Raw genomic sequence first — 49,615 nt, 5'->3', positions numbered from 1 at the left:
TCAGAACTAACACAGTGGACGCGAGCAACTGAGGACAAGCCCTCGGCCTATTAGTACCGGTCAACTCCACACGTTACCGTGCTTCCATATCCGGCCTATCAACCCAGTCGTCTACTGGGAGCCTTACCCCATCAAGTGGGTGGGAGCCCTCATCTCGAAGCAGGCTTCCCGCTTAGATGCTTTCAGCGGTTATCCCTCCCGAACGTAGCCAACCAGCCATGCCCTTGGCAGAACAACTGGCACACCAGAGGTTCGTCCGTCCCGGTCCTCTCGTACTAGGGACAGCCCTTCTCAAGACTCCTACGCGCACAGCGGATAGGGACCGAACTGTCTCACGACGTTCTAAACCCAGCTCGCGTACCGCTTTAATGGGCGAACAGCCCAACCCTTGGGACCGACTCCAGCCCCAGGATGCGACGAGCCGACATCGAGGTGCCAAACCATCCCGTCGATATGGACTCTTGGGGAAGATCAGCCTGTTATCCCCGGGGTACCTTTTATCCGTTGAGCGACGGCGCTTCCACAAGCCACCGCCGGATCACTAGTCCCGACTTTCGTCCCTGCTCGACCCGTCGGTCTCACAGTCAAGCTCCCTTGTGCACTTACACTCAACACCTGATTGCCAACCAGGCTGAGGGAACCTTTGGGCGCCTCCGTTACCCTTTAGGAGGCAACCGCCCCAGTTAAACTACCCATCAGACACTGTCCCTGATCCGGATCACGGACCCAGGTTAGACATCCAGCACGACCAGACTGGTATTTCAACGACGACTCCACCCGAACTGGCGTCCGAGCTTCAAAGTCTCCCAGCTATCCTACACAAGCCGAACCGAACACCAATATCAAACTGTAGTAAAGGTCCCGGGGTCTTTCCGTCCTGCTGCGCGAAACGAGCATCTTTACTCGTAGTGCAATTTCACCGGGCCTATGGTTGAGACAGTCGAGAAGTCGTTACGCCATTCGTGCAGGTCGGAACTTACCCGACAAGGAATTTCGCTACCTTAGGATGGTTATAGTTACCACCGCCGTTTACTGGCGCTTAAGTTCTCAGCTTCGCCGGCCCGAAAGCCAGCTAACCGGTCCCCTTAACGTTCCAGCACCGGGCAGGCGTCAGTCCGTATACATCGCCTTACGGCTTCGCACGGACCTGTGTTTTTAGTAAACAGTCGCTTCTCGCTGGTCTCTGCGGCCACCCCCAGCTCAGACCGAAAAGATCATCACCAGGAATGGCCCCCCTTCTCCCGAAGTTACGGGGGCATTTTGCCGAGTTCCTTAACCATAGTTCACCCGAACGCCTCGGTATTCTCTACCTGACCACCTGAGTCGGTTTAGGGTACGGGCCGCCATGAAACTCGCTAGAGGCTTTTCTCGACAGCATAGGATCATCCACTTCACCACAATCGGCTCGGCATCAGGTCTCAGACTATTGCCAGGCGGATTTACCTACCTGACGTCCTACACCCTTACCCCGGGACAACCACCGCCCGGGATGGACTACCTTCCTGCGTCACCCCATCACTCACCTACTACCAGCTCGGGTCACCGGCTCCACCACTCCGACCTCGTCCGAAGACTCAGCCGACGGCTTCACGGGCTTAGCATCACTGGATTCGATGTTTGACGCTTCACAGCGGGTACCGGAATATCAACCGGTTATCCATCGACTACGCCTGTCGGCCTCGCCTTAGGTCCCGACTTACCCTGGGCAGATCAGCTTGACCCAGGAACCCTTAGTCAATCGGCGCAAACGTTTCTCACGTTTGTATCGCTACTCATGCCTGCATTCTCACTCGTGAACCGTCCACAACTACCTTCCGGTGCTGCTTCACCCGGCACACGACGCTCCCCTACCCATCCATACACCCGTTGGGGCTGTTGTATGAATGACACGACTTCGGCGGTACGCTTGAGCCCCGCTACATTGTCGGCGCGGAATCACTAGACCAGTGAGCTATTACGCACTCTTTCAAGGGTGGCTGCTTCTAAGCCAACCTCCTGGTTGTCTCTGCGACTCCACATCCTTTCCCACTTAGCGTACGCTTAGGGGCCTTAGTCGATGCTCTGGGCTGTTTCCCTCTCGACCATGGAGCTTATCCCCCACAGTCTCACTGCCGCGCTCTCACTTACCGGCATTCGGAGTTTGGCTAAGGTCAGTAACCCGGTAGGGCCCATCGCCTATCCAGTGCTCTACCTCCGGCAAGAAACACACGACGCTGCACCTAAATGCATTTCGGGGAGAACCAGCTATCACGGAGTTTGATTGGCCTTTCACCCCTAACCACAGGTCATCCCCCAGGTTTTCAACCCTGGTGGGTTCGGTCCTCCACGAAGTCTTACCTCCGCTTCAACCTGCCCATGGCTAGATCACTCCGCTTCGGGTCTTGAGCGTGCTACTAAAACGCCCTATTCGGACTCGCTTTCGCTACGGCTACCCCACCCGGGTTAACCTCGCAACACACCGCAAACTCGCAGGCTCATTCTTCAAAAGGCACGCAGTCACGAGAACAAGGCAAGCCTTGTCCCGACGCTCCCACGGCTTGTAGGCACACGGTTTCAGGTACTATTTCACTCCCCTCCCGGGGTACTTTTCACCATTCCCTCACGGTACTATCCGCTATCGGTCACCAGGGAATATTTAGGCTTAGCGGGTGGTCCCGCCAGATTCACACGGGATTTCTCGGGCCCCGTGCTACTTGGGTGTCTCTCAAACGAGCCGCTGACGTTTCGACTACGGGGGTCTTACCCTCTACGCCGGACCTTTCGCATGTCCTTCGCCTACATCAACGGTTTCTGACTCGTCTCATGGCCGGCAGACCATGAAAGAGAGATCCCACAACCCCGTACACGCAACCCCTGCCGGGTCTCACACGTATACGGTTTAGCCTCATCCGGTTTCGCTCGCCACTACTCCCGGAATCACGGTTGTTTTCTCTTCCTGCGGGTACTGAGATGTTTCACTTCCCCGCGTTCCCTCCACTTGCCCTATGTGTTCAGGCAAGGGTGACAGCCCATGACGACTGCCGGGTTTCCCCATTCGGACACCCCCGGATCAAAGCCTGGTTGACGACTCCCCGGGGCCTATCGTGGCCTCCCACGTCCTTCATCGGTTCCTGGTGCCAAGGCATCCACCGTGCGCCCTTAAAAACTTGGCCACAGATGCTCGCGTCCACTGTGCAGTTCTCAAACAACGACCAACCACCCATCACCCCGAGCAAACAGCTCGAGTGCACTGGGGCCGGCACTGAAGGCGACCTCACGGCCGAACCCTCAGACACCCAACAGCGTGCCCGACCAGCTTCCGTCCGGAGATCATGCGTTCCACGCTCTGACGAGCAGTACTAGCAGCCTCCGGCCCAGACACCGGCCGAGTAGTCAACGTTCCACCCATGAGCAACCAGCATCAGACGTTCGCTAATGTACTGGCCTCTGACCAACCAGAGGTTGGTAAGAAGTGCTCCTTAGAAAGGAGGTGATCCAGCCGCACCTTCCGGTACGGCTACCTTGTTACGACTTCGTCCCAATCGCCAGTCCCACCTTCGACAGCTCCCTCCCACAAGGGGTTGGGCCACCGGCTTCGGGTGTTACCGACTTTCGTGACGTGACGGGCGGTGTGTACAAGGCCCGGGAACGTATTCACCGCAGCAATGCTGATCTGCGATTACTAGCGACTCCGACTTCATGGGGTCGAGTTGCAGACCCCAATCCGAACTGAGACCGGCTTTTTGAGATTCGCTCCACCTCGCGGTATCGCAGCTCATTGTACCGGCCATTGTAGCACGTGTGCAGCCCAAGACATAAGGGGCATGATGACTTGACGTCGTCCCCACCTTCCTCCGAGTTGACCCCGGCGGTCTCCCGTGAGTCCCCAGCACCACAAGGGCCTGCTGGCAACACGGGACAAGGGTTGCGCTCGTTGCGGGACTTAACCCAACATCTCACGACACGAGCTGACGACAGCCATGCACCACCTGTACACCGACCACAAGGGGGACCCTGTCTCCAGAGTTTTCCGGTGTATGTCAAGCCTTGGTAAGGTTCTTCGCGTTGCGTCGAATTAAGCCACATGCTCCGCCGCTTGTGCGGGCCCCCGTCAATTCCTTTGAGTTTTAGCCTTGCGGCCGTACTCCCCAGGCGGGGCACTTAATGCGTTAGCTGCGGCACGGACAACGTGGAATGTTGCCCACACCTAGTGCCCACCGTTTACGGCGTGGACTACCAGGGTATCTAATCCTGTTCGCTCCCCACGCTTTCGCTCCTCAGCGTCAGTATCGGCCCAGAGATCCGCCTTCGCCACCGGTGTTCCTCCTGATATCTGCGCATTTCACCGCTACACCAGGAATTCCGATCTCCCCTACCGAACTCTAGCCTGCCCGTATCGACTGCAGACCCGGGGTTAAGCCCCGGGCTTTCACAACCGACGCGACAAGCCGCCTACGAGCTCTTTACGCCCAATAATTCCGGACAACGCTCGCGCCCTACGTATTACCGCGGCTGCTGGCACGTAGTTAGCCGGCGCTTCTTCTGCAGGTACCGTCACTTTCGCTTCTTCCCTGCTGAAAGAGGTTTACAACCCGAAGGCCGTCATCCCTCACGCGGCGTCGCTGCATCAGGCTTTCGCCCATTGTGCAATATTCCCCACTGCTGCCTCCCGTAGGAGTCTGGGCCGTGTCTCAGTCCCAGTGTGGCCGGTCGCCCTCTCAGGCCGGCTACCCGTCGTCGCCTTGGTGAGCCGTTACCTCACCAACAAGCTGATAGGCCGCGGGCTCATCCTGCACCGCCGGAGCTTTCCACGCGCATCAGATGCCTGAGCGCGTCGTATCCGGTATTAGACCCCGTTTCCAGGGCTTGTCCCAGAGTGCAGGGCAGATTGCCCACGTGTTACTCACCCGTTCGCCACTAATCCCCACCGAAGTGGTTCATCGTTCGACTTGCATGTGTTAAGCACGCCGCCAGCGTTCGTCCTGAGCCAGGATCAAACTCTCCGTGAATGCTTCCCCGTGATCGGGGCGAACACATCACGAGAGCGGAACCGCAAGGAGGAATAGTCCTCACGGTTCACAGCGTCCTCGCTGTGTTTTTTCAAAGGAACCTCGACCGTCGAGAATGATTCCGACGGACGGGGTATCAACATATCTGGCGTTGACTTTTGGCACGCTGTTGAGTTCTCAAGGAACGGACGCTTCCTTCGTACTCACCCTCTCGGGCTTTCCTCCGGGCGCTTCCCTTCGGTGTTTCCGACTCTATCAGATCCTTTTCGGATCCGATTCCCTGTCGGCGGGATCGCCGTCGCCCTCTCGGCTTTCGCCGTTCGGCCTTTCGACATTCACTACGTTAGCCGATTCCCCCGCTCGATTCATAATCGAGCCGCTGCGTTCGGAATTCAGACATGCGGACATGTCGAATTCGACCCCGCTGGAGGGTGATCGTAGGTAGTGGGTTGGCCGCTTCCGGCTGCAGGCGATCGCCGTACCCGGTTCAAGCGGCTCGGGCTACATTACGCACGTTCCAAGGTCGAGTCAACTCCGTCGACGTCGCCCGGCTCCGGCCCAACTCCCCGCGCCGACGGGCCCGTGCGAGCCGCGAGCGCGGCGCACGGCGAATCAGGCTCCGGCGGACGGCTTCGCTCTCGGGCTCAGTCGGTACGCCGAGACCGTCGGATCACCGGCGACGAAGAAGCGGTGCTGCCAGTCGTGGGCTCTGCTCACGCCGACCCGAGGGCCGATCCGGATGAGTGCGGCGGGCACCGGCTCACCGTCGGACAGCGTGACCGAGGCGCCTGCCAGCAGGTCCGTGCCGTCGTGTTCTGCCGTGATGCCGAGCGCCTGGCAGAAGTTCCCCGGACCTCGTGCGAGACGGGCACTCTCGACCTTGTCCCCCCGCCGCTTGCGTGCCAGGTCCTCGCCTTCGACGACCCTGCCCGCCCGGACGAGGACGGCCGAGGCGATGCCGTCCGTCCCGGTGACGATGTTCGCGCACCAGTGGAGACCGTGGGACCGGTAGACGTACAGGTGTCCCGCGGGCCCGAACATGACGGCATTGCGGGGTGTCCGGCCGCGGTAGGCGTGGGACGCCGGGTCTGCCGCACCGGAGTACGCCTCGGTCTCCGTGATGCTGATGCTCACGGTTCCCTCGGGGCTCTTGTGGGTGAGGATCGAACCGAGCAGCTCGGGGGCGACCTCTTCGGCGGGGCGGGCGAGGTTCAGAGTGTTCACGACGGCCGACCGGACATGCCGCGGGTGAAGGGGACGTACGCGTGGCCGGGTTCGCCGCACACCACGCCGACGCGGACCGGGATCCGGCGCAGGCGGTCGGGGACGGCCTCGAGTACGGGGCGGTCGGAGAGCTTCCCGGGCAGGGGCGTACGGTCGGGGGTCGCGATCATGCCGTCCGAGGGTACTGGAGACGGACGCCGCAACAGGGGGTGCGCGGGCGCCGCCCTCGCCGGGGTGCGGGCGACGGAACCGGCCACGGCTGGATCGCGTTGTTAGGCATCAAGGGTCCATACGCACGAGGGAGAGACATGGCGTTCAAGAAGCTGCTGGCGAGTCTGGGAGCCGGCGGGGCCTCGGTCGAGACGGTGCTGCACGAGGTCAACGTCGTTCCGGGCGGTGTCGTCCAGGGGGAGGTGCGGATCCAGGGCGGGTCCGTGAACCAGCAGATCGAGGGCCTGTCGGTCGGGCTGCAGGCCAAGGTCGAGGTGGAGAGCGGCGACCAGGAGGTCAAGCAGGACATCGAGTTCACCAAGTCGCAGCTCGGCGGGGCCTTCGAGCTCCAGGCGGGCGCGGTGCATGCGGTGCAGTTCGGGCTGGAGATCCCGTGGGAGACGCCGATCACGATGATCGACGGTCAGGCGCTGCGCGGGATGAACATCGGCGTGACCACCGAGCTGGCGATCGCGCGGGCCGTCGACTCCGGCGACCTGGACCCGGTCAACGTGCACCCGCTGCCGGCGCAGAAGGCGATCCTGGACGCGTTCATCCAGCTGGGCTTCCGGTTCAAGAACGCGGACATGGAGCGCGGCCACATCCGCGGCACCCGGCAGAAGCTGCCCTTCTACCAGGAGATCGAGTTCCTGCCGCCGCAGCAGTACCGGGGACTGAACCAGGTCGAGCTGAGCTTCGTCGCCGACGAACAGGCCATGGACGTCGTGCTGGAGATGGACAAGAAGCCGGGTCTGTTCAGCGAGGGCAGCGACACCTTCCGGTCCTTCCAGGTGGGGCTGAACGACTACCAGGGGACCGACTGGACGGCATACCTGAACCAGTGGCTGTCGGAGGTCGGCAGCAAGCGCAACTGGTTCTAGGCTCGGTTCCCACTGAACGTAAACGATCAGGAGGTACCGAGGTGACCGAGCTCAAGCGGCGGCCGCTCCCCCACGACTTCCATCCGCCCGTGCCGTCCTTCACGGTGACGAGCGACGATGTGAAGGAAGGGGCGACGCTCAACGAGGCTCAGGTCCACGCGGCCGGCAACACCTCGCCGCACCTGCGGTGGGAGGGTTTCCCGCCGGAGACCAAGAGCTTCGCCGTGACCTGCTACGACCCCGACGCCCCGACGGGCAGCGGATTCTGGCACTGGGTGGTGTTCGACATCCCGGCCTCGGTGACCGAACTGCCGGCGGGTGCGGGCAGCGGCGCGTTCGAGGGCCTGCCGGCCGGTGCCGTACAGGCGCGCAACGACTACGGCACCAAGGACTTCGGCGGTGCCGCGCCGCCGCCCGGTGACGGGCCGCACCGGTACGTGTTCACCGTGTACGCGGTGGACCAGGAGAAGCTCGGGCCGGACGCGGACGCGTCGCCCGCGGTCGTGGGCTTCAACCTGCGGTTCCACACGCTGGCGCGGGCCCAGCTGATCGGTGAGTACGAGGTGCCCGCCGGCTCCTGAGTGCGCTCAGGGTTCATGGAACGTTTGCCCGCCCCTGGTCTTGGAATTGATCAGGGGCGGGCATTTTTGTTGCCGGGAGCCGCGGGGGGCCTCCCGAGGAGCAGCGGATATTGCGTTGTCCATCCCGGCGTGCCCGGCCAGAGTTGATCCCAGCCCGCCGAGGGGTGGGCCGGTGCACACGGGAGGTGGGCTGGTATGCGGGACACGCTGGTACTGAACGCGAGCTTCGAGCCGTTGTCGACGGTGACGCTGAACCGAGCCGTCGTTCTGGTGCTTCAGGACAAGGCCGTGGTCGAGCAGGCCCACCCCGAACTGCGGATGCGCGGAGCCGAGGTCGACATACCGGCGCCCCGCGTCATCAGGCTCTGCCAATACGTGAGGGTGCCGTTCCGAAGACGAGCCCCGTGGTCGAGGCGCGGTGTGCTGGTACGGGACCGGCACCGGTGCGCGTACTGCGGGCGGCGCGCGACGACCGTGGACCACGTGGTGCCGAGGTCGCACGGCGGACAGGACACGTGGCTGAACACGGTCGCCTCGTGTGCGGAGGACAACCACCGCAAGGCCAACCGGACGCCCGAGCAGGCGGGGATGCCGCTGCTGCGGGAGCCGTTCGAGCCGACCCCGGCCGACGCGATGCTGTTGGCGCTCGGCGCCGAGGAGTTCGAGGCGCTGCCGGAGTGGCTGGCGCTGGACGCCGCGTGAGGACGTCGCCGTAGGGACACCGGTGCTTCCCCGGCCGCGGGCCGAGGGTGGTAGGACGCACAGTTCCCCGCGCCCCTTCCGGGGTGCGGGGAACTGGTGTGTGCGGGGTGCCGTCAGTCGATGGAGGGCTTTTCGCGGCGCTCCTGTGCCGGGACGGAGGCGCCGTTGCCGCCCGAGCCTCCGCCGCCCATGGCGCCGAAGTTGCCCATGGCGCCGGAGAGGCCCTTGAGGGCGTCGCCGATCTCGCTGGGGACGATCCAGAGCTTGTTGGCGTCGCCCTCGGCGATCTTGGGGAGCATCTGGAGGTACTGGTAGGAGAGCAGCTTCTGGTCCGGGTCGCCGGCGTGGATCGCCTCGAAGACCGTACGGACCGCCTGGGCCTCGCCCTCGGCGCGCAGGGCGGCGGCCTTGGCCTCGCCCTCGGCGCGCAGGATCTGGGACTGCTTCTCGCCCTCGGCGCGCAGGATCTCGGACTGCCGGACACCCTCGGCCTGGAGGATCGCGGCGCGCTTGTCACGGTCGGCGCGCATCTGCTTCTCCATCGAGTCCTGGATGGAGGTGGGCGGTTCGATGGCCTTGAGTTCCACGCGGTTGACGCGGATGCCCCACTTGCCGGTGGCCTCGTCGAGGACGCCGCGCAGCGCCGCGTTGATCTCCTCGCGGGAGGTGAGGGTGCGCTCCAGGTCCATGCCGCCGATGATGTTGCGCAGCGTGGTGACGGTGAGCTGTTCGATCGCCTGGATGTAGCTGGCGACCTCGTAGGTGGCCGCGCGGGCGTCGGTGACCTGGTAGTAGATGACCGTGTCGATGTTGACGACCAGGTTGTCCTGGGTGATCACCGGCTGCGGCGGGAACGGCACGACCTGTTCGCGCAGGTCGATGCGGTTGCGGATGGTGTCGATGAACGGGACGACGATGTTGAGGCCCGCGTTGAGTGTCCGCGTGTAGCGGCCGAAGCGCTCGACGATGGCGGCGCTCGCCTGTGGGATGACTTGGATCGTCTTGATCAAGGCGATGAAGACCAACACCACCAGGATGATCAGGACGATGATGATCGGCTGCATCGTCGGTTTCCCCGTACCCTTCTTCGCCTTGACGCCTTCGGCAGATCCTATGCCTGTTCCGGATCTTGCTGTTGCGGATCTTGCTGGTCGAGTCTGACAGACCGTCGTGCAACTGGGGGGTTGTTCCCGCCAGTTGCGTCGGGGTACGTCACATGATGATCGCCGTGGCTCCCTCGATGTCCACGACGTCCACTTCCTGGCCCACTTCGTAGGCGCGTCCGGTGTCGAGGGCGCGGGCCGACCAGACCTCGCCGGCCAGCTTGATGCGGCCGCCGGTGCCGTCGACGCGCTCCAGCACGACGGCCTGTTTGCCCTTCAGGGCGTCGACACCGGTGGCGAGTTGGGGCCGCTGGGTGCGATGTCTGCCGGCGATGGGCCGTACGACCGCGATGAGGGCGGTCGAGACGACGGCGAAGACCACCACCTGGGCGACGGCGCCGCCGCCGAAGATGCCGGAGACCACTGCCGCGGCGACGGCGCCCACCGCGAGCATGCCGAGTTCGGGCATCGCGGTGATCACCAGCCCGATGCCGAGTACCGCCGCGCCGATCAGCCACCACAGCCATGCGTCGATGTCCACGTGGTCATGGTAGGACCGTGCACCCGGTCGCCGACAGGGCGCGATCGGTCCGAACGGTCCTCGTGGCTCTGCGGGTTGGGTCGAGCGGGTCAGGACATCGGGAGGCCCTGGGCGGTCCAGCGGTCACCGACCTGCTCGACGACGAGCGGGAGGCCGAAGCAGCGGGAGAGGTTGCGGGAGGTGAGTTCGAGCTCCAGCGGGCCGGCCGCGAGGACCTTGCCCTGGCGGATCATCAGGACGTGGGTGAAGCCGGGGGCGATCTCCTCGACGTGGTGCGTGACCATGATCATGGAGGGCGCGATCGGGTCGCGGGCGAGGCGGCCGAGGCGGCGTACGAGGTCCTCGCGGCCGCCGAGGTCGAGGCCGGCGGCGGGCTCGTCGAGCAGCAGCAGCTCGGGGTCGGTCATCAGGGCGCGGGCGATGAGGGTGCGCTTGCGCTCGCCCTCGGAGAGGGTGCCGAACTTGCGGTCCAGGTACTCGGACATGCCGAGCCGGTCGAGGAAGGCGCGGGCGCGCTGCTCGTCGATGTCCTCGTAGTCCTCGTGCCAGCCGGCGGTCATGCCGTAGGCGGCGGTGAGCACGGTCTGCAGGACGGTCTGCTTCTTGGGCAGCTTGTCGGCCATGGCGATGCCGGCGACGCCGATGCGCGGGCGCAGTTCGAAGACGTCGGTGCCGGGCCTGCCGAGGGTTTCGCCGAGGATCGAGGCGGTGCCCTTGCTGGGGTAGAGGTAGCTGGACGCCACGTTGAGGAGGGTGGTCTTGCCGGCGCCGTTGGGGCCGAGGATGACCCAGCGCTCGCCCTCCTTGACCGACCAGGAGACCTGGTCCACCAGAGCCCGGCCCTCACGGACCACGGATACGTCCTGAAGCTCCAGAACATCGCTCATGAGCGCGTTGTCTCCCCTTGCAGTGTGGCCGGTCTCGGCTGTCGCGTACGCCTGTGGGTCGGTCCGCCGCACCCGTGGGCGCAGCCCTTCATGAAATCTACGCCACCGGTCGGGCCGGGCATTCCATCGGTCCGGTTGTTGGGCTCTGTCTAGGGTGGGGGCATGTTCTCGGAACCTCGCTCTGGACGCCTCGCCGCTTGGGGAAATGCCCTTCTTGCCGGACTTGTCTCGCCCGATGACGCGGTCCTCGCCGTCGTCGGTGAGGACGCGGTGCACCGGGTGGAGGGGTTGCCGGGCGAGTCCGCGCCCGTGGGGCTCACGCTGGCGCTGGGGCGGTTGCGGGCGCTGGGCGTGAGCGGGTTGCGGGTGGCGCTGCCGGCGCCGGGGCATCCGCTGGGGCTGAGCGGTCCTCCGGAGTTCAACGCGCGGGCGCTGGAGGCGGAGGAGGCGGTGGTCTGTCACGGGGCCGCCTTCGGTCTGGTGCCGGAGGTGCGCGAGGCCGGTCCGGAGGGTGATGTGCATGTGGAGGTGGTGTGGCGCTGTCTGCCGGTGCGGGAGGCGCCGCCGGCCGATGTGCCGTCGCTCGGTGAGGCGGAGCGGGAGCTGGCGGAGGCGCTGCGGGAGGCGACCGAGGTGCTGACGCGGCTGGACGTGGCCGGGTCGGGGCCGGTCGCGGAGGCGGCGATCGACGCGTACCGGGCGCGGGCGGAGCGGGGGCGCGAGGTGCTGGCGCCGGGGTATCCGCCGCGGGCGGTACGGGTGCTGGAGCTGGCGCAGCGGGTGGGGGCGCTGGTGTCGCTGGCGGGGGCGAACGGGCACGGGGCTGCGGTGAGCGCGTCCGAGATGGCGGCGCGGGTGGCCGCGTTGCGGCCGGTGGAACGGACGGCGCGGCGGGCCCAGGTGGCCGCGTACAACTCCGTCGTGGAGGAGCGGCAGCGCGGGGCGGAGTGAGGGTGCTCGCGGGGGCGTGAACGGGTGCCTGTGCCGATGGGTGTGTGCCCCCGGGCTCGCTCCCGGAGGCGCGGAGACGGCCTCGTCCCTCGGACACCGGACGGGCCGAGAGGGCGGTCGGAACGCGCCTCCGCCCTCCCGGGGTGGGGCCGGGAGGGCGGGATCACCGGTCGGTGACAGGCGTCAGTCGTTGACGGCCACGTTGCCGAAGGCCGGGTTCAGCGCGCCGATGACGTTCACGCTGTTGCCGGACACGTTGACCGGGACGTCGACCGGGACCTGGATGACGTTGCCGGAGACGACGCCGGGGGAGCCCACGGCCGTGCCGTCGGCGTGGCTGCCGTCGGTGGCGGAGGCCATGCCGGTGCCGGCGGCGAGCAGACCGCCGGCCATCATCGTCACGGCCGCTGCCTTCTTCAGGTTCTTCACTTTCCGAGCCCTCCTTGCGATGCCCGCGGCAGGCGCCGCGGCACGCACTGGGAAACGGTGGACGCCGACGATGGATACGGCCGTCCGGGGGACATTCCCACGACGGTATGAATCTCGGACCGGAGGGGAACCTTCCGTGCGGTGCGGTGCGTCGGGGTCAGCCGCTGAGGCCGTGACGTACGGCCCAGAGGGCGGCCTGGGTGCGGTCCGCCAGGTCGAGTTTCATCAGGATGTTGGAGACGTGCGTCTTCACCGTCTTCTCGGAGAGCACCAGGGCGCGGGCGATCTCCCGGTTGGCGCGGCCGTCCGCGATCAGGCCGAGCACCTCGCGTTCCCGTTCGGTGAGCGAACCGGCGCGTCCCTGGCCGGAGTTGGCCTCCTCCTGGGAGAGCAGCGCGCCGGCCACCTCGGCCTGCAGGAGCACATGGCCGGCGTGCACGGAGCGGATGGCGCCGGCGAGCGCATCGGGGTCGACGTCCTTGTAGACGTAACCGGCGGCGCCCGCGCGCAGGGCCGGTACGACGGTGCGCTGCTCGGTGAAGCTGGTGACGACCAGCACGCGCGCGGGATGGTCCAGTTCGCGGAGCCGGCGCAGCGCCTCCACTCCGTCCATGCCGGGCATCTTGACGTCCATGAGGATGACGTCGGGCTGCAGTTCCGCCGCCAGGGCGACTCCCGCGGCGCCGTCGGCGGCCTCGCCGACGACCTCGATGTCGTCCTGCACCTCCAGGAAGGTGCGCAGGCCCCGGCGCACCACCTGGTGGTCGTCGACCAGCAGCACCTTGATCGGGTCAGCCACCGGGCACCTCCATCTCGATCGTGGTGCCCTTGCCGGGCGCCGATTCCACGGTCAGCCTGCCGCCGACCCCGCTCGCCCGGTCCCGCATGGAGACCAGGCCCAGATGGCGTCCCGCGCGGCGGACGGCCCGCGGGTCGAAGCCGTCGCCGTCGTCGCTGACCCGCAGGACCGCCCCGGCGCCGCGGCGGTCCAGGCTGACGTCGACGTGGTCGCCGCCGGAGTGCCGCAGGGCGTTGTGCAGGGCCTCCTGGGCGACGCGCAGCACCGCCTCCTCCTGGGCGGCGGGCAGGGCGCGCACGCCGTGGGCGGTGAAGGTGACGCGCGCGCTGTGGGCGCGGTCGAGGACCTGTGTCTGCGTGCGGAGGGTGGCGACCAGGCCGTCCTCGTCGAGGGCCGCGGGGCGCAACTCGACGACGGCCGCGCGCAGTTCGTCGGCGGCCTCGGCGGCCAGGGCGGCCACCTGCTGGAGTTCGCCCTTGGCCCGGGAGGGGTCGCGGTCGATCAGGCGGGCGGCGGCCTGGGCGGTCAGGCGCAGGGAGAAGAGTTTCTGGCTGACGGCGTCGTGCAGCTCGTGGGCGAGACGGGAGCGTTCCTCGGCGATGGTCAGTTCGCGGCTGCGCTCGTAGAGGCGGGCGTTGGTGAGGGCGATGGCGGCGTGCTGGGCGAGGATGCCGAGCAGTTCCTCGTCGTCCTCGGTGAAGCCGCAGGTGCCTTCGGGCTTGGGGCACCTCTTGTTGGCGAGGAACAGCGCGCCGATGACCTCGTCGCCGTCGCGGATGGGCAGGCCGAGGAAGTCGGCGAGGTCGGGGTGGGCGCTCGGCCAGCCCTCGAAGCGGGGGTCGCGGCGCACGTCGGCGAGCCGCTGGGTCGTGGCGTCGCGCAGCATCGCGGCGAGGATGCCGTGCTGGCGCGGGAGGGGGCCGATGGCCTTCCACTGGTCGTCGCTGACGCCGTCGACCACGAACTGGGCGAAGCCGCCGTGGTCGTCGGGCACGCCGAGCGCGGCGTACTGGGCGTCGAGGAGTTCGCGGGCCGAGGCGACGATCGTCTTGAGGACGTCGCGCACCTCCAGGTGCCTGCTCATGGCCAGCAACGCGGAACTCACCGCGGCGAGGCCGGACCGGGGGCCGTGGCTCATGTCCTCACCGTACCGGCGGGGCGCGGCGGGGCGGATCGGACGTGTGGCGGCCCGGGCCCGGGCGGTGGTCCTAGGTCGGAGGTCCCGCGTCGTGGCCGGCGCCGTAGGACCGCGGGCCCGGTCGCGGCGGCGTAGGCCGAACGGACCCGGGCGGCTGCGTCCCGGGCCGGAGGCGGTGGCGCCGGGCCGGTCCCTAGGTTGGGGCGTGCCGATCAAGGATGGCGGCGCCGTCGCGGCGCCGACGACGAGGGGACGGTTGCCATGCCGGTTGCGATCATCACGGGGGCTTCGAAGGGGCTCGGGGAGGCGCTGGCCGACGCGCTGGCGGCGCGCGGCTGGGACCTGGTGATCGACGCGCGGGACGCGGTGCCGCTGGCGGAGACGGCGGGGCTGCTGTCGGCGCACGGAACGCGCGTGACGGCGCTGCCCGGGGACGTCGCGGACGCCGGGCACCGGGCGGAGCTGGTGGCGGCGGCGTGGCGGCAGGGCGGGGTGGACCTGGTGGTGCACAACGCCAGCGCGCTGGGCGCGGAGCCGCTGGTGCCCCTGGAGGAGCTGCCGCTCGACGGGCTGCGGCGGGCGCTGGAGGTGAACGTGGTGGCGGCGCTGGGCCTGGTGCAGGAGGCGCTGCCGCTGCTGCGGGCGTCGGCGGCGGGCGCGGTGCTGGTGGTCAGCTCGGACGCCGCGGCGGAGGCGTATGCGACGTGGGGCGGGTACGGGGCGTCCAAGGCGGCCCTGGACCAGCTGGCGGCGGTGCTGGCGGTGGAGGAACCGGCGCTGCGGGTCTGGTCGGTCGATCCGGGGGACATGGCGACGGACCTGTACGCGGCGGCCGTACCGGACGACGACGGTCCGCGGCCGGCGCCGGCCGCGGTGGTGCCGGCGTTCCTGCGGCTGCTGGACGAACGGCCGGCCAGTGGCCGCTACAGTGCTCCGGCGCTGCTGGAGGAGGCGCGGTGACGCTGACGGTCCGGGTGCCGGAGGAGTTGTCGGCGCGGGTGCCGGTCGAGCAGCGCGGGCCGGGTCTCGACCGGGACTCGGTGCGGCTGCTGGTGTCGCGGGGCACGGCGGTGTCGCACCACGCGTTCGTGGAGCTGCCGCGGCTGCTGCGGGCCGGGGACCTGCTGGTGGTGAACACCTCGCCCACGCTGGCGGCGGCCGTCGACGGGTGGCTCGGCGGCACGCGCGTGGTGGTGCACTTCTCCACCCGTGGTGACGACGGCCGCTGGGCGGTGGAACTGCGGGATCCCGACGGGCGGGGCACCATGCGGGCACGCGTGGGCGTGCGCGCGGGTGATGAGGTGCGGCTGGTCGGGGGTGCGGGGCTGGTGGTGGAGGAGCCGCTGAGCACGCGGGGCGAGCGGCTGTGGTGGGCCCGGGTGACGCGGGACGTGCTCGGGGTGCTGCGCGAGCACGGCCGGCCCGTCCGGTACGCCTATACGGAGCGGGATCAGCCGCTGTCGGCGTACCAGACGGTGTTCGCGCTGCCGTCGCCGGACGGTGCGGGCAGTGCGGAGATGCCGAGTGCGGGGCGTCCGTTCACCGGGCGGACGGTGGCGGAGCTGGTGAGCCGTGGCGTGCAGTTCGCGCCGGTCACGCTGCATGCCGGGCTGGCCTCGGGTGAGGCGCACGAGCCGCCGTATCCGGAGCGTTTCGTGGTGCCGGAGGCGTCGGCGCGGCTGGTGGGCGCGGTGCGGGCGGGTGGCGGCCGGGTGATCGCGGTGGGGACGACGGCCGTGCGGGCGGTGGAGTCGGCGGCCGGTGCGGACGGGGTGGTGCGGGCCGCGGCGGGATGGACCGGCCTGGTGGTGACGCCCGAGCGCGGGGTGCGGGTGGTGGACGGCCTGCTGACGGGGCTGCACGAGCCGGAGGCGTCGCACCTGCTGATGCTGGAGGCGGTGGCGGGCCGGGCGGCGGTCGACCGCGGCTACGAGGAGGCACTGCGCGGGCGCTACCTCTGGCACGAGTTCGGAGACGTGCACCTCGTCCTGCCGGGGTGACGCGGGGAGAGGGTGGCGGGGTGGCGGGGGCCGGAACGCAGGGGCCGGGGACGGCGGGCGGGTGGGCGGTCGGGAGGCGGGCGGCCGGGGCGGCGGAGCGCGGCGGAGACAACTGGGCCCGGGCCTCACGTAGCGCATTGCTGGCGCAACGGGCGGTGAGGTGGGCAGGGGGTCGGTGTGAGGCCGGGCATAGGGCGCACATCACGTACGAACGGGAGTAGGAGAGACATACCGGCCACATGAGCGGGACGTACTGCCTAATCTGTCCTGATTTGCACCTCCCCGATCCACTACCCGACTTCGTACGTCACACCTTTGCCCTGCCATTTTGCGGCCGCTAAGAATGGCTGCGTCGCTCAGCGCCGTGGGTCTTCGCCCGCGGCGTTTGTGCCGGAAGCACCCTGTCCCCCGCCGGACGTTGAGCGACCTCCGCGCTATTCGAAGAGGTCCCTTTCGCATGTCCAAGAACTTCCTCACCCGTGGCCATAGTCGTGCCCTGACCCGTCACCACAAGATCGCCGCGGCCGGTGTCGCCGCCCTCGGCGCCGCCGCCATCGGTTTCTCGGCGGTCCCCAGTGACGCCTCCACGACCACCACGAGCGAGGCCGCCGCCGCCCCCGCGGCGAAGGTCGCGTACAGCACCGAGCAGATCAAGGACGTCAAGGCCAGCGTCACCGACCAGCTCGCCGGCGCCAGCCTGAAGGCCGAGCAGATCGCCGCGAAGAAGAAGGCCGCCGCCGAGGCCGCAGCCGAGAAGAAGGCCGCCGCCGCTGCCGCGAATGCCAAGGCCGTCAAGGCCCGCCAGGCCGAGGAGGCCGCCAGCCGTGCCGCCGAGCGCGCCGCGGTGAAGAAGGCCGCCGCCCCCAAGGCCAAGACCTACAGCAACAACCTCGACGGCTGGATCCGCGAGTCCCTCGACATCCTGAAGAAGCACGGGATCCCGGGCTCCTACGAGGGCATCCACCGCAACATCATGCGTGAGTCCTCCGGCAACCCGAAGGCGATCAACCTCTGGGACATCAACGCCCAGAACGGCATCCCGTCCAAGGGCCTGCTGCAGGTGATCCCGCCGACGTTCGAGGCCTACCACGTGCCCGGCACGTCCTGGAACATCTACGACCCGGTCGCCAACATCACCGCCGCCTGCAACTACGCGGCGGACAAGTACGGCACCATGGACAACGTCGACAGCGCGTACTGAGGTCGGCGCGGACCTCTTCTTCGCGAACACAGACGCCGAAGGGCGGCACCCTCCTGACGGGGTGCCGCCCTTCGGGGCCGTTCGGCGCAGAACTACTTGCGCATGACCTCGGGCTCGTGCCGACGCAGGAAGCGGGCCACGAAGAAGCCGCAGACCACGCCCAGGGCGAGCAGCGCGCCCATGTCCATCGCCCAGGCGCCGACCGTGTGCTCCCACAGCGGGTCGGTGTCACCGGCCGTCTCCGGCGGGCTGATCTTGTTGAAGTCCAGCGTGGCGCCGGCGGCGGCGACCGCCCAGCGGGACGGCATCAGGAACGAGAACTGGTTGACGCCGACCGTGCCGTTCAGGGCGAAGAGGCAGCCGGTGAAGACGACCTGGATGATCGCGAACATGACCAGCAGCGGCATGGTCTTCTCGGCGGTCTTCACCAGCGACGAGATGATCAGGCCGAACATCATCGAGGTGAAGCCGAGCGCCATGATCGGCAGGGACAGCTCCACGAGCGTGGCGCCGCCGAGGATCAGGCCCTCCTCCGGGATCTCCCGGCTGGCGAAGCCGATCACGCCGACCATCAGGCCCTGCGCCACGGTGATCAGGCCGAGCACGAACACCTTGGACATCAGGTACGCCGAGCGGGACAGGCCGGTCGCGCGCTCCCGTTCGTAGATGACCCGTTCCTTGATCAGCTCACGGACGGAGTTGGCGGCGCCGGCGAAACAGGCGCCGACGGCCAGGATCAGCAGGACGGTGGTGGCCGTGCCGTTCGGGAGGATCCGGCCGGTCTGCGGGTTGACGTTGGGCAGCAGGCCCTTGTCCGGGTTGATGAGCAGGCTCACCGCGCCGAGGACGGCCGGCAGGATCACCATCAGCGCCAGGAAGCCCTTGTCGGAGGCGATCACCGACACATAGCGGCGCACCAGCGTGACGAACTGGGACATCCAGCCCTGCGGCTTCGGTGGCCGGATGGCCTGCATCGGCTGCATCTGGACGGGCTGCGGGGCGACGGCGTCGATGTCCGCGGCGTACATCTGGTAGTGCTGCGAGCCTTTCCAGCGGCCCGCCCAGTCGTAGTCGCGGTAGTTCTCGAAGGCGGAGAAGACGTCGGCCCAGGTGTCGTAGCCGAAGAAGTTCAGGGCCTCCTCGGGCGGGCCGAAGTAGGCGACGGCGCCGCCGGGGGCCATCACCAGGAGCTTGTCGCAGATCGCCAGCTCGGCCACCGAGTGGGTGACGACGAGGACCGTGCGCCCGTCGTCGGCGAGGCCGCGCAGCAGCTGCATGACGTCGCGGTCCATGCCCGGGTCGAGACCGGAGGTGGGCTCGTCCAGGAAGATCAGCGACGGCTTGGTCAGCAGCTCCAGGGCCACCGACACGCGCTTGCGCTGACCGCCGGACAGGGACGTGACCTTCTTGTCCTTGTGGATGTCGAGCTTGAGCTCGCGCAGCACCTCGTCGATCCGGGCGTCGCGCTCGGCGGCCGTGGTGTCGGAGGGGAAGCGCAGCTTGGCCGCGTACTTCAGGGCCTTCTTGACGGTCAGTTCCTTGTGCAGGATGTCGTCCTGCGGGACCAGACCGATGCGCTGACGCAGCTCGGCGAACTGCTTGTAGAGGTTCCGGTTGTCGTAGAGGACCTCGCCCTGGTTGGCGGGCCGGTAGCCGGTGAGCGCCTTGAGCAGGGTCGACTTGCCGGATCCGGACGGGCCGATGACCGCGATCAGCGACTTCTCGGGCACGCCGAAGGAGACGTCCCGCAGGATCTGCTTGCCGCCGTCGACGGTGACGGTCAGGTGGCGGGCGGAGAAGGACACCTCACCGGTGTCGACGAACTCCTCGAGCCGGTCGCCGACGATCCGGAACGTCGAGTGGCCGACGCCCACGATGTCGGCGGGGCCGAGCAGTTGGGTACCGCCCTTGGGGATCGGCTGGCCGTTGACGTACGTGCCGTTGTGCGAGCCGAGGTCGCGGATCTCCATGCGCCCGTCGGGCGTGGCGTGGAACTCGGCGTGGTTGCGCGAGACCTGGAGGTCGGAGACGACCAGGTCGTTCTCCAGGGCACGGCCGATGCGCATCACGCGGCCGAGGGAGAACTGGTGGAAGGTGGTGGGGCTGCGGTCACCGTGAACCGGCGGCGCCCCCGCGCCGCTGCCGGGTACCTGCTGCTGCGGGATGTGCGGAGCGGCCTGCTGCGGTGCGGCGTGCTGCGGTGCGGCGTGCTGCGGCTGTTGCCAGCCGGGCTGCTGCATCGGCGGCTGCTGCTGCGGCGCCTGCTGCGCCCAGCCGGCGTTGGCGCCCTGCGCGGCGTACGGCTGCTGCGGCTGGGCCTGCGGTGTGGCGGCCGCGACGCCGGAGACGGTCACGCGCGGACCGTCGGTCGCGTTGCCCAGGTTCAGCACCGTGTCGGAGCCGAACTCCAGATGGTGGATGCGCTGCCCCTGCACGAACGTGCCGTTGGTGCTGCCGTGGTCCTCCACGGCCCAACTGCGGCCGTTGAAGCTGATCGTGGCGTGACGCCAGGAGACCCTGGCATCGTCGAGCACCACGTCCCCCTGCGGATCACGTCCGAGGGTGTAAGACCTGGACGGATCGAGCGTCCAGGTCCGTCCGTTTGATTCCAGTACGAGTTCCGGCACTCCAGCCCCACTGAGTTGTCCCCCGAGTTTCCCCCATCGCAGGGAGTCTAGGGATGTCGAACATCGGGGGGAACTATTTCAGGCTCGGCCCTCTGACCGAAAGTCGGGCCTTGTCACGAGCCCGCACCAAGGAGTTCACCGTCTTTCACCGACGGGTGGAAACCGGATCGATGAGCGGCAAACCGCGCGAGGGGTACAGGGGCGGCGGTTTCACCGCGTCGCGGGCCGGGGGACGGCGGAGGGGGTCCGTGCGGGTGCCGCCACGGGCGTGGAGGAGGCGGCTCTGGCACGGGGTGTCAGGTGGTTCGGGAGTGGGGGTGGGGGCCCTGTCGGCTGCCGGACGCGGACTCGGACTCGGGATCCGGACGTCTGTCCCGGCCCGGGGCGCCCTCCTGATGGGCTCACGCCCGGGGTGGGTGGCGCATCCGGGCGCCGCTTGCCGCCCGGGTGGGTCGGGAGGTGCGCGGGTCCGAGGGCGGACGGAACGTGCCGGTGAGGACGTCGGAGCGGGAGGCGTGGGTCCAGGTGCGCCGGCCGTGATCGGCCGGCCGCGGGGCCGCCCGGAGTGGGGACGTCGTCGAGGCGGGTCAGGCGACGAGGTGCTTGTGCCCTCAGCGCCTCTCCCCCGGCGCCGCGCACGCCGGACGGCGCGCGGGCCGGGTGGCGCAGGTGGGGTGAGTGACGCAGGTGGGGTGAGTGGCGCAGGTGGGGTGAGTGGCGCAGGTGGGGTGAGTGGCGCAGGTGGGGTGAGTGGCGCAGGTGGGGTGAGTGGGGTGAGTGGCGTAAGTGGGGGTGATGGGTGAGGCGGCCGGTTCGCGGTGAAAGGCGCGGTGAGCGACGCCTGAGGCGGTCGTGCGCAAGATTCGGGTCACCGGCGCGACGCCCAGTGTTCGCTGTCCGCCAGACGGACCTCGGAGGCGCGAGGCACTGCGTGCCGGATACGGTGGAAGCACCATGAGCGCATCGCAGACCTCCGACGTCCCCACCCTCCTTGTCAAGATCTTCGGCAAGGACAGGCCGGGCATCACGGCCGGCCTCTTCGACACCCTCGCCGCCTACTCGGTCGACGTGGTCGACATCGAGCAGGTCGTCACCCGTGGCCGCATCGTGCTCTGCGCGCTGGTGACCGAGCCCCCGAAGGGCCTGGAGGGCGATCTGCGGGCGACCGTCCACAGCTGGGCGGAGTCGATGAAGATGCAGGCGGAGATCATCTCCGGCATCGGCGACAACCGTCCGCGCGGCCTCGGCCGTTCCCTGGTCACCGTGCTGGGCCATCCGCTCACCTCGGAGGCGACGGCCGCGATCGCGGCGCGGATCACGCAGACCGGCGGCAACATCGACCGTATCTTCCGGCTCGCCAAGTACCCGGTGACGGCGGTGGAGTTCGCGGTGTCCGGCGTGGAGACGGAGCCGCTGCGGACCGCGCTGGTGACCGACGCGGCGCGGCTCGGGGTGGACGTGGCCGTGGTCGCGGCCGGGCTGTACCGGCGGGCGCAGCGCCTGGTCGTGATGGACGTGGACTCCACGCTCATCCAGGACGAGGTGATCGAGCTCTTCGCCGCGCACGCCGGCTGCGAGGACAAGGTCGCCGAGGTGACGGCTGCGGCGATGCGCGGCGAGCTGGACTTCGAGCAGTCGCTGCACGCGCGGGTGGCACTGCTGGAAGGGCTGGACGCCTCCGTCGTGGACAAGGTGCGCAGCGAGGTGCGGCTGACGCCGGGCGCCCGCACCCTGATCCGTACGCTGAAGCGCCTCGGCTACCAAGTGGGCGTGGTCTCCGGCGGCTTCACCCAGGTCACGGATGATCTGAAGGAGCGGCTGGGACTGGACTTCGCCCAGGCGAACACGCTGGAGATCGTGGACGGCAAGCTGACCGGCCGGGTCACCGGGGAGATCGTGGACCGGGCGGGCAAGGCGCGGCTGCTGCGCCGGTTCGCGGCCGAGGCGGGGGTGCCGCTGTCGCAGACCGTGGCGATCGGTGACGGGGCGAACGACCTCGACATGCTGAACGCGGCGGGTCTCGGTGTCGCCTTCAATGCCAAGCCGGTGGTGCGCGAGGCGGCCCACACGGCGGTGAACTTCCCGTTCCTGGACACGGTGCTCTATCTGCTGGGCGTCACGCGCGAGGAGGTCGAGGCGGCGGACACGCTCGACGTGGACTGAGCCGCCGCACGTCCCTCGGCCGAAGGTGCAGCCGGCGCCGACGGAAACGGATCGGCCCGGCACCGTGGGCCCGGCGGCCCGGCACCATGGGCCCGGCACCGGCGAGACACGGAAGCCGCCCGGCACCGGCGGGACGCAGAAGTGGACCGGAACCGGCGGGACACGGAGGCAGGTCGGCACCGGCGGGACAGCGAAGTGGGCCCGGCACCGACGGACGTCATGTGCCGGGCCTCTGGCGTGCCGGGTGTCACCCGGAGGTCACGCCGGGTGTCACTCGCTGGGCGCCCAGTAGTCGACCAGGGTGCCGACGCCGGGTTCCAGGGACTTCCAGGAGCCGGTGAAGGACAGCACGGCGAAGGCGGCGGCCGGGTAGCCGCGGCGGTTCATGCGCTCGCGGGCGTCGCCCTCCGCCTCGCCGGCCAGGATGTCGGCGAGCCCCTGCACGCCCGGGTTGTGGCCCACCAGGAGGACGTTCTGCACGTCGTCGGGGGTTTCGTTGAGCAGGGCGATCAGCTCGCCGGGCGAGGCATCGTAGATCCGCTCCTCGTAGACGGTCTTCGGTCGCTGCGGGAACTCCTGGACCGCGAGCTTCCAGGTCTCGCGGGTCCGTACCGCCGTGGAACACAGGGCCAGGTCGAAGGCGACGCCGGTATCGGCGAGCTTGCGTCCGGCGACCGCTGCATCCATGCGGCCCCGCTCGGCGAGCGGGCGCTCGTGGTCGGACACCGGGGGCCAGTCGGCTTTCGCATGCCGGAAAAGGACAATCCTGCGGGGTTCTGCGACGCTCATGTGACCCAGCTTCGCATGAAACAGGCCACGGGGCGCAGGGAGTTGACCGGCGCCCCTGGGGTGTTCAGCGGGCTATGAGCTGCTGCGCGCGCTCCACCAGGTCGGAGATCGCCGGCTCACCGGCGGTCGCGTGGGCCTCCGCGGGGTGCAGGATCAGGGCGAGGAGGGCCAGGAAGGCGAGGGTGGGCAGGGCCAGGGCCCACCACGGCAGCCGGGTGTCGACACCGCCCCGGGGGGCCGGGTGGGGCCGGGTGTGGGTGCGCGCCGCCATGGGGGCCTCCGCTCTTCGCACGGTCCGTGGCCGCCGCGCGCGGCCACATCTCGAAGGTACGGATCGCCCGCGCCTCAACCCATCCGGTTGTCCACCCACTTCACCCTGAGCCCCACCCCCTAGGGGATAGGGGGGCGGGCCCCACCAAGGGCCCGCGGGCGGGTGCCGTCACGGCGCGAGGATGGTCGCGATCACGCCGATGACGATGAAGATGGCGAAGAACGTGCCGAAGACGAGCAGCATCTTCTTCTGGCCGTTCTGCGGATTCGGCTCGAGGACTGGCATACGCCAAGTTTCGCATCCTCCCCGCCGCGACCGGCCCCGGGGTCGCACGCGGCCGGCACGGACGCGACCACCACCCGGGACGCACGGGCGGCAGCCCGCCCCGGCGCGTCCCCCCTCAGCCCGCGCCGCCCCCGGCCCTCCTCAGCCCGCGCCGCCTCCCCGTCTCAGCCTCGCGTCGCCCTCCGCCGTCCTCAGCCCGCGCCGCCTCCCCGTCTCAGCCTCGCGTCGCCTCCGTCCGTCCCCCTCAGCCTCGCGCCGCCTCCCCCGTCCTCAGCCTCGCGCCGCCCTCCGCCGTCCTCAGCCTCGCGCCGCCTCCGCCGCCCTCAGACCATCGCCGCCGCGTCCTCTCAGCCCCGCGCCGCCGCGTCCCTCTCAGCGCCGCGCCGCCTCGTCCTCCACCGTGCGGTCGCGGCCCGCCAGGACGCCCACGACGGTCTGCGGGATCATCAGGCCCGCCATCAGCGCGATCGGCAGTCCCCAGCCGCCGCTGTGCTGGTAGAGCACACCCACCAGGAGCGGCCCGGGGATGGAGATCAGATAGCCGGTGCTCTGCGCGAACGCCGACAGCTGGGCCACGCCCGCGCCGGACCTCGCCCGCATCCCGACCATGGTGAGCGCCAGCGGGAACGCGCAGTTGGCGACGCCCAGCAGCAGCGCCCAGGCCCACGCGCCGGCGGCCGGCGCGAAGTACAGACCGGCGTAGCCGACGAGGCCGCTGACGCCCAGCACGAGCACGATCGGGCCCTGCTGGGGCAGCCGCGTGGCGAGGCGCGGGATGACGAAGGCCAGCGGTACGCCCATCACCATGGTGACGGCGAGGAGCAGCCCGGCCGTGCCCGCGGGGACGCCGGCGTCGCGGTAGATCTGCGCCATCCAGCCCATGGTGATGTAGGCCGCCGTGGCCTGGAGCCCGAAGAACACGGCCAGCGCCCAGGCGGTGCGGCTGCGCGTGATGCGCAGCGCGGGCGCTTCCGCGGCGGCCCGCCCGTCCCGGCCCGGGCCGTCGTCCGCCCGCGCGGCCGCGTTCCCGTCCTGCGCCGTGTCCCGTTCCCGTGCGAAGGACAGCCAGGGCAGTACGGCGGCGGCGGCCAGGGCGGCCCAGACGGCGAGGCCCGTCTGCCAGTTCCCGCCCAGCGCGTCCGTGAGCGGCACGGTGACCGCGGCCGCGGTGGCGGTGCCCAGGGCCAGGGCCATGGAGTACAGGCCGGTCATGGAGCCGACCCGGTCGGGGAAGTGCCGCTTGACGATGACGGGCATCAGCACGTTGCTGACGGCGATGCCCATGAGGGCGAGGGCGCTGGTGGCCAGGAAGGCCGCCGTGCCGCCGACGTAGGGGCGGATCAGCAGGCCGGTGCCGATGGCGGCCATGCCGGCGCAGACCACCGCGCCCGCGCCGAACCGGCGGGCCAGCCGGGGCGCGGTGACGCCGAAGACGGCGAAGCACAGCGGCGGCACGGAGGTCAGCAGGCCGGCCACGCTGCCGCTCATGCCCAGTCCGTCGCGGACCTCCTCGAGCAGCGCGCCCAGGCTGGTGATGGCCGGGCGGAGGTTCATGGCGGCCAGCACGATGCCGACGACGAGCAGCCGCGTCCGCCATGCGCGCGCGGTTCCGTCCCCGGAGGTCGGGGCGTCCGGCGTGGCCGATGTGCGTGCGGTCGTGGTCGTTCGTGTCCTGGTCTCCTGGCTAGCCATGAGACCCATCATAGAATCATGGGATGATTGGTTGTCCATGCCGAGGGCGCCGTGCGGCGGCCCTGTCGTGCGAAGGTGAGTCATGCCACTGAGCCATCCCCGCCGTTCGGCGCTGTCCGAGCAGGTCATCGCCGCGCTGCGGGCGCAGATCACCTCGGGCGAGTGGCCGGTGGGCACCCGCATCCCGACCGAGCCGGAACTGGTGGAGCAGCTGGGCGTGGCCCGCAACACGGTCCGTGAGGCCGTCCGCGCGCTGGCGCACAACGGGCTGCTGGACATCCGGCAGGGCTCGGGCACGTACGTGGTGGCCACGAGCGAACTGGCGGGCGTGATGCACCGCCGTTTCGCCGGCGCCGACCCCCGGCACATCGCCGAGCTGCGCTCGACGCTGGAGTCGGCCGCGGCCCGGCTGGCCGCCGAGCGGCGCACGGAGAAGGACCTCAAGCAGCTCGACACGCTGCTGCTGCGCCGGGAGGAGGCGTGGGAGTCGGGTGAGGCGGAGGCGTTCGTGGCCGCGGACGCGACGTTCCACCTGGCCGTCGTGGCCGCCTCGCACAACGACGTGATGACCGCGATGTACGCGGACCTGAGCGAGGTGCTGCGGGACTGGCTGCGCGAGGACGTGGGCCGGGAGCTGACGCCGGAGACGCACATGGACCACAGCCGGCTGGTGGACGCGATCCGCGCGGGGGACGCGGCGACGGCGGCCGAGGAGGCCGCCGCCTATCCGTTCGTGTGCCGTCCGGGGCGGTTCAGTCCGTCCTGAGGTGGCCGACCCACGCCGAGCCGACCTCGCTCCAGCAGCGTCCGGTCAGCCGCACGGTCTGCGCGGGCCCGGCCTCCACCGGAGTGCCGTCGCTGTCCAGGTCCCACCAGTGGACGCACTCGACGTGCAGGCTCACCCGGTCGATGTCCGGATAGGGGTTGTGGCAGTACGCCGTGACACGGGAGCCGTCGACGCGTACGCGGCACTCGGCGCCGAACAGTTCGCCGGAGTGTGCCGGGCCGGTGCCGGAGTGCCCGCGCGGGTGCGACACCGCCTCGTACGGCAGGGCCAGCACGAGGACGACGGCTGCGGTCGCCGAGGCCGGACGGAAGAAGCGCACAAGGGGACCTCCTCGGCCGTGCTGGGGAGGGGGGACACGCGGTGGACGCGTACTCCACGGTGCCCGCCGACCTGCGGTCCCGCCCGCGCGGCTGAGCCGATCGGGTGACAACGCGAAGGGCCCGCGCCCCTTCCGGGACACGGGCCCTTCCCACGGGTGCGGTCAGGCGCCGATGGCGTGCAGACCGCCGTCCACGTGGATGATCTCGCCGGTGGTCTTCGGGAACCAGTCGCTGAGCAGGGCAACGATGCCGCGGCCGGCCGGCTCCGGGTCCTTCAGGTCCCACTCCAGGGGCGCGCGGCTGTCCCACACGGACGCCAGCTCGCTGAAGCCCGGGATGGACTTGGCGGCCATGGAGCCGATCGGGCCCGCCGAGACGAGGTTGCAGCGGATGTTCTGCTTGCCCAGGTCGCGCGCCATGTAGCGGCTGGTGGCCTCCAGGGCGGCCTTGGCCGGGCCCATCCAGTCGTACTGCGGCCAGGCGTACTGCGCGTCGAAGGTCAGGCCGACGACCGAGCCGCCGTTCTGCATCAGCGGCAGGCAGGCCATGGTCAGCGACTTCAGCGAGTACGCCGACACGTGCATGGCCGTGGCGACCGACTCGAACGGCGTGTTGAGGAAGTTGCCGCCGAGCGCGTCCTGCGGCGCGAAACCGATGGAGTGCACGACGCCGTCGAGGCCGCCGAGCTCCTCGCCGACGAGGTCGGCCAGACGGCCGAGGTGCTCGTCGTTGGTGACGTCGAGCTCGATGACCTTGGTGGGCTTGGGCAGCTTCCGGGCGATGCGCTCGGTCAGGGTGGGCCGCGGGAACGCGGTCAGGATGATCTCAGCGCCCTGCTCCTGGGCCAGCTTGGCGGTGTGGAAGGCGATGGAGGACTCCATCAGCACACCGGTGATCAGGACGCGCTTGCCCTCGAGAATTCCGCTCATGGTGTTTCAGTGACCCATTCCCAGTCCGCCGTCAACGGGAATGACGGCTCCAGTGATGTACGAGGCGTCGTCCGAGGCGAGGAACCGCACCGTCGCGGCGATCTCCTCAGGCTGCGCGTAGCGGCCGAGCGGCACCTGCTTCATGATGCCCTCGCGCTGCTCGTCGGTGAGCGCCTTGGTCATGTCGGTGTCGACGAAGCCGGGCGCGACGACGTTGAAGGTGATGTTGCGCGAGCCCAGCTCTCGGGCGAGGGAGCGCGCGAAGCCGACCATGGCGGCCTTGGAGGCGGCGTAGTTCGCCTGCCCCGCGGAACCGAGGAGTCCGACGACCGACGAGATGAGCACCACGCGGCCCTTCTTGGCGCGCAGCATGCCGCGGTTGGCGCGCTTGACCACGCGGAAGGTGCCGGTGAGGTTGGTGTCGACGACCGAGGTGAAGTCCTCCTCGGTCATGCGCATCAGGAGCTGGTCTTTGGTGACGCCCGCGTTGGCCACGAGCACCTCGACGGGGCCGTGCGCCTCCTCGATCTCCTTGTAGGCCTGCTCCACCTGCTCGGGGTCGGTGATGTCGCACTTGACGGCCAGGAAGCCGGCCGGCGGCTCGCCCGAGCGGTACGTGATGGCGACCTGGTCGCCGGCGTCGGCGAATGCGCGGGCGATGGCGAGGCCGATGCCCCGGTTGCCTCCGGTGACGAGAACCGAGCGGCTCAACGGATCACCCTTTCGATAGCGGTCTGGTTCACCCGCCCGGACACCTGGATGACAGGCGGCTTCTCCGAAAACCTATCGGTCCCGGTCCGCCGCGGAACATTCGGGCACCGACAGTGGCCGACGGAACTCGCTGTCGGGTCCCTACAGAAAGCGCCGGTCGGGGGCGGAAACATGTGGTCCCGGCACCGGCCGACGCGACATGATGCGCAACGACCACCTTGCAGTACGCAGACCGCACGCCGAAAGCCGACAGGAAGAGACGTAGGTGCCTCACAGCATTGACGAAGCGTTCACGGCCCTGCCCCTGCGCCCCCTCGCCGACGCCGCGCTCGCCCGGGCGCGGTCGCTCGGCGCGGAGCACGCGGACTTCCGCCTGGAGCGGGTGCGCAACGCCTCATGGCGGTTCCGGGACGCCAAGCCGGCCGGGTCGTCGGACACCACCGACCTCGGGTACGCGGTGCGCGTGGTGCACGGCGGGACGTGGGGTTTCGCGTCCGGGGTGGACCTGACGCCCGACGCCGCCGCCAGGGTCGCCTCGCAGGCCGTGTCGATGGCGAAGCTGTCCGCGCAGGTGATCCGGGCCGCCGGGTCCGAGGAGAAGGTCGAGCTGGCGGACGAGCCGGTGCACGCCGAGAAGACCTGGGTGTCGTCGTACGAGATCGACCCGTTCACGGTGCCCGACGAGGAGAAGGCCGGGCTGCTGGCCGAATGGAGCGCGCGGCTGCTGGCGGCGAACGGAGTGGACCACGTCGACGCCTCGCTGCTCACCGTGCACGAGAACAAGTTCTACGCCGACACGGCGGGAACGGTGACCACGCAGCAGCGGGTCCGGCTGCACCCGGAGTTCACGGCCGTGTCCGTCGACGGCTCCAGTGGCGAGTTCGACTCCATGCGCACCCTCGCGCCGCCCGCCGGCCGCGGCTGGGAGTACCTGACGGGCACCGGCTGGGACTGGGACGACGAGCTGGACCGGATCCCGGAGCTGCTCGCCGAGAAAATGCGCGCGCCGAGCGTGGAGGCGGGCCTGTACGACCTGGTCGTCGACCCGTCCAACCTGTGGCTGACCATCCACGAGTCCATCGGGCACGCCACCGAGCTGGACCGCGCGCTCGGCTACGAGGCGGCCTACGCCGGCACCTCGTTCGCCACCTTCGACCTGCTCGGCACGCTGCGCTACGGCTCCGAGCTGATGAACGTCACCGGCGACCGCACCGCCGAGCACGGCCTGGCCACCGTCGGCTACGACGACGAGGGCGTCGAGGCGCAGTCCTGGGACCTGGTGAAGGACGGCACCCTGGTCGGCTACCAGCTGGACCGGCGGATCGCGCGGCTCACCGGGTTCGAGCGGTCCAACGGGTGCGCCTACGCCGACTCCCCCGGGCACGTGCCGGTGCAGCGCATGGCCAACGTTTCGCTGCAACCGGATCCGGCGGGGATGTCGACGGAGGACCTGATCGGCGGCGTGGACCGCGGCATCTACGTGGTCGGTGACCGGTCCTGGTCGATCGACATGCAGCGCTACAACTTCCAGTTCACCGGGCAGCGGTTCTACCGGATCGAGAACGGGCGGCTCGCGGGGCAGCTGCGGGACGTCGCCTACCAGGCCACGACCACCGACTTCTGGGGTTCCATGGCGGCGGTCGGCGGTCCGCAGACGTACGTCCTGGGCGGTGCCTTCAACTGCGGCAAGGCCCAGCCGGGGCAGGTGGCGGCGGTCTCGCACGGCTGTCCGTCCGCCCTCTTCAAGGGAGTCAACATTCTGAACACCACGCAGGAGGCCGGTCGATGAGCGCGCGTTCCACCAAGCCGCACGAGATCGTCGAGCGCGCCCTCGAACTGTCCCGGGCCGACGGCTGTGTCGTGATCGCCGACGAACACTCCACCGCCAATCTCCGGTGGGCGGGCAACGCGCTCACCACGAACGGCGTCACCCGCGGGCGCACCCTCACCGTGGTCGCCACCGTGGACGGCGCGCAGGGCACCGCCTCCGGTGTGGTGTCCCGGTCCGCGGTGACCGCCGACGACCTGGAACCGCTGGTGCGGGCCGCCGAGGCCGCCGCGCGGGGCGCGGGGCCCGCCGAGGACGCCCAGCCGCTGGTCACGGGTGGGGCGCCGGCGCCGGAGTTCACCGAGGCGCCCGCCGAGACCTCCTCCGCCGTGTTCGCCGACTTCGCGCCGGCGCTCGGTGAGGCGTTCGCCCGTGCGCGGGCGGGCGGCCGGGAGCTGTACGGCTTCGCCAACCACGAGATGGCCTCCACCTACCTGGGCACCTCGACGGGGCTGCGGCTGCGGCACGACCAGCCGAACGGCACGCTGGAGCTGAACGCCAAGTCGCCGGACCGCACGCGGTCGGCGTGGGCCGGGCGCTCCACCCGGGACTTCCGGGACGTGGACCCGGCGGCGCTCGACGCCGAGCTGGCCGTACGGCTCGGCTGGGCCGAGCGGCGCGTGGAACTGCCCGCGGGCCGGTACGAGACGCTGCTGCCGCCGACCGCCGTGGCGGACCTGCTGATCTACCAGCTGTGGTCGGCGTCGGGCCGGGACGCGGCCGAGGGCCGCACCGTGTTCTCCCGGCCGGGCGGTGGCACGCGGGTCGGCGAGAAGCTGACCGGGCTGCCGCTGACGCTGCGCAGCGACCCGCGGGCGCCGGGCCTGGAGTGCGCGCCGTTCGTGATCGCGCACTCCTCGGGCGGCGACCAGTCGGTGTTCGACAACGGGCTGCCGCTGACGGCCACGGAGTGGGTGCGCGCGGGCGAGCTGAACCGGCTGACGACCAGCAGGCACAGCGCGGGCCTGACCGGTCTGCCGGTGGCGCCCGGCATCGACAACCTGATCCTGGACGGCGGCGGCGACCGCTCGCTGGAGGAGATGGTGGCCGGCACGGAACGCGGCCTGCTGCTGACCTGCCTGTGGTACATCCGCGAGGTCGACCCGGCGACGCTGCTGCTCACCGGGCTGACCCGGGACGGCGTCTACCTCGTCGAGAACGGCGAGGTGACCGGTGAGGTGAACAACTTCCGGTTCAACGAGTCGCCGGTGGACGTGCTGGGCCGGGCGACGGAGGCGGGCCGTACGGAGAAGACGCTGCCCAGGGAGTGGGGCGACTGGTTCACGCGGGCCGCGATGCCCGCGCTGCGCATCCCCGATTTCAACATGAGCTCCGTCAGCCAGGGCGTATAACCTCGTAGGCGTTCGTGGTCGGGCTGTCACCCGGCCGGCTGAAGATCATCGAGGAGACACGAGAACCGTGACGGACATCGTCGACGAGCTGAAGTGGCGCGGGCTGTTCGCCCAGTCCACTGACGAGGACGCTTTGCGCAAGGCGCTCGCGGACGGTCCCGTCACGTTCTATTGCGGGTTCGACCCGACCGCGCCGTCGTTGCACGTGGGGCACCTGGTGCAGGTGCTCACCGTGCGTCGGCTCCAGCAGGCCGGGCACCGGCCGCTGGCGCTGGTCGGCGGGGCCACGGGGCAGATCGGCGACCCGCGCCCGACCGCGGAGCGCACGCTGAACTCGCCGGAGACGGTCGCGGGCTGGGTCGAGCGGCTGCGTGGCCAGATCGAGCCGTTCCTGTCCTTCGAGGGCGAGAACGCGGCCGTGATGGTCAACAACCTCGACTGGACGCAGAACCTGTCCGCGATCGAGTTCCTGCGGGACATCGGCAAGCACTTCCGCGTCAACAAGATGCTGACGAAGGACTCCGTCGCCCGGCGTCTGGAGTCCTCCGAGGGCATCAGCTACACGGAGTTCAGCTACCAGCTGCTGCAGGCCATGGACTTCCTCCAGCTCTACCGGCGCTACGGCTGCGTCCTGCAGCAGGGCGGCAGCGACCAGTGGGGCAACCTCACCGCGGGCCTGGACCTGCTGCACCGGCTGGAGCCGCAGGCCACCGTCCACGCCTTCGCGACGCCGCTGATGACCAAGGCGGACGGCACCAAGTTCGGCAAGACCGAGGGCGGCGCCGTCTGGCTCGACCCGGAGATGACGACGCCGTACGCGTTCTACCAGTTCTGGCTGAACGTGGACGACCGTGACATCTCGCGCTACATGCGGATCCTGTCCTTCCGCTCCCGTGCGGAGCTGGAGGAGCTGGAGCGGCAGACGGAGGAGCGGCCGCAGGCCCGCGCCGCGCAGCGCGCGCTGGCGGAGGAGCTGACGACGCTGGTGCACGGCGCCGACCAGACGGCCGCCGTGATCGCCGCGTCGAAGGCCCTCTTCGGGCAGGGCGAGCTGGCGGAGCTGGACGACCGCACGCTGGCGGCGGCGCTCTCCGAGGTGCCGCACGTCCGGGTGGCCGAGCTGGGTCCGGTGGTCGACCTGTTCGCCGAGGTCGGCCTGGTCGCGAGCAAGTCGGCCGCGCGGCGCACGGTGAAGGAGGGCGGCGCCTACGTGAACAACGTCAAGGTCACCGCCGAGGACGCCGTGCCCGCCCGGGAGGACCTGCTGCACGGGCGCTGGCTGGTGCTGCGCCGGGGCAAGAAGAACCTGGCGGCGGTGGAGGTCACGACCGGCTGAGCCGGCACGGCTCGTACGGGGCGGGTGCTGCGGCGCGCGGAGCGGTCTTCCGGTGCGCGCGCCCGGGGCGCCGCCCCGTGCGCGCACCGCGGGCCGTGCGCCGTTCGGACCGTGGCGCCGCCCGACGCCGACGGGACGCGCCTGCTGCCGGACGGCGCGGCCGGTGTCGACGGGAGGCGCCTGCTGCCGGGCGGCGCGGCCGGCGTCGGCGTCAGGCGTGGTGGCGCTGGGCCCGCTTGCGCTTCATCGCGGTGTACAGCATGTCCACGAAGAAGACGATCACGATCGCCGCACCCAGCTGGAAGGCGTGCCGGCTCCAGTCGATACCGCGGGTCTCGTCCACCCCGAAGCCCCGCGCTATGGCGTTGCCCGCGATGGCGCCCAGGATGCCGCAGATGGTGGTGAGCCACAGCGGACTGTGCTGCTTTCCGGGGATCACCGCCTTGGCGATCAGACCGAGCACGAACCCCACGATGATCGCCCACAACCAGCCCATGACTGCCTCCTCCTACGACGTGAAGCGAGCATTACGGCCAGTGTCGGCCGAGAGGCGGTACGCCGCATGTCGGGCCTGCCGTACGTGCGACGGCGCAGGCCGTGCGGCCGGAGCCGGGGCCGACCCGGTCTCGTGACCCAGGTGTGCGCGGCGTACCGTGGATGTGTTCGGGCCCGTGTCCCCGGCAGGGCCGGGCACGGGGAAGGTCCGATGCGGGCGGATGGTGGAATGCGATGCGGAAGCAGCATGGCGGCGGCAACGCCCAGGTGTTCCGGATCACCGGCGCCCGGGCGGGCCTCCAGGAGGACGTGCGCGGGCGGCAACGCCGGTATGTCATCTCGATGATCGTCCGTACGATCTCGGTCATCCTCGCGGCGACACTGTGGAACGTGGAGCGGCATGTCGCGGTCGTGGCGCTGGTGCTCGGCGCGGTCCTGCCGTACATCGCGGTGGTGATCGCCAACGCCGGGCGGGAGAACGCGCCGTCTCTGCCGTCGACCTTCGTGACCACGCCGATGAGGCCGATGATCACGCCGCCGCGGACGAATGACGGTTCCGCGGAATCCGATACGGAAGATGTGGCGTCAGAAGCCGTATCGGGCGTACGAACCGAACGGCCGGAACCATCGTGAAGACAAGGCAGTGAGGGGAAACCGCGTCAAGCGGAAGGCATTTACTCGCCAAGCTGAAGAAAAGCTGAGATCAATCATGTTGTTCCGGTGCCGGGGGCGGGGCGACCCGTGACATACTTCGTACGCGCTCCGCATCCCCCGTCGGAGCGACGGACCGACGCCGGGCAGCTCCCCCCGTGGCTGCTCGGCGTCGCCTTTTCCCGGGGGAATTCGAGGGGCGTCGGCCGGGTTAGGGTCGGCGGTGTGATGCTCCCCGATCCCGAGACACCGATCTGTTCCGCCAAGGGCTGCCGTAGTGCTGCCGTATGGGTGCTGGCCTGGAACAACCCGAAGTTGCACACGCCCGAGCGGCGGAAGACCTGGCTCGCCTGCGAGGAGCACCGGGAGCATCTGTCGCAGTTCCTGGGCGTGCGCGGTTTCCTCAAGGACGTGGTGCTGCTCGCGGACTGGGAGCAGCGGGAGGCCTGACGCAGCGGAGCGGCCCGCGAACGACGCCGGGAACCGTCGGCGGGCCCTCAGCCGCCGATCGCGGACATCGGCCGGTCCGGCTGGACGAACGACGGGTCGTCCAGGCCGGCGCCCGCCTTCTTGCCCCACATGGCCAGCTTCCAGATGCGGGCGATCTCCTCGTCGGGGGCGCCGGAGCGCAGCGCGGCGCGCAGGTCGGTCTCCTCGGTGGCGAACAGACAGGTGCGGACCTGTCCGTCGGCGGTGAGGCGGGTGCGGTCGCAGGCGGCGCAGAACGGGCGGGTGACGGAGGCGATGACGCCGACCCGGTGCGGGCCGCCGTCGACCAGCCAGCGCTCGGCCGGTGCGGAGCCGCGCGCCCCGTCGCCCTCCGGCGTCAGCTCGAAGCGCGTGCGCAGGGAGGCGAGGATGTCCCCGGCGGTGATCATGCCGTCGCGCTTCCAGCCGTGCTGGGCGTCCAGGGGCATCTGCTCGATGAAACGCAGCTCGTAGTCGTGCTCCACGGCCCAGGCGAGCAGGTCGGGGGCCTCGTCGTCGTTGAGCCCCGGCATCAGCACGGAGTTCACCTTCACCGGGGTCAGTCCGGCCTCGCGGGCCGCGTACAGGCCGTCGACGACGTCCCTGTGGCGGTCGCGGCGGGTGAGGGTCTTGAAGACGTCCGGGCGGAGCGTGTCCAGGGAGACGTTGACCCGGTCCAGGCCGGCCGCCTTCAGGGCGGGCGCGACGCGCCTCAGCCCGATGCCGTTGGTGGTGAGGGACATCTGCGGGCGGGGCTCGAGGGCCGCCACCCGCTCGACGATGCCGACCAGTCCCGGGCGCAGCAGCGGCTCACCGCCGGTGAAGCGGACCTCCTCGATGCCGAGGGAGGTGACGGCGATGTCGACGAGGCGGACGATCTCGTCGTCGGTGAGCAGGTCGGGCTTGGCCAGCCACTGCAGGCCCTCCTCGGGCATGCAGTAGGTGCAGCGCAGATTGCACCGGTCGGTCAGCGAGACCCTCAGGTCGGTGGCCACTCGGCCGTAGGTGTCGATGAGCACGTGGGCCCCCTCCCTCGACGCGGATCACGGTCCGTACCCGCGAGCCTACGTGACACCGCCGACAACCCGCAGCGGCCCGAAGCGACGAGATGGGAAACGGCCGCGTCGTAGGGACCTACAGGCGGTCCCCGCGGCGCGGCCGTGCGCGGTGCGGATCAGTGGGCGCCGGTGCCCGTCAGGGACCGGACCTCCAGCTCCGCGAACTTCTTGGCGTCGGGCTCCTCCTTGGACAGGACGGTGCCCAGCCAGCCCATCAGGAAGCCGAACGGGATGGAGATGATGCCGGGGTTCTTCAGCGGGAACCAGGCGAAGTCGACGTCCGGGAACATCGCCTTCGGGTCGCCGGAGACCACGGGCGAGAACAGCACCAGGCCGACGGCGACGATCAGACCGCCGTAGATCGACCACAGGGCGCCCTGGGTGGTGAACCGCTTCCAGAACAGGCTGTAGAGGATCGTCGGCAGGTTGGCGGACGCGGCGACCGCGAAGGCCAGCGCGACCAGGCCGGCCACGTTCAGGTCGCGGGCGAGGGCGCCGAGCGCGATGGAGACGATGCCGATGAGGACGGTCGCCCAGCGGGCCGCCCGCATCTCCTCCTTCTCGGTGGCCTTCCCCTTGCGGATGACGTTGGCGTAGATGTCGTGCGCGAAGGACGACGACGAGGCGAGCGTGAGGCCGGCGACCACGGCGAGGATCGTCGCGAAGGCCACCGCCGAGATGGTGGCCAGCAGGATCGCGCCCCAGGCCGAGTCGACGCCGCCCAGGTGCAGCGCCAGCAGCGGGGCCGCCGTGTTGCCGGACGGGTTGGACGCGATGATCTCGTCCTGGGAGATGAGCGCGGCGGCGCCGAAGCCGAGCGCGATGGTCATCAGGTAGAAGCCGCCGATGATGCCGATGGCCCAGTTGACGGACTTACGGGCGGCCTTGGCGTTGGGCACCGTGTAGAAGCGGATCAGGATGTGCGGCAGGCCGGCGGTGCCGAGCACCAGGGCGATGCCGAGGGAGATGAAGTCCAGCTTGGTGGTGCCGTTCGCGCCGTACTGGAGACCGGGCTCCAGGAAGGCGGCGCCCTTGCCGCTGTTCTCGGCGGCCTGGCCGAGCAGGTCGGAGATGTTGAAGTTGAACTTCAGCAGCACCAGGAAGGTGATCAGGATCGTGCCGCCGATCAGCAGCACGGCCTTGACCATCTGCACCCAGGTGGTGCCCTTCATGCCGCCGATGGAGACGTACACGATCATCAGGACGCCGACCAGGGCGACGATGAGGATCTTGCCGGCGTCGGAGGTGATGCCGAGCAGCAGCGAGACCAGGACGCCCGCGCCCGCCATCTGGGCCAGCAGGTAGAAGATCGACACCACGATGGTCGAGGTGCCGGCGGCGGTGCGCACCGGGCGCTGGCGCATGCGGTAGGCGAGCACGTCGCCCATGGTGTAGCGGCCGGAGTTCCTGAGCGGCTCGGCCACCAGGAGCAGGGCGACCAGCCAGGCGACCAGGAAGCCGATGGAGTAGAGGAAGCCGTCGTAGCCGAAGAGGGCGATGGCGCCGGCGATGCCGAGGAAGGACGCGGCGGACATGTAGTCGCCGGAGACGGCGAGGCCGTTCTGGAAGGCGCTGAACTGGCGCCCGCCCGCGTAGAAGTCCGCGGCGTCCTTGGTCTGCCGGCCCGCCCAGACGGTGATGCCGAGGGTGGCGAGGACGAACAGCGCGAACAGCGTGATGATGAGCCCGCGGTGTTCGCTGGCCTCGTTCGCGGCGAGGGTGACATGGGTGATCGCGGGGCTCATGCGCCGCCCTCCATCCGGGTCTTGATGGCCTCGGCCTTGGGGTCGAGCTTCGCGGCGGCGTGCCGCGAGTACCACCAGGCGATGAGGAAGGTGGTGACGAACTGCAGGACACCGAAGACGAAGGCGACGTTGATGTTGCCGAACAGCTTGGCGCCCATGAAGCCGCCCGCGTAGTTCGACAGCAGCACGTACAGCAGGTACCAGGCAATGAAAGCGATGGTCAGCGGGAAGGCGAAGGAACGGTAGGAGCGGCGCAGTTCACCGAACTCAGCGCTCTCCTGCACCTCGGTGAACTCCTCCGGTGTGGGGAGTTTGTGTTGTCCTGTCGAGGGGGGCGGTGCTTCGGCGGCCACGGAGTCTCCTCGCGTTGCGGTTCGGTCTGACGGGGACGAAAGGCGAGTGTCCTCGCGCTTCCTGCCCAAGGGCACGGCGCCACGCGAGGACCGGTTCAACTGTCGCCGTCTCTTTTCCCCAGGCGTTTTCCGAAGACGTTCCCGGCAAAACATTGCTGGCCAGGAAGAGCGCGGGATAGCTTCACCCTGCACACCCCGTCATGTACCTGCCCGAGCACCACCACCTTGTGTTCGGGCCGGTTTCGTTTCCGGATGATGTGGAGACCCCATGGCTCATCTGCGTTCCAGACGCCGCCTCGCCCTGGCCGTACCCGTCGTGCTGTCCCTCACCGCCTCGCTCGGCTTCCTGCCGGCGGCGGCCTCCGCGGCCCCGCGGACGGCACCGGCGGCCGAGCAGGTGACGGACGCGCCCACCCTGGCGTACGTCGTCAACACCGAGGTCGACCGCCGTACGATCGCGTCGGTGAAGAAGGCCGTCGCCGCGGCCGGCGGAACCGTCGTGGTCACGTACGACAGGATCGGCGTCATCGTCGTCCACTCGGCCAACCCGGACTTCGGCAAGGAGATCCGCGAGGCGCGCGGTGTGCAGTCCGCCGGTGCCACCCGCGCCGCGCCGCTGACCGCCGCCGGCACCACCGACGTGGGCGCCGCCGACTACGTGACGGCCGCCGAGGCCGCCCGCACGAAGGCCGCCTCCGCCGGGACGCCCGGCAGCGAGCCGCTCGAGGCCGACCAGTGGGACCTGCGCGCCATCGGCGCCGACGAGGCCGCGAAGATCAACCCGGGCAGCGACAAGGTGACCGTCGCCGTCATCGACACCGGCGTCGACGACACCCACCCGGACCTCGCCCCGAACTTCTCCGCCGCCCAGTCCGCCAACTGCGTCGGCGGCAAGGCGGACACCAGCGAGGGCGCCTGGCGGCCGTACACCGCCGACGACTACCACGGCACCCATGTGGCCGGTGAGATCGCCGCGGCCCGCAACGGCGTCGGTGTCGCCGGTGTCGCGCCCGGCGTCAAGGTGGCCGGCATCAAGGTCAGCGACCCGGACAACGGCCTCTTCTACCCGGAGAACGTCGTCTGCGCCTTCGTGTTCGCCGCCGACCACGGCGTGGAGATCACGAACAACAGCTACTACGTCGACCCGTGGCTGTACAACTGCATGGACGACCCGGACCAGAAGGCGATCGTGGACGCGGTCAACCGGGCCCAGCTGTACGCCCAGAAGAAGGGCACCCTGCACCTCGCCTCGGCCGGCAACTCCAACCACGACCTGGACTCCGACGCCATCGTCGACGACTCCAGCCCCGACGACTCCACGCCGGTGACGCGCACCATCGACCCGCACGAGTGCTTCGACGTGCCGACCCAGCTGCCGGGTGTGGTCACGGTCAGCGCGACGGGCGTGCAGAACCTCAAGTCGTACTACTCCACCTACGGCCACCGCGTCGTGGACGTCGCCGCGCCGGGCGGCGACCGCCGCTACCAGCTGCCGGACACGCCGTCGAAGGACGGACGCATCCTGTCCACCATGCCGAACGGGCAGTACGCCTTCCTCCAGGGCACCTCGATGGCCTCGCCGCACGCCGCCGGTGTCGCCGCGCTGCTGAAGTCCCGGCACCCGTGGGCCACCCCGGCCCAGCTGCAGGCGCTGCTGAAGGCACAGGCGAACAACCCGGGCTGCCCGGAGTCCTACGACCAGGACGGCGACGGCGTGCAGGACGCCACGTGCGAGGGCGGCAGCCGCGTCAACGGCTTCTACGGCCACGGCATCGTCGACGCGCTGCGCGCCGTCAAGTGAGCCCCGCGGCCCCGCACACACCCTCCCGTACGCCCGCAACCGTGAACGAACTGGAGACTCCATGACAGCGTCTCACCCGCGCCACCGCCGCGCGCTCGTCGTCCCCGCCGGAATGGCCGTGGCGACGGCGCTGGCGTTCCTCCCGAACACCGCGGCCACCGCGGCGCCGGCCGCCGAGCAGCCGGCCGCGGCCACCGCCGACGGGACCCCGCTCAGCTACGTGGTCAACGTCCGCGGCGGGCACGGCGCGCCCGCGCACGTGAAGAAGGCGATCGGCGAGGCCGGCGGCACGATCGTGACGTCGTACGACCGGATCGGCGTCATCGTCGTCCACTCGTCGAACCCGGACTTCGCGAAGACGGTCCGCGCGGTGCGCGGGGTGGAGTCGGCCGGTGCCACCCGCACCGCGCCGCTGCCGTCGGCGGCCACCACCGACATGGGAACGCCGAAGGTGCTCAGCGCGAGCGAGGTCGCCGGCGCGGAGGCGGCCGAGGGACAGGACCCGCTCCAGGGCCTGCAGTGGGACCTGCCCGCCATCAAGGCGGACAAGGCGCACGAGAAGTCGCTGGGCAGTGCGGAGGTGACCGTCGCCGTCATCGACACCGGCGTCGACGACACCCACCCCGACATCGCCCCCAACTTCGACCGGGCCGCGTCGGTCAACTGCGTGTCGGGCAAGCCGGACACCAGCGACGGCGCCTGGCGGCCGAGCGCGTCCGAGAGCCCGCACGGCACGCATGTCGCCGGTGAGATCGCCGCCGCCAAGAACGGTGTCGGCATGACCGGTGTCGCGCCCGGCGTGAAGGTGTCCGGCATCAAGGTGTCCAACCCGGACGGCTTCTTCTACACCGAGGCCGTGGTGTGCGGCTTCATGTGGGCGGCCGAGCACGGGGTCGACGTGACCAACAACAGCTATTACACCGACCCCTGGTACTTCAACTGCAAGAACGACCCGGACCAGAAGGCGCTCGTCGAGGCCGTCACCCGGGCGTCGACGTACGCCGAGCGCAAGGGCGCGGTCAACGTGGCCGCGGCCGGCAACGAGAACTACGACTTCGCGGCCGACGAGATCACCGACCCGGTCTCCCCCAACGACTCCACGCCCTCGGAGCGGGTGATCGACCCGGACGAGTGCTACGACATCCCGACCCAGCTGCCGGGTGTCGTGACGGTCGCGGCGACCGGCGCCAAGGGCCTGAAGTCGTCGTTCTCCAACTACGGCCGCGGTGTCGTCGACATCGCCGCGCCCGGCGGCGACTCGACGGCCTACCAGAAGCCGGAGCCTCCCGCCACCAGCGGCCTGATCCTGGGCACGCTGCCCGGCGGCAAGTGGGGTTACATGGCGGGCACGTCGATGGCGTCGCCGCACGTCGCGGGCGTCGCCGCGCTCATCAGGTCGACGCACCCGCACGCCTCGCCGGCGCTGGTGAAGGCGCTGCTGTACGCGCAGGCCGACGCCACCGCGTGCACGGACCCGTACGACATCGACGGCGACGGCAAGGTCGACGCGGTGTGCGAGGGCCCGAAGAACCGCAACGGCTTCTACGGCTGGGGCACGGCCGACGCGCTGGACGCGGTGACGCGGTAGTCCCGCGGGAGCGGTGGGGCCGGAGGCCGGGCGTGCGCGCCCGGCCTCCGCGCCGTCCGGGCCCCGTCGCGCGGTGTGCCCGCCCCCGTCCCGTACTTGCCCGTTTCCCGGCGGTCTTGTGAAGATCCCGGGGTGAGTCCGATGAATTCCGGGGTGGGGGCGGCTGGCGCGGACCGGGGCGGGCGGCGGGCCGTCGCGGTGCTCGTGCTGGTGGCGCTGGCCGCGCTGATACCGCTGCTCGGCCCGTCGCCCGCGCTGCACGGCACCGGTGAGGCCGCCGCGCCCGGCACCGGCGGCACGGCCCTGCTGCGCACGGTGCTGTTCGCCGCGCTGGCCGTACCCGCCGGCGAGCTGTTCGCGCGGCGGCTGGCGCGCACGGTGCCCGGCGCTCCCCGGTCTGTGCCGCGGAGTTGGTCCGTCGCGGCGAACTCGGCCGGATTCCTCGCGGCCCTCGCGCTCGCCTCGGTCGTGGCCACCGGCAACCTGCTGCCCGGCGGTCTCGCCGACATCGACGTCGGCGGTCTGTACGACTCCCGGGACGGCAGGCTCGCTCTGGTGGAGGTCAACGCCTTCCTCGCGGCGGCCCTGTGCGCGGCGTCCGGCCGTCCCGGCACCCAGGTGTGGCCCCTGGCCGCGGTCGTCGTCGCGGAGGCCCTGCGGGCCCATCCGACGACCGAGTACAGCCCGCTGCTCGGTTCCGGGCTGACCCTGGTGCACCTGGTGTGCGCGTCGCTGTGGGCGGGCGGTCTGCTGCACGTGCTGCGCACGCTGCGGGTGTGGCGGACGGCACGGGCGGGCGGGGTGCTGCTGGCGCGTTACGCGCGGGTGGCCCTGGTGCTGCTCGTCGCCGTCACGGCGACGGGGGTGGGCAGTTCGCTGCGCCGGATGCCGCCGGAGACGGTGCTGGGGCAGCTGACGGACACCGCGTACGGGCGGGTGCTGCTGGCCAAGGTGGTCCTGGTGGCCGGTGTCGCCGTCCTCGCGCTGTGGGCCCGGATCCGGCTGGCCCGCGCGGCCGACCCGCTGACCGCGGGCACGCCCGCGCGGGCGGAGGTGTACGCGCTCGGCGCGGTGGTGGCGGTCTCGGGGCTGCTGACGGCCCTTCCGGTGCCGATCCGCTGGTGACCGGCACGGCGGTCAACGAGCCCCGGCCGTCCGGGAAATGACGGCACGTCGATGGCGCGGGCACCGCACGCGGTCGAACGGGCGGGTCGTACAGGGCACCTGACGGGCAGGGCTGTCGGTGGCGGGCCGTATCCTCGTGAACCATGCTCGACGACCTCACGACCGCAGCGTCCCCCGCCATCGCGTGGCCGGCCGCGTATCCGCAGGGATACGCGGTCGTTGACGTGGAGACCACGGGGCTGGCCCGCGACGACCGCATCATCTCCGCGGCCGTCTACCGGCTGGACGCGCGCGGTGAGGTCGAGGACCACTGGTACACGGTGGTCAATCCGGAGCGGGACCCGGGCCCGGTGTGGATCCACGGCCTGACGAGCGAGATGCTCGAGGGCGCGCCGCTCTTCCAGGAGGTCGCCGCGGAGTTCGCGGCCCGGCTGGAGGGCCGGGTGCTGGTCGCGCACAACGCCGTCTTCGACTGGCAGATGATCGCCCGCGAGTACGCCCGCGCGCGCAGCGAGGCACCGGTGAAGCAGCGGCTGTGCACCATCGCCCTCGCCAAGGAGCTGGCGCTGCCGCTGCCCAACCACAAGCTGGAGACGCTCGCCGCGCACTTCGGGGTGGTGCAGCGGCGGGCGCACCACGCGCTGGACGACGCGCGGGTGCTGGCGGAGGCGTTCCGGCCCAGCCTGCGGGCCGCGGCGGCGGGCGGCGTACGGCTGCCGCTGCACGAGTGCCGGCCGCTGACCGAGTGGTCGGACCGGCCCCGCATCGGACAGCAGGCCGGCGGCTACCGGCCGAACAGCTGGCGTCCCTCCCGCAAGCGGCCCGCGTGCCCGTATCCCAACCCGGGCCGGTACGAATCGGGCAAACGTCTCAAGCAGGGCATGCGGGTGGCGTTCTCGGGCGACACCTCGGTCGAGCGGGACCTGCTGGAGGACCGCGCCACCGAGGCGGGCCTGCACGTCGCCACCAGCCTGTCCCGGCTGACCAGCCTCCTGGTCACCAACGATCCCGGCTCGGGCACCTCCAAGGTGGTCAAGGCCCGGCAGTACGGCACGCCGGTCGTCGACGAGGCCGCGTTCGGCCAGCTGCTCGGGGACGTGGAGCCCGCGGACCGTACGGACGGGTGATTGGCGGGCGACTCGCCCGCCGCCCGCTCGCCCCGCACCGGACCCACGGCTCACGCTGTGGCGCATGGCGACATGTGAAGTCTGCGGAAACAGCTACGGCATGACCTTCGAGGTGCACGCGCAGGGCGCCGTGCACGTGTTCGACTGCTTCTCCTGTGCGATCCACCGCATGGCCCCGATCTGCGAGCACTGCCGGGTGCAGATCATCGGCCAGGGCGTCGAGGCCGACGGTCACTGGTACTGCGGGGCCCACTGCGCCCGCGCGGAGGGAAAGGCGGGGATCGTCGACCGGGTGTGAAGGGACGTACCCGCCTCAATGCACCCCACGGCCGAGTTGTACGGTCGTGGGGTGTACCGCTTTCTGTTGTCCCGCCAATGGGTGATCATCACGCTGGCCGCCCTGCTCCTCATCCCCACGATGATCAGGCTGGGCACCTGGCAGATGGACCGCCACGACGAGCGCGCCGCCCGCAACCGGCTGGTCGCCGACGCGCTGGCCGCCGACCCGGTGCCGGTGGAGCGGCTGGCCGCGCCGGGGAAGGCCGTGACGCGCGCCGAGCGGTACCGGACCGTGACCGCCACGGGCCGCTTCGACACCGATGACGAGGTCGTCGTCCGCCGGCGCACCAACGCCGACGACGAGGTCGGCTTCCACGTCCTGACCCCGTTCGTCCTCGACGACGGCCGGGTCCTGCTGGTCAACCGGGGCTGGATCCCCGCGGACGGCCCGAGCCAGACGGCGTTCCCCGAGGTGCCGGCGCCGCCGCGCGGCGAGATCACGATCAGGGGCCGGCTGATGCCGGACGAGACGACCGAGGCGAGCGGCATCAAGGACCTCCAGGGCCTGCCGGACCGCCAGATCATGCTGATCGACAGCGAGCGGGAGGCGCAGCGCCTCGGCGCCGAGGTGCTCGGCGGCTATGTGGCGCAGACGGCGCCCGAGCCGAAGGGCGGCATCCCTCAGCGGCTCGGGAACCCGGGCGAGGAGAACGCGGCGCTGAACTACGCGTACGCCGTCCAGTGGTGGCTGTTCGCGGCGGCGGTGCCGGTGGGCTGGTTCGTGCTGGTCCGCCGGGAGGCGCGGGAGCGGCGGGCCCGCGCGGCGGCCGGGGACAGCGGCAGCGAGCACGCCGACGGTGCGAAGAGCGACGGCGAGGAGAGCGACGCCGAGGCGGCCAGGTCGGCCGCCGTGTAGCGGCCCGAGGGACGCGCACCACGGGCCGGGACGACCGGCGCCTGCCGTGACTCGCGCTCCGGCGCGGCGGCGGCCGACGGTCCGTCACTGACGCGGCTGCGCCCTGATTGCGGTACGGGACGGCCGGGAACCCGCACCCCGTGCACCGTATCGAGGACTACGCGCTCATCGGCGACGAACAGACCGCGGCCCTGGTGGGCGCGGACGGCTCGGTCGACTGGCTCTGCCTGCCCCGCTTCGACTCGGCGGCCTGCTTCGCCCGGCTCCTGGGGGACGAGGACAACGGCCACTGGCGGATCGCCCCGGCCGGCGCCGACCGGTACACCCGCCGCGCCTACCGCAAGGACACCCTGGTCCTGGACACCGACTGGGAGACGCCGGAGGGGGCCGTGCGGGTCACGGACCTGATGCCGCAGCGCGACCGCGCGCCCGACCTGGTGCGGATCGTGCAGGGTCTGCGCGGCAGGGTGACCGTGCGCAGCACGCTGCGGCTGCGGTTCGACTACGGCTCGGTGGTGCCGTGGGTGCGCAGGACCGACGGGCACCGGGTGGCGGTGGCCGGGCCGGACTCGGCGTGGCTGCGCAGCGTGCCCGAGGTGCCCACCTGGGGCGAGAACCTGGGGACCGTCTCGGAGTTCACGGTGGAGGAGGGCGAGCGGGTGGCGTTCGTGCTCACCTGGCACCCCTCGCACGAGCCGCGGCCCGCACTGGTCGACCCGTACTCCTCGCTGCGGCAGAGCGTCGCGGACTGGCGCGCCTGGGCGGCCCGCTGCCGCTACGACGGCCCGTACCGGGACGCGGTGGTCCGGTCGCTGATCACGCTGAAGGCGCTCACCTACGCGCCCACCGGCGGCATCGTGGCCGCGCCGACCACCTCGCTGCCGGAGGAGCCGGGCGGGGTGCGCAACTGGGACTACCGCTTCTGCTGGCTGCGCGACGCGACGCTGACGCTGAACGCGCTGCTGGCCGCCGGCTACCAGGACGAGGCGGAGGCGTGGCGGAACTGGCTGCTGCGCGCGGTCGCGGGCGACCCGGCGGACCTGCAGATCATGTACGGGCTCGCGGGTGAGCGGCGGCTGCCGGAGTTCGAGCTGCCGTGGCTGTCCGGGTTCGGCGGGGCCAGGCCCGTACGGGTCGGCAACGACGCCGTCAACCAGCTCCAGCTGGACGTGTACGGCGAGGTGATGAACTCCCTTGCGCTGGCGCGGCGTTCGGGCCTGTCCGCGCAGCCGGACGTGTGGGCGCTGCAGACGGTGCTGATGGACTTCCTGCGCACGGCCTGGCGGCAGCCGGACGAGGGCCTGTGGGAGGTGCGCGGCGGCAGGCGCCACTTCGTGCACTCCAAGGTGATGGTGTGGGTGGCGGCCGACCGGGCGGTGCGCACGCTCCAGGAGCATCCGGACTTCGACGGGGACCTCGACGGCTGGCGGGAGCTGCGCGAGGAGGTGCACCGGGAGGTGTGCGAGAAGGGGTTCGACGCGGAACGGAACACCTTCACGCAGTCCTACGGGTCGCGGGAGCTGGACGCCGCGCTGCTGGTGATCCCGCGGGTGGGCTTCCTGCCGCCCGACGATCCGCGGGTGCTCGGCACGATCGACGCGGTCCGCGCGGAGCTGGGGCAAAGCGGGCTGCTGCGCCGTTACACGCCGGACGCCGCGCCCGTCGACGGACTGCCCGGTGAGGAGGGCACGTTCCTGGTGTGTTCGTTCTGGCTGGTCGACGCGCTGCACATGACCGGCAGGCGGCGGGAGGCGCGCGAGCTGTTCGAGCGGCTGCTGGGCCTCGCCAACGACGTGGGGCTGCTGGCGGAGGAGTACGACCCGGTGGGCGGCCGGCTGCTGGGCAACTTCCCGCAGGCGTTCAGCCACATCGGCCTGGTGAACTCCGCCCTCGCCCTGTTCGGGGACGAGGAGGCAGGATAGGGGCCATGGATCTTGGACTGAAGGACCGGGTGTACGTCGTCACCGGGGCGACCCGCGGGCTGGGCCACGCCTCCGCGCGGGAACTCGTCGCCGACGGCGCGAAGGTGGTCGTCACGGGCCGTGAGGAGAAGAGCGTCGCGGAGGCGGCCGCCGCGCTGGGGCCGGACGCGGTGGGCGTGGCCGTCGACAACGCCGACCCGGAGGCTCCCGCGCGGCTGATCGCGACCGCGCGGGAGCGGTTCGGCCGCCTCGACGGTGTTCTCGTCAGCGTGGGCGGGCCGCCGCCGGGGTTCGTCGCCGACACCACCGACGAGCAGTGGCAGTCGGCGTTCGAGTCGGTGTTCCTGGGCGCGGTGCGGATGGCCCGGGCCGCGGCGGCGGAGCTGGGCGAGGGCGGGGTCATCGGGTTCGTGCTGTCGGGCTCGGTGCACGAGCCGATCCCGGGCCTGACCATCTCCAACGGACTGCGGCCGGGACTCGCCGGTTTCGCCAAGTCCCTCGCGGACGAGCTGGGCCCGCGCGGCATCCGTGTCGTCGGGCTGCTGCCCGGCCGTATCGACACCGACCGGGTCCGCGAGCTGGACTCGCTCTCCGCCGACCCGGAGGCCACCCGGCGGGCCGCCGAGTCCCGCATCCCGCTGCGCCGCTACGGCACTCCGGAGGAGTTCGGCCGCACCGCCGCCTTCCTCCTCTCCCCGGCGGCGTCCTATCTGTCGGGCGTGATGCTCCCGGTGGACGGCGGCGTACGGCACGGGTTCTAGGGTCTGTCGTTTGGATCAGGTCGGCTGGGAGACGCAGCGCTTCTCAGCCCACCCGAGCGGCGCCTGGTGCGTGCAGCTGCAAGGCGGAGGAGGGCGGCGACGCGGAGCGTCGACAACCGACGACAACGCAGCAGATGTGCGTGCCACGCTCCGCGAAACCGACATGATCCAAACGACAGGCCCTAGCGGGCCCCGTCGGCCCCGGGTCAGCTCACGCGTTCCGCACGGTGTCTGACACCGTGCAGGCGCACCTCCGTCGGCAGGGTGTCGAGGCCGGCGGAGTCGCGGGCGTGGGCGAGGGGGCCGGTGGTGAGGCCGTGCAGGGCGGTTCCGGGGTCGACGTGGGGTTCCAGGACGAGCAGTACCCGGGTGCGCGGCGCACGTCGGCGGGAGACGAGCCGGACGTGGGCGTGGGCCACGCCGTCGAGGTGGTCCGCCTCCTCGGCGAGGACGTGTTCGAGGGCGCGGCCGCGCAGCGACGCGTCCTCGCCGTCGCCGGTGCCGACCGACACCTCGGCCAGTCGCCGCCGGCTCAGCACGGCGCGCAGCCACCACAGACAGAGCAGGACCAGCACGGCGAGCACGGCGAGGACGACGGGCCACCACCAGCCGTCGTCCCGCCAGCGGGTCCGCTCGGCGTCGTCCAGCAGCACGTCGTGCCGCCCGTGGTGCAGCCACCAGGAGGGTGCCGGAGCGCCCAGCCCGATCGCCAGCACGGACCCGCCGAGAGCCGTCAGCACCAGTCCCGCCAGCGCGAGCAGTACGCGGTTGACGCCTGCGAGCACGGTCACCTCCCCTTCCGTCCGGGCCGCCGTACCCGCAGCGACAGCGCGGGCGGCCGGGCCAGGCCCAGCCCGTCGATCGCGTCGTCGAGCACCGCGGTCAGGTCGGCGCGTACGTCGTCCAGGTCGCGGAAGTGGGACACCGCGCGGACGTCGGCGCGGGTGCGCCGGACGCGGACGCGGACCGTGCGCACGCCGGCCACCTCCATGGCCCGGTCGCGCAGCACGGTCGCGGCGGCGTCCCGGTGCAGTGCGGCGCGGACGTCGTGATGGGTGCGGCGCATCGGGAGCAGGGAGCGCAGGCCGGGTGTGAGGGCGAGCAGCAGGAGCCACAGTCCGAGCGCGGTGGCGAGGCCGGCGCCCACCAGCACCCAGATGTCGTCCAGGTGCCGTTCGGCCAGCTCGCGGGCCAGGCTGCGGCGCCAGCCCATCCCGGTGCGGTGGGCGCGGACCGCGGCGATGTCGTACAGGAACGCGCCCGTGACCACCAGGAGCAGCAGGGCGAGGAGTCCGGCGGGGATCCGGCGGGCGGACCAGAACCGCCGGGCCCGGCCGGTGCCGTCGGCTCCGGCCACGGTGTCCCGTGGGGGCTGCGGGCTCTGCTCGACCACCGGGCCCGGGGCCTCGCGGGCGCCGGTGCCCCGGGGTGCGCTCATCGTGTCCTCCCTCGCGCCGCGCCGAGCGCGGGAACCAGGTGCAGTCGTTCCACCTGGACGACGACCTCCGGCACGCGCATGCCGGCGAGAGTGCGCACGCGGTCGGCCACCTGGCGGCGGACCTGTCCGCACCGGCCGCCGATGTCGCCGGGGTAGTCGAGTTCGATGTGCACCCTGATCCGGGCGGCGTCGTGGCGGACCACCACCGTGGCGTACGGGGGCGCGGCGTCCGGGGGCGGCGGGCCGATCACCTCGCGGGCGGCCCGCGCGGCGATCTTCGCGACCACCCGGTCGGCGATCCTGGTCGCCCCGCGCTCGCCCGGCGCGACGGCCGGCCGCGCGTCCGCGATCCCCGTGCTCACCGCCGTCACCGCCGCCGTTCGTCACGGGCACGGAAGAAGTCGCCGAGTTCCAGGTCCCCTTGGAGGAACAGGCCGACGACGAAGCCGACGGCGCCCAGGGCCGCCACCAGAAGAAAGGCCCCGAATCCGCCGAAGTATCCGGCGAAACCCAGCGCCATGCCGGCGATCATGCCGACCACGGCCATTTTCATGGTGCGCTCCTCCTCTCGCCGAACCTCACTGGAGCCGGGTCTCCGGTTCCTCGTCCTCCTCGTCGGGCAGCTTCACGTCGCTCACCGCGATGTTGACCTCGACCACCTCCAGGCCGGTCATCCGCTCGACCGCCGCGACGACGTTCTCCCGTACGTCCCGGGCGACGTCGGCGATGGCGACGCCGTAGTCGACGACGATCTCCAGGTCGAGCGCGGTCTGCACCTCGCCGACCTCGGCCTTCACGCCGCGCGTCACCGACTTGGAGCCGCCGGGCACCCGGTCGCGCACGGCACCGAAGGTCCGGGAGATCCCGCTGCCCATGGCGTGCACGCCGAGCACGTCGCGTGCGGCCAGTCCGGCGATCTTCTCCACGACGCCGTCGGCGATGGTGGTGCGGCCGCGGGCGGAGGGGTCGCCGCCGCCGCGGCGGGTTCCCGTGCTCCTGCGCGAGGTGGTCTCCAAGAGGTCCTTCTCGGGGGCGGAGGCCCGCGACGAGCCTCCTTCGGTCATGTCGGTCATCACCTTTCGTCCCTTCGATCGTCCTCTTGACTACGTTATGCGCGGTTTGCCGGTATCGCGCCAGGAATGCGGCAGGCTGGAGTAGTGACG

General features: G+C 70.5%; 47 protein-coding genes, 2 rRNA genes and 1 pseudogene (1 of these 50 running past the window's edge). 23 read left to right on the top strand and 27 right to left on the bottom strand.

What is annotated here, in order from left to right; translation table 11 throughout:
* Positions 1-30: 30 nt before the first annotated feature.
* The 4 genes from FGW31_RS27445 to FGW31_RS27430 all read right to left on the bottom strand — a co-directional run bounded on the left by FGW31_RS27445 (position 31) and on the right by FGW31_RS27430 (position 6,382).
* Positions 31-3,152, bottom strand: a 23S ribosomal RNA gene (locus FGW31_RS27445).
* Positions 3,153-3,462: 310 nt separating this feature from the next.
* Positions 3,463-4,988 (bottom strand): 16S ribosomal RNA (locus tag FGW31_RS27440).
* The 16S and 23S rRNA genes sit together here, the layout of an rRNA operon.
* A 612-nt stretch (positions 4,989-5,600) precedes the next feature.
* Positions 5,601-6,212, bottom strand: a complete 612-nt coding sequence (locus FGW31_RS27435) for a DNA-3-methyladenine glycosylase (protein ID WP_142196220.1) — start codon at positions 6,210-6,212, stop codon at positions 5,601-5,603.
* Entirely contained in the window at positions 6,209-6,382 is a 174-nt protein-coding gene (locus FGW31_RS27430) for a 3-methyladenine DNA glycosylase (RefSeq protein ID WP_142196219.1), read from the bottom strand. Before FGW31_RS27430 ends, FGW31_RS27435 begins: the two co-directional genes overlap by 4 nt.
* Positions 6,383-6,520: 138 nt before the next feature.
* Between FGW31_RS27430 and FGW31_RS27425 the strand changes: the two genes are divergently transcribed.
* The 3 genes from FGW31_RS27425 (at position 6,521) to FGW31_RS27415 (ending at position 8,586) form a co-directional block, all read left to right on the top strand.
* On the top strand, positions 6,521-7,303 hold the full coding sequence (locus FGW31_RS27425) for a sporulation protein (protein WP_142196218.1): 783 nt from the start codon (positions 6,521-6,523) through the stop codon (positions 7,301-7,303).
* A gap of 41 nt (positions 7,304-7,344) precedes the next feature.
* Positions 7,345-7,884, top strand: coding sequence for a YbhB/YbcL family Raf kinase inhibitor-like protein (locus tag FGW31_RS27420; RefSeq protein ID WP_142196217.1), 540 nt, complete (start codon positions 7,345-7,347; stop codon positions 7,882-7,884).
* A 195-nt stretch (positions 7,885-8,079) separates the two neighbouring features.
* Positions 8,080-8,586: an HNH endonuclease gene (locus FGW31_RS27415; protein WP_142196216.1), complete on the top strand. Its 507-nt coding sequence runs from the start codon at positions 8,080-8,082 to the stop codon at positions 8,584-8,586.
* 113 nt (positions 8,587-8,699) lie between these two features.
* On the opposite strand, the gene FGW31_RS27410 is transcribed toward FGW31_RS27415, so the two are convergent.
* The 3 genes and pseudogenes from FGW31_RS27410 to FGW31_RS27400 all read right to left on the bottom strand — a co-directional run.
* The gene (locus FGW31_RS27410; RefSeq protein WP_142196215.1) at positions 8,700-9,650 is read right to left on the bottom strand and encodes an SPFH domain-containing protein; all 951 of its coding nucleotides are present in this window, start codon (positions 9,648-9,650) and stop codon (positions 8,700-8,702) included.
* A 148-nt stretch (positions 9,651-9,798) separates the two neighbouring features.
* The gene (locus FGW31_RS27405; RefSeq protein WP_142196214.1) at positions 9,799-10,230 is read right to left on the bottom strand and encodes an NfeD family protein; all 432 of its coding nucleotides are present in this window, start codon (positions 10,228-10,230) and stop codon (positions 9,799-9,801) included.
* 356 nt (positions 10,231-10,586) lie between these two features.
* Positions 10,587-11,117, bottom strand: a pseudogene (locus FGW31_RS27400) (ABC transporter ATP-binding protein); the annotation flags it as partial.
* Between the two features lie 162 nt (positions 11,118-11,279).
* Here FGW31_RS27400 and FGW31_RS27395 point away from each other — a divergent pair.
* Positions 11,280-12,068 carry a hypothetical protein gene (locus FGW31_RS27395; protein ID WP_142196212.1) on the top strand — a complete coding sequence of 263 codons (789 nt, stop codon included), beginning with the start codon at positions 11,280-11,282 and terminating at the stop codon, positions 12,066-12,068.
* 183 nt (positions 12,069-12,251) lie between these two features.
* On the opposite strand, the gene FGW31_RS27390 is transcribed toward FGW31_RS27395, so the two are convergent.
* The 3 genes from FGW31_RS27390 to FGW31_RS27380 all read right to left on the bottom strand — a co-directional run bounded on the left by FGW31_RS27390 (position 12,252) and on the right by FGW31_RS27380 (position 14,434).
* Positions 12,252-12,497, bottom strand: coding sequence for a chaplin (locus tag FGW31_RS27390; protein ID WP_142196211.1), 246 nt, complete (start codon positions 12,495-12,497; stop codon positions 12,252-12,254).
* Positions 12,498-12,654: 157 nt separating this feature from the next.
* Complete coding sequence (locus tag FGW31_RS27385; protein ID WP_142196210.1) at positions 12,655-13,296, bottom strand: response regulator; 642 nt, start codon at positions 13,294-13,296, stop codon at positions 12,655-12,657.
* A complete protein-coding gene (locus tag FGW31_RS27380) occupies positions 13,289-14,434 on the bottom strand; it encodes a GAF domain-containing sensor histidine kinase (protein WP_142196209.1) in 1,146 nt (381 codons plus the stop codon). The genes FGW31_RS27385 and FGW31_RS27380 overlap by 8 nt, the downstream gene beginning before the upstream one ends.
* A gap of 261 nt (positions 14,435-14,695) precedes the next feature.
* On the opposite strand from FGW31_RS27380, the gene FGW31_RS27375 reads away from it, so the two are divergent.
* The 3 genes from FGW31_RS27375 to FGW31_RS27365 all read left to right on the top strand — a co-directional run bounded on the left by FGW31_RS27375 (position 14,696) and on the right by FGW31_RS27365 (position 17,635).
* Positions 14,696-15,394 (top strand): SDR family NAD(P)-dependent oxidoreductase, encoded by a 699-nt coding sequence (locus FGW31_RS27375; RefSeq protein ID WP_142196208.1) that lies wholly within the window; start codon positions 14,696-14,698, stop codon positions 15,392-15,394.
* Positions 15,391-16,434, top strand: coding sequence for an S-adenosylmethionine:tRNA ribosyltransferase-isomerase (locus FGW31_RS27370; RefSeq protein WP_142196207.1), 1,044 nt, complete (start codon positions 15,391-15,393; stop codon positions 16,432-16,434). The genes FGW31_RS27375 and FGW31_RS27370 overlap by 4 nt, the downstream gene beginning before the upstream one ends.
* A gap of 457 nt (positions 16,435-16,891) precedes the next feature.
* The gene (locus FGW31_RS27365) at positions 16,892-17,635 is read left to right on the top strand and encodes a transglycosylase SLT domain-containing protein (RefSeq protein ID WP_142196206.1); all 744 of its coding nucleotides are present in this window, start codon (positions 16,892-16,894) and stop codon (positions 17,633-17,635) included.
* A 92-nt stretch (positions 17,636-17,727) separates the two neighbouring features.
* Here the strand turns inward: FGW31_RS27365 and FGW31_RS27360 are convergent, their stop codons facing one another.
* The gene (locus FGW31_RS27360; protein ID WP_142196205.1) at positions 17,728-20,262 is read right to left on the bottom strand and encodes an ABC transporter ATP-binding protein/permease; all 2,535 of its coding nucleotides are present in this window, start codon (positions 20,260-20,262) and stop codon (positions 17,728-17,730) included.
* A 954-nt stretch (positions 20,263-21,216) separates the two neighbouring features.
* Here FGW31_RS27360 and serB point away from each other — a divergent pair.
* Entirely contained in the window at positions 21,217-22,425 is a 1,209-nt protein-coding gene (gene serB, locus FGW31_RS27350; protein ID WP_142196204.1) for a phosphoserine phosphatase SerB, read from the top strand.
* Between the two features lie 270 nt (positions 22,426-22,695).
* Here serB and FGW31_RS27345 read toward each other — a convergent pair whose 3' ends face one another.
* The 4 genes from FGW31_RS27345 to FGW31_RS27330 form a co-directional block, all read right to left on the bottom strand.
* Positions 22,696-23,214: a SixA phosphatase family protein gene (locus tag FGW31_RS27345; RefSeq protein ID WP_142196203.1), complete on the bottom strand. Its 519-nt coding sequence runs from the start codon at positions 23,212-23,214 to the stop codon at positions 22,696-22,698.
* Positions 23,215-23,278: 64 nt separating this feature from the next.
* Entirely contained in the window at positions 23,279-23,485 is a 207-nt protein-coding gene (locus FGW31_RS27340; RefSeq protein ID WP_142196202.1) for a hypothetical protein, read from the bottom strand.
* A gap of 168 nt (positions 23,486-23,653) precedes the next feature.
* Entirely contained in the window at positions 23,654-23,770 is a 117-nt protein-coding gene (locus FGW31_RS35995) for an SGM_5486 family transporter-associated protein (protein WP_142196201.1), read from the bottom strand.
* 372 nt (positions 23,771-24,142) lie between these two features.
* The gene (locus FGW31_RS27330; RefSeq protein ID WP_142196200.1) at positions 24,143-25,474 is read right to left on the bottom strand and encodes a CynX/NimT family MFS transporter; all 1,332 of its coding nucleotides are present in this window, start codon (positions 25,472-25,474) and stop codon (positions 24,143-24,145) included.
* 70 nt (positions 25,475-25,544) lie between these two features.
* On the opposite strand from FGW31_RS27330, the gene FGW31_RS27325 reads away from it, so the two are divergent.
* The gene (locus FGW31_RS27325) at positions 25,545-26,228 is read left to right on the top strand and encodes a FadR/GntR family transcriptional regulator (RefSeq protein WP_142196199.1); all 684 of its coding nucleotides are present in this window, start codon (positions 25,545-25,547) and stop codon (positions 26,226-26,228) included.
* On the opposite strand, the gene FGW31_RS27320 is transcribed toward FGW31_RS27325, so the two are convergent.
* The 3 genes from FGW31_RS27320 to fabG all read right to left on the bottom strand — a co-directional run bounded on the left by FGW31_RS27320 (position 26,215) and on the right by fabG (position 28,209).
* On the bottom strand, positions 26,215-26,568 hold the full coding sequence (locus FGW31_RS27320; protein ID WP_142196198.1) for a hypothetical protein: 354 nt from the start codon (positions 26,566-26,568) through the stop codon (positions 26,215-26,217). The two genes, FGW31_RS27325 and FGW31_RS27320, sit on opposite strands and share 14 nt — an antisense overlap.
* 162 nt (positions 26,569-26,730) lie before the next feature.
* On the bottom strand, positions 26,731-27,498 hold the full coding sequence (fabI, locus tag FGW31_RS27315; protein WP_142196197.1) for an enoyl-ACP reductase FabI: 768 nt from the start codon (positions 27,496-27,498) through the stop codon (positions 26,731-26,733).
* A 6-nt stretch (positions 27,499-27,504) separates the two neighbouring features.
* On the bottom strand, positions 27,505-28,209 hold the full coding sequence (gene fabG, locus FGW31_RS27310) for a 3-oxoacyl-[acyl-carrier-protein] reductase (protein WP_142196196.1): 705 nt from the start codon (positions 28,207-28,209) through the stop codon (positions 27,505-27,507).
* A 265-nt stretch (positions 28,210-28,474) separates the two neighbouring features.
* On the opposite strand from fabG, the gene FGW31_RS27305 reads away from it, so the two are divergent.
* The 3 genes from FGW31_RS27305 (at position 28,475) to tyrS (ending at position 32,725) form a co-directional block, all read left to right on the top strand.
* Positions 28,475-29,998 carry a TldD/PmbA family protein gene (locus FGW31_RS27305; RefSeq protein WP_142196195.1) on the top strand — a complete coding sequence of 508 codons (1,524 nt, stop codon included), beginning with the start codon at positions 28,475-28,477 and terminating at the stop codon, positions 29,996-29,998.
* The gene (locus FGW31_RS27300; protein WP_142196194.1) at positions 29,995-31,389 is read left to right on the top strand and encodes a metallopeptidase TldD-related protein; all 1,395 of its coding nucleotides are present in this window, start codon (positions 29,995-29,997) and stop codon (positions 31,387-31,389) included. The genes FGW31_RS27305 and FGW31_RS27300 overlap by 4 nt, the downstream gene beginning before the upstream one ends.
* 67 nt (positions 31,390-31,456) lie before the next feature.
* Complete coding sequence (gene tyrS, locus FGW31_RS27295) at positions 31,457-32,725, top strand: tyrosine--tRNA ligase (RefSeq protein WP_142196193.1); 1,269 nt, start codon at positions 31,457-31,459, stop codon at positions 32,723-32,725.
* A gap of 211 nt (positions 32,726-32,936) precedes the next feature.
* Here the strand turns inward: tyrS and FGW31_RS27290 are convergent, their stop codons facing one another.
* Positions 32,937-33,221, bottom strand: coding sequence for a GlsB/YeaQ/YmgE family stress response membrane protein (locus FGW31_RS27290; protein ID WP_142196192.1), 285 nt, complete (start codon positions 33,219-33,221; stop codon positions 32,937-32,939).
* A 233-nt stretch (positions 33,222-33,454) separates the two neighbouring features.
* Between FGW31_RS27290 and FGW31_RS27285 the strand changes: the two genes are divergently transcribed.
* Together FGW31_RS27285 and FGW31_RS27280 are read left to right on the top strand one after the other, a co-directional pair.
* Entirely contained in the window at positions 33,455-33,853 is a 399-nt protein-coding gene (locus FGW31_RS27285; RefSeq protein WP_142196191.1) for a DUF3099 domain-containing protein, read from the top strand.
* Positions 33,854-34,099: 246 nt separating this feature from the next.
* Positions 34,100-34,321 carry a hypothetical protein gene (locus FGW31_RS27280; protein ID WP_142196234.1) on the top strand — a complete coding sequence of 74 codons (222 nt, stop codon included), beginning with the start codon at positions 34,100-34,102 and terminating at the stop codon, positions 34,319-34,321.
* Between the two features lie 47 nt (positions 34,322-34,368).
* Here FGW31_RS27280 and moaA read toward each other — a convergent pair whose 3' ends face one another.
* The 3 genes from moaA to FGW31_RS27265 form a co-directional block, all read right to left on the bottom strand.
* Complete coding sequence (gene moaA / locus FGW31_RS27275; RefSeq protein WP_142196190.1) at positions 34,369-35,358, bottom strand: GTP 3',8-cyclase MoaA; 990 nt, start codon at positions 35,356-35,358, stop codon at positions 34,369-34,371.
* 155 nt (positions 35,359-35,513) lie between these two features.
* Entirely contained in the window at positions 35,514-37,142 is a 1,629-nt protein-coding gene (locus tag FGW31_RS27270; RefSeq protein WP_142196189.1) for a solute symporter family protein, read from the bottom strand.
* Positions 37,139-37,495 carry a DUF485 domain-containing protein gene (locus FGW31_RS27265; RefSeq protein WP_142196188.1) on the bottom strand — a complete coding sequence of 119 codons (357 nt, stop codon included), beginning with the start codon at positions 37,493-37,495 and terminating at the stop codon, positions 37,139-37,141. Before FGW31_RS27265 ends, FGW31_RS27270 begins: the two co-directional genes overlap by 4 nt.
* A 268-nt stretch (positions 37,496-37,763) precedes the next feature.
* On the opposite strand from FGW31_RS27265, the gene FGW31_RS27260 reads away from it, so the two are divergent.
* From FGW31_RS27260 to FGW31_RS27225, 8 genes are all read left to right on the top strand, one after another.
* A complete protein-coding gene (locus tag FGW31_RS27260) occupies positions 37,764-39,296 on the top strand; it encodes a S8 family peptidase (protein WP_142196187.1) in 1,533 nt (510 codons plus the stop codon).
* A gap of 61 nt (positions 39,297-39,357) precedes the next feature.
* Positions 39,358-40,884 (top strand): S8 family peptidase, encoded by a 1,527-nt coding sequence (locus FGW31_RS27255; RefSeq protein WP_142196186.1) that lies wholly within the window; start codon positions 39,358-39,360, stop codon positions 40,882-40,884.
* Between the two features lie 141 nt (positions 40,885-41,025).
* Positions 41,026-42,009, top strand: coding sequence for a CopD family protein (locus FGW31_RS27250; RefSeq protein ID WP_142196233.1), 984 nt, complete (start codon positions 41,026-41,028; stop codon positions 42,007-42,009).
* Positions 42,010-42,152: 143 nt separating this feature from the next.
* The gene (locus FGW31_RS27245) at positions 42,153-43,136 is read left to right on the top strand and encodes a DEDDh family exonuclease (RefSeq protein WP_142196185.1); all 984 of its coding nucleotides are present in this window, start codon (positions 42,153-42,155) and stop codon (positions 43,134-43,136) included.
* A gap of 64 nt (positions 43,137-43,200) precedes the next feature.
* Positions 43,201-43,434 (top strand): hypothetical protein, encoded by a 234-nt coding sequence (locus FGW31_RS27240; protein ID WP_142196184.1) that lies wholly within the window; start codon positions 43,201-43,203, stop codon positions 43,432-43,434.
* Between the two features lie 51 nt (positions 43,435-43,485).
* Entirely contained in the window at positions 43,486-44,331 is an 846-nt protein-coding gene (locus FGW31_RS27235) for an SURF1 family cytochrome oxidase biogenesis protein (protein WP_142196183.1), read from the top strand.
* A 140-nt stretch (positions 44,332-44,471) separates the two neighbouring features.
* On the top strand, positions 44,472-46,253 hold the full coding sequence (locus tag FGW31_RS27230; RefSeq protein WP_142196182.1) for a glycoside hydrolase family 15 protein: 1,782 nt from the start codon (positions 44,472-44,474) through the stop codon (positions 46,251-46,253).
* Between the two features lie 5 nt (positions 46,254-46,258).
* Complete coding sequence (locus FGW31_RS27225) at positions 46,259-47,014, top strand: SDR family oxidoreductase (RefSeq protein WP_142196181.1); 756 nt, start codon at positions 46,259-46,261, stop codon at positions 47,012-47,014.
* A gap of 206 nt (positions 47,015-47,220) precedes the next feature.
* On the opposite strand, the gene amaP is transcribed toward FGW31_RS27225, so the two are convergent.
* From amaP to FGW31_RS27195, 5 genes are read right to left on the bottom strand one after another with little or no spacing between them, the layout of a single operon-like run.
* Positions 47,221-47,799 (bottom strand): alkaline shock response membrane anchor protein AmaP, encoded by a 579-nt coding sequence (gene amaP, locus FGW31_RS27215; protein ID WP_161174679.1) that lies wholly within the window; start codon positions 47,797-47,799, stop codon positions 47,221-47,223.
* A gap of 2 nt (positions 47,800-47,801) precedes the next feature.
* A complete protein-coding gene (locus FGW31_RS27210; protein WP_220450365.1) occupies positions 47,802-48,452 on the bottom strand; it encodes a DUF6286 domain-containing protein in 651 nt (216 codons plus the stop codon).
* On the bottom strand, positions 48,449-48,823 hold the full coding sequence (locus FGW31_RS27205; RefSeq protein WP_142196178.1) for an Asp23/Gls24 family envelope stress response protein: 375 nt from the start codon (positions 48,821-48,823) through the stop codon (positions 48,449-48,451). The genes FGW31_RS27210 and FGW31_RS27205 overlap by 4 nt, the downstream gene beginning before the upstream one ends.
* A complete protein-coding gene (locus FGW31_RS27200; protein WP_142196177.1) occupies positions 48,820-49,005 on the bottom strand; it encodes a hypothetical protein in 186 nt (61 codons plus the stop codon). Before FGW31_RS27200 ends, FGW31_RS27205 begins: the two co-directional genes overlap by 4 nt.
* A gap of 25 nt (positions 49,006-49,030) precedes the next feature.
* Entirely contained in the window at positions 49,031-49,525 is a 495-nt protein-coding gene (locus FGW31_RS27195; protein ID WP_142196176.1) for an Asp23/Gls24 family envelope stress response protein, read from the bottom strand.
* A gap of 66 nt (positions 49,526-49,591) precedes the next feature.
* On the opposite strand from FGW31_RS27195, the gene FGW31_RS27190 reads away from it, so the two are divergent.
* A protein-coding gene (locus FGW31_RS27190) for a nucleopolyhedrovirus P10 family protein (RefSeq protein ID WP_142196175.1) crosses the window boundary here: on the top strand, positions 49,592-49,615 show its beginning. 894 nt of this gene lie beyond the right edge of the window; 24 of the gene's 918 nt are visible here — the first part of the coding sequence; it begins with the start codon at positions 49,592-49,594; the stop codon falls past the right edge of the window.

The sequence above is a fragment of the Streptomyces calvus genome, assembly GCF_006782915.1.
GTDB classification, from domain to species: domain Bacteria; phylum Actinomycetota; class Actinomycetes; order Streptomycetales; family Streptomycetaceae; genus Streptomyces; species Streptomyces calvus.
Note: the sequence above shows the minus strand (reverse complement) of the source record. Positions and strands in the feature narration are given on the sequence as shown.

What these genes read in the sequence shown, in the direction of transcription:
- FGW31_RS27395 (WP_142196212.1), top strand. Translation starts at nt 11,280, where the DNA reads ATGTTCTCGGAACCTCGCTCTGGACGCCTCGCCGCTTGGGGAAATGCC.
- FGW31_RS27345 (WP_142196203.1), bottom strand. Translation starts at nt 23,214, where the DNA reads ATGAGCGTCGCAGAACCCCGCAGGATTGTCCTTTTCCGGCATGCGAAA.
- FGW31_RS27245 (WP_142196185.1), top strand. Translation starts at nt 42,153, where the DNA reads ATGCTCGACGACCTCACGACCGCAGCGTCCCCCGCCATCGCGTGGCCG.
- FGW31_RS27410 (WP_142196215.1), bottom strand. Translation starts at nt 9,650, where the DNA reads ATGCAGCCGATCATCATCGTCCTGATCATCCTGGTGGTGTTGGTCTTC.
- FGW31_RS27210 (WP_220450365.1), bottom strand. Translation starts at nt 48,452, where the DNA reads ATGAGCGCACCCCGGGGCACCGGCGCCCGCGAGGCCCCGGGCCCGGTG.
- FGW31_RS27270 (WP_142196189.1), bottom strand. Translation starts at nt 37,142, where the DNA reads ATGAGCCCCGCGATCACCCATGTCACCCTCGCCGCGAACGAGGCCAGC.
- FGW31_RS27325 (WP_142196199.1), top strand. Translation starts at nt 25,545, where the DNA reads ATGCCACTGAGCCATCCCCGCCGTTCGGCGCTGTCCGAGCAGGTCATC.
- serB (WP_142196204.1), top strand. Translation starts at nt 21,217, where the DNA reads ATGAGCGCATCGCAGACCTCCGACGTCCCCACCCTCCTTGTCAAGATC.
- FGW31_RS27225 (WP_142196181.1), top strand. Translation starts at nt 46,259, where the DNA reads ATGGATCTTGGACTGAAGGACCGGGTGTACGTCGTCACCGGGGCGACC.
- FGW31_RS27195 (WP_142196176.1), bottom strand. Translation starts at nt 49,525, where the DNA reads ATGACCGACATGACCGAAGGAGGCTCGTCGCGGGCCTCCGCCCCCGAG.
- FGW31_RS27200 (WP_142196177.1), bottom strand. Translation starts at nt 49,005, where the DNA reads ATGAAAATGGCCGTGGTCGGCATGATCGCCGGCATGGCGCTGGGTTTC.
- FGW31_RS27280 (WP_142196234.1), top strand. Translation starts at nt 34,100, where the DNA reads ATGCTCCCCGATCCCGAGACACCGATCTGTTCCGCCAAGGGCTGCCGT.
- fabI (WP_142196197.1), bottom strand. Translation starts at nt 27,498, where the DNA reads ATGAGCGGAATTCTCGAGGGCAAGCGCGTCCTGATCACCGGTGTGCTG.
- FGW31_RS27430 (WP_142196219.1), bottom strand. Translation starts at nt 6,382, where the DNA reads ATGATCGCGACCCCCGACCGTACGCCCCTGCCCGGGAAGCTCTCCGAC.
- FGW31_RS35995 (WP_142196201.1), bottom strand. Translation starts at nt 23,770, where the DNA reads ATGCCAGTCCTCGAGCCGAATCCGCAGAACGGCCAGAAGAAGATGCTG.
- FGW31_RS27425 (WP_142196218.1), top strand. Translation starts at nt 6,521, where the DNA reads ATGGCGTTCAAGAAGCTGCTGGCGAGTCTGGGAGCCGGCGGGGCCTCG.
- FGW31_RS27240 (WP_142196184.1), top strand. Translation starts at nt 43,201, where the DNA reads ATGGCGACATGTGAAGTCTGCGGAAACAGCTACGGCATGACCTTCGAG.
- FGW31_RS27415 (WP_142196216.1), top strand. Translation starts at nt 8,080, where the DNA reads ATGCGGGACACGCTGGTACTGAACGCGAGCTTCGAGCCGTTGTCGACG.
- FGW31_RS27255 (WP_142196186.1), top strand. Translation starts at nt 39,358, where the DNA reads ATGACAGCGTCTCACCCGCGCCACCGCCGCGCGCTCGTCGTCCCCGCC.
- FGW31_RS27300 (WP_142196194.1), top strand. Translation starts at nt 29,995, where the DNA reads ATGAGCGCGCGTTCCACCAAGCCGCACGAGATCGTCGAGCGCGCCCTC.
- FGW31_RS27340 (WP_142196202.1), bottom strand. Translation starts at nt 23,485, where the DNA reads ATGGCGGCGCGCACCCACACCCGGCCCCACCCGGCCCCCCGGGGCGGT.
- FGW31_RS27285 (WP_142196191.1), top strand. Translation starts at nt 33,455, where the DNA reads ATGCGGAAGCAGCATGGCGGCGGCAACGCCCAGGTGTTCCGGATCACC.
- FGW31_RS27260 (WP_142196187.1), top strand. Translation starts at nt 37,764, where the DNA reads ATGGCTCATCTGCGTTCCAGACGCCGCCTCGCCCTGGCCGTACCCGTC.
- FGW31_RS27330 (WP_142196200.1), bottom strand. Translation starts at nt 25,474, where the DNA reads ATGATGGGTCTCATGGCTAGCCAGGAGACCAGGACACGAACGACCACG.
- FGW31_RS27380 (WP_142196209.1), bottom strand. Translation starts at nt 14,434, where the DNA reads ATGAGCCACGGCCCCCGGTCCGGCCTCGCCGCGGTGAGTTCCGCGTTG.
- FGW31_RS27290 (WP_142196192.1), bottom strand. Translation starts at nt 33,221, where the DNA reads ATGGGCTGGTTGTGGGCGATCATCGTGGGGTTCGTGCTCGGTCTGATC.
- FGW31_RS27365 (WP_142196206.1), top strand. Translation starts at nt 16,892, where the DNA reads ATGTCCAAGAACTTCCTCACCCGTGGCCATAGTCGTGCCCTGACCCGT.
- FGW31_RS27375 (WP_142196208.1), top strand. Translation starts at nt 14,696, where the DNA reads ATGCCGGTTGCGATCATCACGGGGGCTTCGAAGGGGCTCGGGGAGGCG.
- FGW31_RS27250 (WP_142196233.1), top strand. Translation starts at nt 41,026, where the DNA reads ATGAATTCCGGGGTGGGGGCGGCTGGCGCGGACCGGGGCGGGCGGCGG.